Genomic DNA, 43,355 nt, shown 5'->3' with positions numbered 1-43,355 from the left:
CCCCGCCGCAGATTCTCTGCGGCGGGGATTTTTGCACACTAAAAGGAACAGTGAATCATGGTATTGATGGCCTCCTGATAGGAGAGCTGAATGTGCTCGGACAGCAACCGGCAGGCATCTTCCGGGCGGCGCTCTAAAATGGCATTCAGGATATCAATATGCTCCCGATTACTGACCTGATAACGGCTTGGACGCCAGGCTGTGATGCGGATGAGGTTGAGATATTCCGTGAGGCTGCGCATGAGCTGGGAGGCATATTGGTTGTGAAGTGTGTCAACCAGCTTCAGGTGAAATTCGTTGTCCAGTTCAATAAGCGGCGCAGCCGTCTGGCCCGCGTTTCCGGCCTCGTCGTCCTGATGCTGGAGCAGCAGCGTGCGCATGTCCACCGCCCACTGGAGATCCACCTGGTGAAAGCACTGATGGAGAATCAGAGGTTCCAGCAGGGAGCGAATTTCAAAGATATCATGGATGTCCTTGAGCGTGGGGCGGCTGATTTCAATCCCTTTGCGGGGATGTATATGAACCAGCTTGTCCTGAGCCAGGGCAAGAACCGCCTCCCGGACGGGAGTACGTCCAAGCCCCAGCAGCGCCTGGAGCTGCGCCTCATTGATGAATTGTCCCGGGGTCAAATCTTTTTGCAGAATCATCGTCTTGATCTGGTCATACGCGACCTGCGACAGACTATCCCGCCGTTTATCCACCACTGCCGCCATTGGCATATCCTCCTGATACTCTATGTGATATATGACAGACACATAGAAAAATGGCTGTACTTACAACATCGTTGGTGTCATTATACCAGCATCTTTTCCAGGGGTCAAGGCTTTAAAGTGGGGAAAAATGGATAATTTTTGTGCTTTATTTACAAAATTTAAGGATGGGAAATGGCTATCTTGGCAAAATTATCGGTTTATGTCTTGACGGATGGAGGGAACTGTGCTACATTTTGGGCTAGAGATATATCACAAATATATTATAAAACAGATTGAACTCCTGCGGAAAGCAGGGCGGCCGGCGGGCCCGCGCATCGGGAAACGGCGGACTAGGAAGGATGGAAAGCCATGAGACCATTCCTGGATGAGGATTTTCTGTTGACCAGTGATACGGCGAGGTATCTATACCATCAGGTGGCGGAACGTCTGCCCATATTGGACTACCACTGCCACGTGAGCCCGCGGGAGATCGCGGAGGACCGGATCTTCCACAACCTGACCCAGCTCTGGCTGGAGGGGGACCATTACAAATGGCGGCTGATGCGGGCCAATGGTGTGGACGAACGGTATATCACCGGCGATGCCGGGGATTATGAGAAGTTTGAGGCTTGGGCCGGCGCCGTGGAGCAGGCGGTGGGCAATCCCCTGTACCACTGGAGCCATCTGGAGTTGCGGCGCTACTTCGGTTACACGGGACACCTGACGGCGGCCAACGCCCGCCAGGTGTGGGAGCACTGCAGCGCCGTCATCGGCGGGGGCCTGAGTGTGCGTGAGATCCTGCGTAAATCCAATGTGACCCTTTTGTGCACCACCGATGATCCGGCGGACACCCTGGAATGGCACCAGAGGCTGGCTGCCGACCATACCCTGGAAACCAAAGTGCTCCCCGCATTCCGGCCGGACAAGGCGGTTAACGTGGAGAAGGAGGACTTCCCAGACTATCTGGCCCGGCTCTCCGCCGCCGCAGGGGTGGACATCAACGGATGGGGGAGCCTGCTGGCCGCCCTGGATAACCGGATGGACTTCTTCGCACAGCACGGCTGCAAGGTGTCCGACCACGGCTTGGACAACCTGCGGTACGCCCCGGCCCGCCCGGAGGAACTGGATAGCGTGGTCAGGCGCCGCCTGGCGGGAGAAACCGTGACGGAAGAGGAGGTGCGGCAGTATAAGTGGGCGCTGCTGACCCACCTGGCACGGGGCTACGCCAAGCGGGACTGGGCCATGCAGCTTCACTTCGCCGCCCAGCGGGACAACAACCACCGTATGCACCGCCTGCTGGGGCCGGACACCGGCTACGACAGCATCGGCCCTGGGGTGAACCTGCCGGCACTGGCTGCTTTCCTGGACGGGCTGGATGAGACGGGGGAGCTGCCCCGCACCATCCTCTATTCCCTGGAGCCCAGCGACAACGCCGCGCTGGTGGCCCTGATGGGCTGCTTCCAGGGGCCCGGTACTGCGGGGAGGCTACAGCACGGCTCCGCCTGGTGGTTCAACGACCACAAGCCGGGGATGGAGGCCCAGCTTACCACCTTGGCCGCAGGCGGCTTGCTGGGCAACTTTATCGGGATGCTCACCGATTCCCGCAGCTTCCTGTCCTACACCCGGCACGAGTACTTTCGACGCATCCTCTGCAACCTTATCGGCCGGTGGGTGGAGGACGGCGAATTCCCCGATGACCCCGCCGCGTTGGAGCGGCTGGTGGCCGGGATATCCTATCGCAACAGCATCCACTACTTCGGTTTCGAGCAGTATCACTTACGGGGGGCAGATACGGTATGAGTATGATCAGCGTCAAAGGGCTTCAGAAGAGCTTTGGCAAGCACGAGGTGCTCAAGGGCATCGACATCGAGATCCAGCCCGGCGAGGTGGTGGCCATTGTGGGCCCCTCCGGCTGCGGCAAGTCCACCTTTCTGCGCTGCCTGAACCTGCTGGAAAAGCCCACAGGGGGACAGATCCTCTACCACGATGTGGATCTGGTCAGCGCCGACGCCAGGAGCGCCAACAAGGTGCTCCTGGGTATGGGCATGGTGTTCCAGCAGTTTAACCTCTTTCCCCACCTGACGGTGCTGGACAACATCATGCTGGCCCCCGCCCTGGTTAAAAAGCGGGATAAGAAGGAGTGCGAGAGCCAGGCCATGGAGCTGCTGAAGACCGTGGGTCTGGAGGATAAGCGGGACGCCTACCCCAACCAGCTCTCCGGCGGACAGCAGCAGCGCATCGCCATCGCCCGGGCCCTCGCCATGAGGCCCGAGGTCATGCTTTTTGACGAGCCAACCTCCGCCCTGGATCCCGAGATGGTGGGCGAGGTGCTGGACGTGATGAAGAAGCTGGCCGCCGATGGTATGACCATGTTGGTAGTGACCCACGAGATGGGCTTTGCCCGCGAGGCGGCCGACCGGGTGATTTTCATCGACGGCGGCCGCATTGTGGAGGACAGCGAGCCCGAGGAGTTCTTCGCCCATCCCAAGAACAAGCGTCTTCAGGATTTCCTGAGCAAGATGCTCTGATTCAAACCATTCAAGGAGGAAGCAAACATGTCTCAGATCAAGGTGGCCCGCTACAGCGGCGTCAAGTACGAATTCGTGGACGGCTATGCCCGTGTGCCGGTGCTGGAGGGGGAGTTTGACCAGGCCCACTTCGCCCACTGCGCCCTGCAGCCCGGCTGCTCCATCACACCGGAGGTCTACTCCGTCACCGAGCACAACCAGCTCTTTATCTTCACCAAGGGCAAGGGCTATGTGACCACCCCCCGTCAGGCGTGGAACATCAGGGAGCCCGGCGTATTCGTCCCTGAGTTTGACGCGGAGCGCTTCACCATCACCTGCTCTGCGGACAGCAAGCAGCCCCTGGAGTTTCTCCACATCATCACCGAGCTGAGCGACTACGACAAGACCTGCCTGGTGGAGTCCCGCATGGTACTGCCCCGGTTCCGCGGTATCTCTGAGGGCTGGACCTACGACGAGGATTTCAAGGACAACGACACCACCACCTCCATTATGCTGCTGGAGCACCGCAACCTGGGCCGTCTGTCTATGGGCTGCGTCCGCGGCACCGGCCCCATCGAGATCGGACAGCACATCCACAACGAGCTGGCCCAGTGGTATTTCCCCCTGCCCGGCTCCGAGTTCATCTACACCGCCGGCGGCGAGGAAGTAAAGATGACCGGCGGCGACCTGTCCTTCACCCCCACCGGCTTCTGGCACGGAAGCAAGGTGGAGGCCGGCAGGCAGTGCGACTACATCTGGTTTGAAATGTGCATCGACGGTTATCCCGGCGAGATCAAGTAAGCCAATTCACATTGACTCAAAGGCTTAATTTATTGTAAAGGGGAATGTACCATGGCTTTGGTTAAAATTTCGAAGGGCGCCGACATCCGCCACGAGTATACCGATGGGGTGTCCCGGGTGCCTGTTCTGGAGGGCGCCTACAAGGATGCGGCAGTGGAGCGCATCTCCCTTCAGCCCGGCGCGGAGCTCTCGCCCGCCCTCTATTCCAAGACGGAGCACAACCAGGTGTTTCTGATCACCGCCGGCAAGGGCTACATCGCCACCCCCCGCCGCGTGTTCAACATCACGGAGGTCTCTGTGTTTGTGCCCGACTTTGACAAGGAGCAGTTCACCTTCCACTGTGCGGCCGATGCCAAGGAGTGCATGGAGATCGTCCATTTCGTCACCGAGCTCAACGACTACGACAAGACCTGCCTGAAAGAGGCCCACCTGACCCTGCCCCGGTTCCGGGGCGTGTCCCAGGCGTGGCACTACAAGGAGGATTTTACCGGCGCCGACATCCAGCAGATGATGATGATCGAGCACCGCAACCTGGGCCGCCTGTCCATGGGCGCCAACTTCGGCACCGGCCCTAACTACATCGGCCAGCATATCCACAACGAGCTGGAGCAGTGGTACATCATGCTCCCCGGAGCCTCCTTCACCTACACCGCTGAGGATGAAAAGATCCACGTGGAGGGCGGCGACATCACATTCACCCCCCACGGCTCCCACCACGGCAGCGAGTGCGCCGAAGGCGAGCGGTTCGCCTATGTGTGGTTTGAGCTGTGTGAGAACGGGTATCCCGGCGAGATTAAGTAAGCCATGAGGGCGACCTGGCCCCTTTTGGGCTCCAACGGCCCGTACAGCCGCGTCCCGCTTGCCGCGTTTTTGGAGGCGGAGGTACGGCTTGGCCTGGACGGCGTGGATTTCGTGCCACAGACGCCCCACTTCTGGTGCAGCCACACGGGACATGAGTCCGCCGCTCCCCTCAGGGCCGCCTTGGCGGAGGCGGGGCTTCCTGTCCGGGTGCTCACGCCGCCCCCCTACCGCTACTCCCTCACCGCTCCGCCGGGGCGGCAGCGGGAGGCCACCTTGGACTACTACCGGGTATGCATCGCCCTGGCCGCCGAGCTGGGGGCCGGACGGCTGGTGCTGGGGGCGGCGGGGGCCTGCTGGGATATAGAGCCGGAGGCTCTGCGGCGGAATGCCGCCGGACTGCTTTCCGCGCTGTGTCCTCAGGCGGAGGCCGCAGGTGTGCGCCTGCTGCTGGCTCCGGTCATGGGGCCGGAGACCCCGCTTATTGCAGAGTCTCCTGTGCTGGGCAGGCTGGAGGAGCTCTCCGAGCTGCTCCGCCGGGTGGACAGCCCTGCCCTGGGGGTGTGCCTGGACACCAACGTTATGAGCACCTGGGGCGACAGCATCCCCCGGTGGTTCGAGCGGTTGGGGGAGCACACCGGCCTGGTGCGCCTGTGCGACGGAAACTACCACGGCTGGCGGGCCTGGGGCGAGGGTGTGCTGCCCATGGAGCGCTACCGGGCGGAGCTGGAGGCGGCGGGCTATGCCGGCCCGGTGTCCCTGCTGCTGCCGGGGGAGCGCTATGCCGGCCGGCCCTCCTGGCCGGAGGAGCGGGCCCTGGAGGTCCTGAGAGGAGGGGCGGAATGAGAGGCATCAAACGCAGTCAGCTGGTCAACATGAACCAGCACTACCGCCGCTTTTCCATGGACTTCTTCCTGGATTGCCAGCAGCGCCTGGGTATCGGGCAGATTGAGCTGTGGTGCGGCGCCGCCCACTTCTGGCTGGATCACACCGGCTATGACGATATCTCTGCCCTCAGGGCCAAGCTGAGGGCCCACGGCGTGCGGGTGGTGTCGGTCACCGCCCCCAGCATTGCCTACCAGTACCAGTATGCCGCCCAGGAGCCCGCCCACCTGGAGTACTCCTTTCGATATTTTTCCAACGCCATCCATCTGGCCGCCGAGCTGGGGGCCGACCGGGTGGTGGTGAACTCCGGTTGGGGCTACCAGGGAGAGGACGAGTCCGCCATGTGGAACCGCTGCCGGGATCACCTGGGCCGGCTGTGTCAGGTGGCCCAGCCCTGTGGAGTGACACTGGTCATGGAGTCCCTCCGGGACGACGAGAGCAACCTGGTCTGCAACCTGGAGCGGGCCCGCCGGATGCACCGGGAGGTGGGACACCCCAGCCTGAAGATGATGGTGGACAACATTGCCACCGGCGCGGCGGGTGAGACTCTCGGGGACTGGTTCCGGGCCTTTGGAGCCGAGCTGATCCACATGCACTTTTTGGATGGAGATCCCTGGCTGCATAACGTCTGGGGGGATGGCAACACCGCCCTGGCCCAGCAGATTCAGACCATGAACGACCACCACTATACCGGATATCTGGTGCAGGAGGTGGCCGACGAGCACTATTTTTCCGATCCCTATGCCGCCGACCGCCGGAATCTTCGGGTTCTGGAGCGGTTTGTGGAGGACGATTGACGTTATTTTCCGGCAGATGTCTCCGCCGGTCAATAAAAATCAGAAAAGGAAAAGGTGAATCAAATGAAGCTGAAGAAACTCGTACCTGCGGCCCTCTCTCTTGCACTGGTCCTCTCTCTGGCCGCCTGCGGCAGCCCCAGTGAGCCCTCCGGCTCCACGCCCCCTGACACCAATCCTCCCGCTACCGGTTCGGCTGTCCCCGGCACGGAGGCTCCCGCGGCCGACGACTCCCTCCAGAAGGTTCTGGACGCGGGCAAGCTGACCATCGCCGCTGAGGGCAACTGGGTGCCCTACGTTTACAACGAGGATGGCACCGGCGAGCTTACCGGCTTTGAGGTGGATATCGCCAAGGAGATCTGCTCCCGCCTGGGCGTGGAGCCCGACTTCCAGATCTCTAGCAGTTGGGATCCTGTGGAGGCCGGCATGGACTCCGGACGCTATGACTGCATCATCTGCGGCGTGAACCCCAAGCCCGAGCGCCAGGAGAAGTACAACATGTCCATTGCTTACGCCGAGAACCCCTTCTGCCTGGTGGTGGCCGGTGACAACGAGGAGATTACCAGCTTTGCCGACCTGGCCGGCAGGAGCTGCGCCAACGCCCTGAACTCCACCGCCGGTGATCTGGCCCGCAAGGCGGGCGCGGAGCTGTCCGACGCATCCCTCACCGCCGCCATGGATCTGATTGTCTCCGGCCGCGCCGATGCCACCGTCAACAATGTGGCCGCCGTAGAGGAGTACATGAAGGAGCGCCCCGACATGAACGTGAAGATTGCCGCTATCTATGAGCCCGAGGAGGGCGAGGAGTGGATCATCCAGTCCGCAGTGGCCTTCCAGAAGGGCGCCGACACCCTGACCGAGAAAGTCAACGAGATCCTGCAGGAGATGATCGATGACGGCACCTGCTACGACCTGACCGTTCAGTACTTTGGCCAGTCCGTGGCCGACAGCACCAGCATCTATCAGAAGTAAGCTGACCCCAGCACTTTTCCGCCGGGGGGCCGCCGCAGGCGGTCCCCCGGCCCTATGAACACTATTTCTAAAGGAGGCGGGCCGCTGTGGATAATACCCTTCAGTTGCTCATCGATTCGTTCTGGCCGCTCTTTAAGGCCGGTCTTACCATTTCGGTACCTCTGATGCTCGTTTCGTTTATCCTGGGACTGGTCGTGGCCTTCGCGGTGGCGCTGATGCGGATGTCCAAATGGAAGCCCTTAAAAGCCATTTCCTGGTTCTATGTCTGGGTCATCCGCGGTACGCCGCTGATCGTACAAATCTTCATCATCTTTTTTGGCCTGGCCTATGTGGGCATCATCCTTGATCCCATCCCGGCGGCCATCTTGGCCCTGACTATCAGCCAGGGCGCCTATAACTCCGAGGTCATCCGTGCAGCCCTGGGCTCCATCCCCAAGGGCCAGAATGAGGCGTGCAGGGCTCTGGGTCTGAACAAGTGGCAGACCATGAGCCGGATCATCGTCCCCCAGGCCGCCCTGGTGGCCGTGCCCTCCCTGGGTAACTCCTTCATCAGCCTGCTGAAGGACACCTCCCTGGTGGCGACCATTACCGTTCATGAGATCTTCCAGACTGCCCAGGCCATCAACGCGGTCAAGTTCCAGCCGCTGCTGCTGTATATCGAGGCCGCCTTTGTCTACCTGATTTTCAGCACGGTCCTGACCCAAATTCAGGGCATGCTGGAGAAAAAGCTGGGCAAGCATCTGGTGGATACCAGAGTGTGATGAGAGAGGCGCAAACATGTTACATTTGAATATGCAAGGTCTGCAGGACCGGGCGGCTTGGGCGCAAGCCGGTATCCGGCTGCCCCGCTACGATGTGGCTGCCGTACGGGCCCGCACCTGGGAGGCGCCGGTGTGGCTCCACTTTGGCGCGGGCAACATCTTCCGGGGGTTCCTGGCCGCGGCCCAGCAGACTCTTTTGAATACCGGCAGGGCCGACACAGGCATCCTGGCCGCCGAATCCTTTGACTTTCAGATCATTGACCAGGTCTATAGCCCCTATGACGCCCTGAGCCTGCTGGTGCGCATGCGCGCCGACGGCAGCGAGGAGCGGGAGGTGATTGCCAGCGTGGCCGGCGGCCTCAAGGCCGACTGCGCCGGCCCTGACTGGGCCAGGCTGACCCGGGTGTTTTGCAGCCCGACTCTCCAGATGGCCAGCTTCACCATTACCGAGAAGGGCTACGCCCTAACCGATCTGGAGAAAAAGCCCCTGCCGGTGGTGGAGCGGGATCTGGCCGCCGGGCCGGAGGGGCCCCGTCACACCATGTCTATCGCGGCGGCTCTGCTGTACCGCCGTTTCCAGGCCGGAGGCGCGCCCATTGCCATGGTGAGCATGGACAACTGTGCCCGCAACGGGGAGAAGCTCCGCGCCGGGGTGCTGTCCATGGCCCGGGACTGGGCGGAGCGGGGGCTGGTAGAGTCCGCTTTCCTGGACTGGCTGGAGGACGAGGGCCGGGTGAGCTTCCCCTGGTCCATGATCGACAAAATTACCCCCCACCCCTCCGAGCGGGTGCAGGAGGAGCTGGGGCGCCTGGGTGTGGCGGACATGGCCATTGCCCGCACCAACACGGGCACCCTTATCGCCCCCTTTGTCAACGCGGAGATCACGGAGTACCTGGTGCTGGAGGACGCTTTCCCCAACGGACGCCCCGCCCTGGAAGGGGCGGGGGTGTATCTCACGGACCGGACCACCGTGGAGAAGGCGGAAAAGATGAAGGTGGGCACTTGCCTAAACCCCCTGCACACCGCTCTGGCGGTGTACGGCTGCCTGCTGGGGTATACCTCCATCGCCGCCGAAATGGGGGATGCAGATCTCAAGGCCCTGGTGGAGCATATTGCCGCCGAGAGTCTGCCCGTGGTGGAAGATCCCGGTATCCTCAGCCCCAGGGCATTCATTGACGAGGTGCTCCATGAGCGATTCCCCAATCCCGCCATCCCGGATACACCGCAGCGTATCGCAGCCGACACCTCACAGAAGCTGCCCGTCCGTTACGGCGGTACCCTCAGGCGCTATGCACGGCAGTCGGAGCAGGCATTGGCCGGACTGGAGTTCGCCCCCCTGGTGTTCGCCGGCTGGTGCCGCTACCTGCTGGGGGTGGATGACAGGGGAAACGCCATGCCTGTCAGCCCGGACCCCATGCTGCCCCAGCTCCAGGCCCACCTGAAGGGAATTGAAGTGGGCCGGCCCGATTCCCTGGCAGGACAGCTCCGCCCCATCCTGTCCAATGCAGCCCTCTTTGGGGTTGATCTGTATGCAGCAGGCCTGGGGGAGAGGACAGAAGAGATGTTCCGGGACATGCTGGCCGGCCCGGGGGCAGTGCGGGCCACCCTGCACCGCAATTGTGTATGTAAACAGCCATAACAGAAACAGAGGATTCTGTTCCGCCCTTCAGACGGCAGCAGGGCGGGAAGTGTAAGGAGGAAACAGCCTTGAAGATGACATTTCGCTGGTATGGGAGCCAACTGGATCCCATACCGCTGCGATACATCAAGCAAATCCCCAACATGAGCGGCGTGGTCACCTCCCTGATGGATCTGCCCGCCGGCGCGCTCTGGCCCACGGAGCGCATCTCAGCCCTCAAAGAGGAAGTCAATGCCGCTGGCCTGGAGATGGAGGTCATTGAGAGCGTCAATGTCCATGAGGACATCAAGCTGGGCCTGCCCGGACGGGACGCGTATATCGACAACTACCGGGAGACGGTGCGGCGGCTGGGCCAGGCGGGCGTAAAGGTGATCTGCTACAACTTTATGCCGGTTTTTGACTGGACCCGCACTGATCTGGCCAAGCCGCGGCCCGACGGCTCCACAGTCCTGGCCTATGATCAGGCAGTCATTGACCGCATCACCGACCCACAGGCCTTCGCGGATCAGATCCAACAGGGGGCAGGGGAGTTTGAGATGGCGGGCTGGGAACCGGAACGCATGGCGGAGCTCAAGCGCCTGTTTGCCCAATACCAGAATGTCTCCCATGAGGACCTGTTCCGCAACCTGAAGTATTTCCTGGAGGCAGTGATTCCCGTCTGCGAGCAGTACGATGTGAAGATGGCCATCCACCCCGACGATCCCCCCTGGGATATCTTCGGCCTGCCCCGCATTTACACCTGCCGGGAGAATATGCGCCGCATCGTGGAGCTGGTGGACAGCCCCTATAACGGGCTGACCTTGTGCTCAGGCTCTCTGGGCTCCAGCCCCTGTAACGACATTCCTGCCCTGGTACGGGAGTTCGGCGGAGAGGGACATATCCACTTTGCCCATGTGCGCAACATTAAGTTCACCGGCCCCGGCCGGTTTGAGGAGGCGGCCCACCTCTCCGGCGACGGAAGCCTGGATCTGTACGAAATTATGAAGGCCTATTACGATGTGGGCTTCGAGGGCTACATACGCCCCGACCACGGACGCATGATCTGGGACGAAAAGGGGCGGGCGGGCTACGGCCTGTATGACCGGGCCCTGGGCGCCAGCTATCTGAACGGCCTGTGGGAAGCGATTCAGAAGAATAACATTCAGCGTAATGGACAAAACGGCGCCGCGGCTGTGTAGCCGGACGGGAAAGGATATGGAGTATGAATCCCATTTTGGAACAGATTTGCCGCATTGGCATCATCCCGGTTATCGCCATTGACGATGCGAAGAAGGCCGTCCCCCTAGCCCGCTCCCTGGTGGAGGGAGGGCTGCCTGCGGCAGAGGTGACCTTCCGCACCTGTGCCGCCGAGGAGGCCATGCGGGCGATTGCGGCTGAGGTGCCCGAGATGCTTCTGGGTGCGGGTACCGTTTTAAACCATGAACAGGTGGACCGGGCCCTGGCGGCCGGGGCCAAATTTATTGTCAGTCCCGGCTTCAACCCCGATACCGTGCGCTATGTAAAGTCCAAGGGGGGGCTGATCCTGCCCGGTACCGCTACCCCAGGCGAGATGGAACAGGCCATGGCTTTTGGGCTGGAGGCGGTCAAGTTTTTCCCCGCCGAGCAAAACGGCGGTGTGGCCAAGCTCAAAGCCATCGCCGGACCCTATAAGGCTCTGAAATGGATGCCGACCGGCGGTGTCAGCGCCAAAAATCTGATGGATTATCTGTCCTTTGACCAGGTTGTGGCCTGCGGCGGCACCTGGATGGTGAAAAAAGACCTCATTGAGGCGGAGAACTGGGCCGAAATCACCCGCTTGACCCGGGAGGCGGTGGATACCATGCTGGGCTTCAGCCTGGCCCATGTGGGCATCAACTGCTTGGACGCCCAGGCGTCCGAGCGCACGGCCAGGACTATCTGCGGCCTGTTCGGCCTGCCCTTCCGGGCGGGGAACAGCTCCAACCACGCGGGGACGGCGGTGGAGTGCACCAAGGTCCCCGGCCCCGGCGTCCACGGACACATCGCCATCGGTACCAACAGTGTGGAGCGGGCCATCTATCATCTGGAGCGCCGCGGGGTGGCGATTGACCACGCCACCTGTAAGACCGATGCCAAGGGGCGGGCAAAGGCGGTCTACCTGGAGGGAGACTTTGGGGGCTTTGCCATCCACCTGGTGCAGAAATAAGGAGGGACGTACCATGAACAAGCGCGTTGTAACTTTTGGCGAGATCATGCTCCGTTTGGCCCCCAATGGATACTATAGGTTCTTCCAGAACGACCAGTTGCAGGCCACCTTCGGCGGCGGGGAGGCCAATGTAGCCGTCTCTCTGGCCAACTACGGGCTGGATTCCGTCTATGTTACCAAGCTGCCCGGCCACGCCATCGGCCAGGCGGCGGTCAACGCCCTGCGCAGCTTTGGCGTTGATACCTCCCATATCGTCCGGGGCGGAGACCGGGTGGGCATCTATTTCCTGGAGAAGGGGGCCTCCCAGCGGGGGAGCGTGTGCATCTACGACCGGGCCCACTCCGCCATCCAGGAGGCCCAGCCTGCCGACTTTGACTGGGACGCAATTTTTGCCGGGGCGGACTGGTTCCACTTTACCGGCATCACGCCCGCTCTGGGCCCCAATGTGGTGGAGATCTGCAAGGACGCCTGCCGGGCAGCCAAGGCCAGGGGAGTCAAGATCTCCTGCGATCTGAACTACCGGGGCAAGCTGTGGACCCGGGAGCAGGCCCGGGCGGCCATGAGTGAGCTGTGCCGGTATGTGGACGTGTGCATCTCCAATGAGGAAGACGCCAAGGACGTGTTCGGTATTGAGGCTGCGGAGACCGACATTACTGGCGGCAAGTTAAATAAGGAAGGCTACAAGAGTGTGGCCAGGCAGTTGGCTGACCAGTTCGGCTTTGAGCGGGTGGCCATCACCCTGCGCAGCTCCATTTCCGCCAGCGACAACGACTGGGCCGGCATGCTGTACGATGGGGAACACTACTGCTTCTCCAAGGAGTATCACCTGCGCATCGTGGACCGGGTGGGCGGCGGAGACAGCTTTGGCGGCGGATTGATTTACGCCCTGCTGGCTGGAAAGGACAGCCAGGCGGCCATTGAATTTGCCGTAGCGGCCTCCGCCCTCAAACACTCAATTGAGGGAGATTTTAACCGCATCACCGTGGCGGAGGTCGAAAAGCTGGCCGGTGGAGACGGCTCCGGCCGGGTACAGCGCTGATACCGGTCATGGGGAGCGCAGACGGAATGGGACTGCTCACAAAATAGCGGAGAAATACCGCTGGGTCGATGCTCAACACCGTACGGCGGAACGATTCAGACCGGCGCAGCGTTTGAAAAGGCACTGTATTTCGTAGAAATACAGTGCCTTTTCTCTGCGTTCCCGACCATTTGTTTTGTGCCTTAAAGTCTCGGGCAGATGCATTGAGAGGCAGAAATGTTGCTGCAAATACCGTGAGAAAGCACAGCCAAGCCAAGCCTCATTTTTGAAATGAGAAGCATAATATTGCGGTGTCCTATCGGCAACAATTTATACCACGCTTTGGACGACAGAGCGTGGAGCTGCCTCTAAGATGCACAATCTAATGATGGATTTCCTTATAGTATTGTTGTATAATAAATAAAAATTCAGGGATAAGGATGGGGCGCTATGGAGGAGTATCGTATTACAATTGCAGGGCAAAGCAAATATGAAATTGAACTCTGTGCCGTCCAGTGTGGCAGGGATTATAGTGTCACAATCTGCGGTGGGGGCCGTCATCATGTGGGAGCTGCGGCGCTGGGGTGCGACGAATCCGGAACAGTGGGACACAAAATGCGCGGCGCTACCGTCAGTGTGCTGTGTGTGTTCGGACACAGAGACGACGAGGCGGCACGGTGGGCGGCAAAGTATCTGGCTACCGAGCTGAAATGCAATGTCAGTGTAGCGGTCGGCATCCACATTGACCACGCGGATGGCAGTGAGATCCAATGCCTTCTGGAGAATTGCAGGGAGGCATGCAGACAATTCAAAGACCGTGTGCGGGCGGACAGGCTGTCTTAAAGCGGGTGAAAGTGGTGGTAGAGTACGGAGGAGAACCGTTCAGCCGAATCCAAATGAGGGTGACAGGGGGGAGGCATCAGCCTCCCCCCTCTAAGCAGGGAATGGTTTGGGCTGCCCCTGCCGCAAGCCCATCTCTCCTGGGGTACATCCCTGTATTTTTATGACATGATTCTCTCACAGTTTTATTTTCCACGGTTGTGGCGCTTTGGCAGGTTGTACTTTTTGATCTTGCGAACCAGAGTCGACAGATCAATGCCGAGAGTGGCGGCAATCTCGCTGAGGGTACGGTCCTCCTGAAGACGCTGGGCCAATACTGCGGCCTCAACCTCCTCCAAAATGCAGTGCAGGCTGGAGCCCGCCGGTACCGGCCCCTGGGGCGTACGCTGTAGCCACTGGGCGGTCATCTCGTCGGGCAGATCCTCCAGCTCGAGGGTGTCGCTCCTTGCCAGTACAAAGGCCCGCTCGATGATGTTGTTCAGCTCCCGGATATTGCCTGGCCAGCGGTAGGCCAGAAGGGCCTTCTTGAAGGCCTGGCCAAACAGCTTCCCGGTTCCCTGCTGGCGGTTCAGGCGCAGCAGGATGTGCTCGGCCAGGGGCAGGATATCCTCGGTCCGCTCCCGCAGGGGCGGAATGTGCACGGGAATGACGTTGAGTCGGTAATAGAGATCCCGGCGGAAGGAGCCCTGGGCCACCTCTTTTTTCAGATCCCGGTTGGTGGCGGCCACGACGCGGGCGTTCATAGGCAGGGGAGCGGTGCCGCCGATGCGGTAGAACCGGCGGTCCTGGAGCACGGTCAGCAGCTTCACCTGGAGCTGGGGCGGCAGTTCGCCGATTTCGTCCAAAAAGATCACGCCGTCTCCCGCCAGCTCAAAGATTCCCCGCTTTCCCGTCCGGTTGGCCCCGGTAAAGGCGCCGGCCTCATAGCCGAACAGCTCTGATTCCAGCAGGTTCTCCGGAAGGTTCCCACAGGAGATCTTGATATAGTCCGGGCTGCCCGCAAAGCGGCAGATCATGCGGCAAAAGACATCCTTACCAACGCCGGATTCGCCGGTAATCAGGACGGTGGAGCGGACGTGGCTGACCCGCAGGGCCAGCTCCGCCAGGTTGTGCATGGCCTTGCTCCTGCCTACGATGTCGTAGTCCTCCATCAGGTGGAGCATCTCATTGATGCGCTGAACCAGCTCCCGGTTGGCCTTCTCTTTGACCTGCATCTCCCGGTCGTAGTCCAAATAGGTGATGTCCATCTGCTGGCGGAGCTGCATCAGCTCGGTCATGTCCCGCACGTTGCCCACCGCGCCGCGGAATCGTCCGTCCGGGCTGTAGACAGGGGAGAGGGTGACGAGGAGAAGCCGCTCGGAGTCGGCCTGGTACTTGATGAGTTCGGAGCGGGTTTCCCGGCTCTGGAACACCTCCAGCATCATCCGCGAGATGGGAAACCCCTCCTTGACAAGCTGGTGGATGTTGTGCCCCTGGATCTTTTCATCCGGAAGCCCGGTCATTTCACTGTAAGCCCGGTTGTTGTAGACAATATATCCGGTTTCGTCCGTATAGGTGAAGCCGTCGGTGGCCGAGTCCATGATAGCCGCCAGGATCTCCGGATCCATTAGGCGTTTGATATTAGCGCCGGACATGGGGCGGAAGCCTCCTCTCTTGGCCCTACAGCGCCCCCAGCAGCCGCCACCAGGGGAGATAGAGCAGAAATACGGCGAAAAGCATAAGAGCGGTATGGGGGATGCCAACCCGGAGCAGCTCATGGGTGGAATAGCAGCGGTCGCCTTCACCCAGCAGCAGAATTACATGGTGGAAGGGCAGAAGAAATTGGCTGCACACCGCAATGCAGATGAGAAACATCAGCGGAAGAGGAGGGGCCACCCCGGCACCGATGGACATCAGCCCGGGTACTACCACCGACATGGTGGTGATGTTGCTGCCCAGCACGGTGTGGAGCAGTACCACGGTCAGCAGAACCACCGCTGCGTAAGCCGGCGAGAATGTCTGTGGAAAAACAGGAACAAAAAGGGAAAACAGCCGGTCGGCCACACCGCAGGACTTTAAGGTTCCACCGATGGCAAAGGCCGCTGTGAGGAAAATCAGCAGCTTGACGTTGATGGCCTTTACGTCCGGCAGGCGCAGCAGCCCCAGGGGGAACATGAGCGCCGTGGCGGCTGCCACAACCAGAGTGCCGGTAAGGGGGTGAAAATCCTCGGTGGCCCAAAGCACCACCACGGCCAGCAGAAAGACCAGGTTGCGCCGTTCCGACCCAGTGAGCTGAACCCGCTCCGCCGTCTGTGCCGGGCTGGAGGGGAAGGTGCGCAGCACCCTGCGGAACAGGAACCGGTAGAGAAGGACCGCCGCCAGCAGGTAGGCCAGGGTGGGAGCCAGCACATATAGGCCGCCCAGACGCCCTCATCTACGGTCAGACCGGCCATGGAGGAGAGGGCGCCATTGAGAATAATATCGCCCCGAATCATGGACATATTTATCAAAATAGAGAAATAATAAAGGCCGAACAGGAGGGCGGTGCGCAAAGGCTCGGACAGGTTTATTCTAGCAAAGTACTCCCGGTAGATCAACGAAAGGATAATGATGCGGGAAAAGGGCTGGGGAATGAGAAACATCATGGCCGCGGCGGAGAGGAGGAGGGAGAGCACCATACGCCCGGGGGAGCGGGCAAAGTGCGCCAGAAGAGGCTGGAGCAGCTTGCCCGGCAGGCCGCTGTTGGAAATTCCTTGGGAAAACAGAAAAGAGACGGTGATGAGGACAAAATTTTCTGACAGGGGGAAGGAAAAGACTGTCTGGACCGGCGCGCCGCTGCACAGCAAAAAGGCCGCCAGCAAAAAGAGAGAGGCCGCTGTCCGCTCCACCACCCCGGTCACCCACCACAGGATGGTGAGCACCAGGGCGGCGAGGATGACGGACTGCTGTAGGGTAAAGCCGAGGGGGCGCAGCAGAAGAATCAGGGCGGGGAGCACCAGTGTGAGCACAAAAAGAAGGGCGCGCCGACGGTTTGCGGCCAGCGGCGCCTTGACCCGGGTTTCCATAAACGTCCCCCTCACAGTGTCAGCCCCATGGGGCCCGCCTGAAAGATGCGGTGGTCCATCTCACGCAGCTCCGGGGAAATCAGGGGCCTGAACTCCATCTGGGCCAGAATATCCTGCTCCAGCTCCACGCCGGGGGCGATTTCGGTGAGCATCAGCCCATCCGGCGTCAGCTTGAGCACCGCCCGCTCCGTAAGGAAGGTCACATCCTGGCCGCTTTTGACCGCGTAATCGCCGGAAAAGGTGATCTGCTCCACTTGACGGCGGAATTTTTTGCTCCTGCCCTCTTGCAGTATAACCAACCTGCCGTCCCGCACCTCCTCCTTTAGGCCGCCTGCGGTAAAGGTTCCGGTAAAAAACACGCGTTTGGTATTTTGGGAGATGTTGACAAAGCCTCCGGGGCCGGTGCAGCGGGAGCCGAACTTGGAGACATTTACGTTGCCGTGGCAGTCAACCTCCGCCGCGCCCAGGAAGGACAGATCCAGCATGCCGCCGTCATAAAGCTCAAGAGTATCGGCCACGGTATAGATGGCCTCGGCGTTGACCGCTGAACCGAATCCAGCCCCCTCCACCGGCACGCCGCCCTGGGGACCGGACTCCAGGGAGAGGGTGATGCGCTGGGCGATGCCCTCCTCGTTGGCCACCACTCCAACCCCGGAGGGAATGCCGATGCCCAGATTGATGAGACAGTCGGGCCGCAGCTCCAGGGCTCCCCGGCGGGCGATGAGTTTACGGTTGTCCAGGGGCATGGGCGGGATGGAGTCGGTGGGGCGGCGGAGCTGCCCGCTGAGCTCCGGACGGAGCTGGGCCGCGTAGCTCTGCATATGCAGGGCCGGGTCGGTATTGACCACCACATAGTCCACCATCGGGTGGTGAACCCGTACGCTCTTGGGCGGCAGAGAGCCACGGCTGACGATCCCCCGCACCTGGGCAATAACAATGCCGCCGCTGTTGTGGGTGGCGGCGGCCAGTTCGGCGGCATAGTCGCCCACGCCTTCATCCTCCATGGACAGGCTGCCGTCCTCGTCGGCCCAGGTGGCCCGGATGAAGCAGGCGTCGATGGGGAAGGTCTTGTAGGCCAGATAATCCCGCCCGTCCAGCGAAACTAACTCCACGATGTCCCGGCCCTGAGCCCGGGTTTTTTGATTCGCCTTGCAGCCCTCCACCCGGGGATCGGCAAAGGTGCCCAGCCCCACATGGGTGAGCACCGCGGGCTTGTGGCCGGCGATCGCCCGCCACAGGTGGAGCATCACGCCAAGGGGCAGGGCATAGGCCGCCACCTGGTTGGTGCCGATGAGCTCGGCGATCTCGGGCGGGTTGGCAAAGTGCCCAGCCATCACGGTATCCAGCAGGCCAGGAGCCCGGAGCCGGGCCAGTCCGCGGCCGTCGGGCCGGTTGCTGCCGGGACTGATGCCGCATACCGCCGTCAGGGCTCTGGGGCTTCCCAGGCGCTCATACCGTTCCGCTAGGGCGGATAGAAGCTCGTCCGGAGCCGCATAGGCGCCGAAGCCGCCCACCCCAAGGGCCATGTTATCTTGAATCAGAGCAGCCGCTTCCTCGGCTGTGATCCGCTGCGCCACATCACATCATCCTTTCTGTGTTCCGCGCCCCGCTTACCGAGCGGGGCCTTCGCCCATGGAATCAGCAAGAGGCATGCCAATATGGAAGAATCCATTATAAGCGGTGCGGGAGACAGGGGGCGGCCCCTCCGGCCGCTGCCGCATACAGCGGCGCTCATTGCGCATAAATGCCTGTTTTTTGCGCCCGGTGCCCGTCACAAAAGCGCCTATTCGTTGCAGCTCAACGAATAGGCGCTTTTGCGCAATATGAAACCTAAAAATGCGCATAATTGCATGTTTTTGATGGAGGATGCCCCGGCTAAATACGCATTTTTCTCAAAAAACAGGCAAAATGGGGCGAAAAATGCTGAATGGAGGAGTTGGCCCTGCGTTTGCTTTAAGAACAGAATGTCTCCGGCGGTTTTACCCTTCACGCCGGGGCAAACGAACGTCATCCTATGACGAGAACGTGTAGAGGAGCGATATTATGGCGAGGAGAAAAGTGATTATCACGGTGGCCCAGACGGGCGCGTTCCACGGCAAGGAGGCAAATCCCAATATCCCCCTGACCCCGGAGGAGATTGCGGCCTCCGCGTACGACTGCTACAATGCAGGTGCGGCCATTATCCACATTCACGCCCGGGATCAAGAGGGCTTGTCCACCAATGATCCCAAGGTATACAGCGCCATCGGCTCGGGCATCCGGGCCAGGTGTAATGCCATTCTTCAGTACTCTACCGCCCCCGCAAACCGGGAGGGAACCTGCGCTGAGGACGGCATGAGGCTGCTGTACGACCCCAACCTGGTCAAGCCTGAGATGTGCTCCCTGGACTGCTCCCTGATCGGCACGAGCTGGGGGGACCGTACCTTTGTCTACGAGTGGTACCGCCCCTTCCTGCTCAAGTACGCCCGGAAAATGCGGGACATGGGCATCAAGCCGGAGCTGGAGTGCTTCAACCCCGAGAGCGTGGAGGACGTGTTCAATGTACTGGTACCAGCCGGCGTGCTGGAGGAGCCCGTCTCACTCTCCTTTGTCATGGGTATGGACCGCATCAGCCAGGGCTCCATCTCCTTCTCCGAGGAGAACCTGGACTTCATGATCAAGAAGCTGCCTAAGGACCGCTTTGTGAACTTTTCCACCATCTCCATCGGTGCCAAACATCACGTTCCCGGCATGGCGATGACCGTCCTCAAGGGCGGCGGGGCCCGGGTGGGTATGGAAGACAACATCTACTACGCCCCCGGAGAGCTGCTCAAGAGCAACGCCCAAATGGTGGAGCGGGCCGTACGCATCATCCGCGAGCTGGGCATGGAGGTCGCCACCCCCGACGAGGCCCGCGAAATTCTGAAGCTCGGCCGGTAAGCCCAATCTGACGGAGAGGAAGAGACGAATGGAAAAACAGAAATTCTATATGCCGGCCTCCCTGTTGATCAAAATTCTGGTCTGCCTGGCGGTCATCGCCGCCTTCTGGGTGGCTCCGCCGGTGGCGCCCCTGACCGCCGTCGGTATGCGGGTCATCGGTATCTTCATCGGCGTTATCCTGATGCTGTCCATTGTGGATACGGTGTGGCCGGCTATGCTGGCCATCGTGCTGCTGGGACAGAGCGGCGTATGCACCGTCAATGAAGCCATCGCGGGCTCCATCGGCAACTGGATCATCTATTTTGTGCTGATGAGCTTTATCATGACCCATGCCCTCAACGAGTCCGGTTTTACCGACCGGCTGGTAGCCAAATTTATGAGCATCAAGCTGGTCAGCAAAAGCCCCTGGATCTTTACCATTTCCCTGGGTGTGCTCGGCATGCTCCTGGGGTGCTTTATGGATCAGGTGCCCGCCACCGCCTTTATGCTGGCGTTTGTCTCCCGCATCTACAAAGAGCTGGGCTACACCAGTCGGGATGCCTATCCCCATGTGGCCAACATCCTCACAGTGTTCGGCGTCAACATCGGCGGAGCCATGACCCCCATCTCCCACTCCTTGGCCATTCTGGGCATCGGCATTTATGAGGGGGCCACAGGGGAGAGCCTGAGTCTGTTCAGCTATCTGGCCTTCGGCGTGCCCACGGGCCTGATCCTGTTCGTTCTGCTGTGCGTCGCGGTGCGCCTGCTGACCCGTCCGGATATGTCCAAATTCAAGGACTTCAAGATTGAGAACGTCGTCAAAAAGCAGGGCCCCATGACGCTGCGGGAGGGTACCACTGCAGTGGTGTTCTTTGTGACCGTTATCATGTGGATTCTGCCCGGAGTGCTTAAGATGTTCAGCGACACCGCTTGGGTCAATGCTTTCAACAGCTTCGGCATTACCTTCTGGGCGATCCTATCCGTGGTGGTAATGGCGGTGGTCCACATTGACGGCAAGCCCCTGCTGGACGTCAGGACTGTGGTCAACCAGAGCATCAACTGGGGCATCCTGATTTTCATCAGCATCGGTGTCTACCTGGGCAGCGCCATGAGCGCCGATTCCACCGGAATCGTGGCCGCCATTCAGCAGAATATTACCCCCCTCACCCAAAGCGTGGCGCCTGTGGTGGTGATGTTTGTCATCGCCACTGTCTCCGTCCTGATGACCAACTTTGCTTCCAATGTGTCCACTATCACGGTAATGACAGCGGTGGGTGTGGCTCTGGCAGCCAGCAGCGGCGGAGCCATCAGCGCGGTGGGCATTGCCCTGGTGACAACGATGTGCGGCTCATGCGCCTATTTGCTGCCCTCCTCCTTCGCCACCATTGCCATGCTCCACGGACACGAGTACAGCAGCCGCAACCAGATATATCTGTTCGGCATTATCATGATTGTAATTACATCTCTGATCATTGGATTCGTAGGATATCCCATCGGCTGCGCGCTGACTGGGAGCTGAGCCTCTGTCATCTGTGCTCTGAAGACATAAGCTGGAATGTAGTCCCCGGATTGAAAGCAACCCTTCAACAGGGCCGCCGGTGTTTCAAAGAACCGGCGGCCCCTTTCTATCCCGTGACAAAAAGGGAATACCCCCAGCTGGGGAAGCGGTCAATTTATTGCACGAACCAAGTACTGTCATATCAAAGGCGGACATACAGAAGACACTCTATAAGCTGGATCACAACACATTTCGGCGGCGATGGATGAGTCTGCGCTGTTTTGAGATGCGGTATTATGGATAACGCAAAAAAGATGCTCATCATGCGCCACGGGTTTAAAAGCATTACCTTTAGCGCATATAAGGAGCGGCTGCTAAAGCTGTTCCGGATGGCTGCCGACCGCTCCCAACTGGTGGACGGCCGGTGGTACAACCAGCAGATACAGTACACTCAAAACGACGTGAGTATCATCATCAGAAGTTCGCGCATCACCGTGTCCAAACCGCTCAATAAGTCATGTGAGGAGGGGATAATCCGTATGCTGAACCGCAGAATCCAGATTAACGTGCACCTCAAGCCAGAGGAGCTGTGATTTATGTTACTTGATATATACGGCAGGGCAAGTCTACATTGTAAAAAAGGCTCTGATAGGATCGGCTGCATCCGCCGGCGGCCCCGCATGGTTCGAAGACCCAAGGTTTAAATCTCCTCTCTGCAGCATAAAACCCGTCGGAATCCTTGGATTCCGACGGGTTTTATGCTGCCCGCTGCCAGAGTGCCTGGAGAGGATATCCCTGCCGGGCATCGACTGGAAACAATGTGCTAAACCATATTGAGGTAATTGTAGATGGCAGTCATGAAAATTGCGTCCCGAATGCTGGTCAGGGGGCTGATACCCAGCAGCTCTTTGATTTTCTTGACCCGGGCTGCCACAGTGTTCTTGTGGAGATAGAGCAGCTCCGCCGCCTCGCTCAGGTTCATACTGGTTTCGATCAGCGCACCGATGGTCTCACGAAAGATGGACTCATCCATATGCTCCCGGATCAGGCGTACATAGATGTCCAACAGAGGGGCCATGGTCTCGGTGGAGATCTGGCTCATCATGTATTCGGTCAGGTAGTCGGCTAGAAAGTACACCTTAAGCTCTTTCTTCTGGCGGTAGCGGTACAGCCACATGATATCCTCATAGATGCGGCCGTAATAGGAAAAGCGGTTCTGGACCGTGCCGCAGATATAGCGGCTTTTCTGTCCGGGCACCTGAGATTCAAACCATGCATCGATTTCTTCGATACACAGGCGGATCTGGTTGCGGTAGGTGGCCACCGTAGTTTCGTCAATCTGCTTGAAGAGCAGGAGCAGGTTGCCGCCGATACAGAACAGCAGGTCGTTGGGAGAATGGCTGGGGGAATTCGGGTAGTCCTCGGCAAAGCGGGAAAGCACCAGTTCGGAGCTCTCGCACCCCACATACTCAATAAGAAGGGGATAGCGGTTGACGTGCTCAGTGATACCCAGTTCAGCGGCCTGGGAGCGGATGCGCATGATGTTGACCGGGCGGTCCACAAAGAGAAGGCGGGCCAGATGGCTCATGGCGCCGGTGGAGGCAGTGGGGAGGAATTCACGCTGGAGTTCGTAGTCGTACAGCGATTCAAACGACAGCTTGATGAGCTTGGCCAGGGACATTACGGTGGATGGATCGCCGGAGACGCCGATGACGCCCACCGGGATCAGGTTCTCCCGCAGCAGCAGGTTCACCCCAGGCGAAGTCACGCCGGGGAGATCCTCGGTCAGATCCTCGGTGACGTTGATGCTGATGTTGTTGGTGATCATGCGGAAGGCGGTAGCGTGGAAGGTGCCCACACGCTCTTCACTGCACGACGCAATGATGATACCGTGCTCATTCATGATGTTGATGTTGTAGTCGGTCTGGGAGCGGATGCGTCGGATAAACTGCTCAGCAAAGGCCTGGTTGATCATGGGCGGCACCTCCCTTTTTGCCCTTTATTGTACCATAGCTGGGCAGAAAGCACAACTGATTGGGTATCCGGGCATGTGAAAAGGCGCCTGAAAGGGCGCCTTTTCACATAGAGGTTTAGTCTAGGCGGGCGCCGTTTTCGTTCATACGGGCGCGGATTTCAGCGCCGGACAGCTCACGCAGGGGCAGATCCCGCCGGATGGACAGGTCGGCCGCCAGCGCGGCAGCGTGTCCATATTCAAAGCACTGGGCGGTGACCCGGCAGCTTGCCAGGGCCTGGTGCTCGGCGCACAGGTTGCGCCCGGCCACAAGCAGATGCTCGCCGGTTTCCGGAACCAGGGAGCCGTAGGGAACCTCGTAGTAATCGTTGATGAGCCAGAACAGGTAGGGCGTTTTACCGGCGTGGAGTTCAATGGGCCAGGGGCAGCGACAGATGCCGTCGGAGCGCTTGCGGGCATGGGCCACGTCGTCATTGGTGAGCCGCGCAATGCCGCGGATGCTGCGGGTTTGGCGGACGCCCACTTCGGGAGAGCAGTCGTTGATAAAGCTGTGCTCACAGCCGGGAATATGCTCCCGGAAGAAGCGGGCGTATTCCTGTACCTGGCGGCGGCCGACGATCTCCGCCTCAGTGTGGTCCTCCGGGTTGCATACGTTCAGCGCCCGGCCGTCCCGGCCGGTCAGTAGGGTAGTGTTCATCAGCAGTTCACCGGGCCGGGGAGTAGGAAAGACCCAGACCTTGACCCGGGGCAGATGCCAGCCCTGGCGGTTGGCCTCGTGGAGCAGCTCCGTCACACAGTCGGGACTGATAGTGTCCGGCCCCCAGTAGTCGGAGAAGCGCGCCGTGTCCACCCCGCCCAAGCGGAACATGGCGGTGGGATTCTGGATGGTGCCGTTGTCCCCCATGGTGTAGCCGCCCCCCGCCCGGTAGATCAGATCTGCGTCGCCGGTGGCGTCGATGAGCACCTTGGCGCGGATCTGGGCCAGGCCGCTCTTGGTATCAATTACCACCCCATAAAAAAATCCCCCTCCTTGATGACGCCGAAAATATTGGTATGATAGAGGATGCCCGCCCCTGCGCCCAGCACCAGCTCCTCGGCCACTTCTTTATAGACCTGGGGATCGTGGGTGATGAGATAGGTCTTGCCGTAGAGCTGCGGGGGCGTCACGCCGCCCCGGGCGCGCATGGCCTGGAGAAACTCCTCTGTAAAGCCGAAGACGGTCTGGCGGGGGCCGTCGGCTTCCGGCGTGTCACTGCACAGAAATGTACCGCAGACCGTGCCGGAACCACCGGCCACTGCCGCGCCCCCCAGAAAACCCAGCCGCTCCACCAGAAGGACGGAGCGCCCCTGCCGGGCGGCCATGGAGGCCGCCGCAATGCCGGCCGGCCCACCGCCGCAGACCAGGACATCCACCTCGTCATACAGCGGGAGCGCACAGTCGGTGTGGTAGATAACGGTATGGCGAAATTCTTTCAATTGCTTCACCTCATGTTCTGCGCCGGTCGGGGCGCTCTATGTTGTATATCCAGTATGACAGATCTGACTGCTGGGCGGAATGTGCCGCTGACACAGCTTTGCAAAGCTTTTCTATGGAGCTGGAACAAGGAGGGAGGCAGCCGCTGCGGCGGACTGGTATAAATCAGTGCCGCAGTCATTCTTTTGGCACAAAACTTTGTGACCGCGACACATTAGGCAGGGTGGGGGGCCGTGCTATACTTGAGGTATGCAGAGGCGAGATAACGGCCGTCAGGCCGTACCGACAAGCAAGGAGGAATTGCTGCCATGTGGAAGTATTACAACCCGGTGGAAGTGGTCTTCGGCACCGGGAAGCTGGATGAGCTGGGACAGCTTATGGCCGAGCGGGGGCTGGACCGGGCGCTGATCGTCTCCGATCCCTTCACCCACCGCAGCGGCGTGGCCGCGCGGCTGAATGAGTGCGCGGGCGGCCGCGTGCTGGACATCATCTCTGAGGTGGAGCCCAATCCCACCTGTGACAACGTGGACGCCTGTGCCCGGCGGGCCAGGGAGCTGGGGGCCCGGGCCATCATCGGCCTGGGCGGCGGCTCCGCCATGGACTGCGCCAAGGCCGCGGCGGCTGCGGCCGCCATGGACTGCACCGGCCTGGAGCTACTGCGGGGGAGGCCCGTCACCGATGCGCTGCCCCTCATTGCCGTGCCAACCACCGCCGGAACCGGCAGCGAGGTGGGCTGGGGCGCGGTGCTCTCCGACCACGCCGCCAACGCCAAAATCGCCATCTTCGGCAGCCCCATGTTCCCCCGGCTGGCCCTGGTGGACCCGGTGCTGACCTACACCGTGCCCCCCGCCGTCACCGCCTCCACCGGCCTGGACGTGATCGCCCACAGCCTGGACGCCATGTGCTCGGTCCGGGCCAACCCGGTGTCCGACGGCCTGGCCGTCCGGGCCGCCAAGCTGGCCTTTGAGAACCTGGAGGCCGCCTTCCGGGACGGCTCCGACGCCGTGGCGCGGGAGCGGATGGCCATGGCCAGCACCATCGCCGGTTATGCCTTCAGCAATACGGGCACCACCGGCAGCCACGCCTGCTCCTACCTGCTGACCGCCAAGTACCATATCCCCCACGGCGAGGCCTGCGCCCTCACCCTGGATGCCTGGTTCCGGAAGGACGCAGCGGTGCGCCCGCTGCTCCACACCCTCAGCCGCATGATGGGCTTCGCCGACGCCAACGCGGCCGCCGACCGGTTGGCCGAGCTGAAGGAGCTCACCGGCATGCGCACCACCCTGACCGCCATGGGCGTGCCCGATACGCAGGAGGCCCTCGACGAGCTGGCGGCCAACGCCGCCGCGTCGGGCAACATGGCAAACGACATCTGCAAGGCCACAAGGGAGGACATCGCGTCCCTCTTTGCGTCCCTGCGCTGAGAAAAGGAGGAACGGATATGGACAACCTGACGCCGTGGAAAGAGGCGTTGAAGGAACGGACGCTGTACGGCTGCTTTGTGACCTACGGCCTGCCGGACATCGCGGAGGTCACGGCCCTGATGGGCTTTGATTTCCTGCTGCTGGACAACGAGCACGGGGTGATCGAGCAGAGCACCCTGGCGGACATGGTGCGGGCCTCCCAGCTGCGGGGGGTGCCCGCGGTGGTGCGGTGCACCATGAAGGAGTACGACCACATCCAGAAGGCCCTGGACTTCGGCGCCAACGGCGTGCAGCTCCCCCTGGTGAACACCGCCGAGGACGCCCGGCGGGTGGTGGAGCTGGCCAACTACGCCCCCCAGGGGCGCCGGGGCACCGCCTACCTCCCCCGCGCCGCCCGGTACGGCATGGTGGAGGACAAGCGGGCCTACCTGAGGCAGGCCAACGACACCAAGCTGGTGTGCTGCCAGGTGGAGACCCGCCAGGCAGTGGAGAACCTGGATGGGATTCTGGAGGTGGACGGGGTGGACGTCTACTTCATCGGCCCCGGCGACCTGGCCGCCTCCTACGGGGAGCCCGCCGGCAGCCCCAAAATGCTGGAGCTGACCGAGCGGATGATCCGCCGTATCGTGGCCGCGGGAAAGACCGCCGGCTACTACGTGGGCACGCCTGAGGCGGCCAGACAGGCCGAGGAGTGGGGGCCCGCTATCTGGTCACCGCGGTCAACCAGTACATGGTGTCCGGCGGCAGGAGCTTCCTGAGCCAGGTACGCGGGGGCGGGGCGGTGGCCGCCTCCTCCGCGTACTGAGGAGGCCCCCATGGAGGACATGCACCTGATTCTCCGCTGGCACGGGGAGAAGGACCCCATCTCCCTGCGCCAGTACGCGCAGATTCCCAACCTGTACGGCATTGTCACCTCCCTCTATCATCTGCCCCTGGGGCAGGTGTGGGACCGGGGGGAGGTGCTGCGCCTGAAGGAGCAGATCGAGGCCCACGGCCTGAAGTTTGAGCTTGTGGACAGCTTCCGCATTCACGAGGACATCAAGCGGGGCTATGCCTCCAGGGACGCCCTCATCGAAAACTACCGGAAAAACATCCGCATGCTGGCGGAGTGCGGCATCCGGATCATCTGCTACAACTTCATGCCGGTCTTTGACTGGACCCGTACCGATCTGGCCCATGTCCTCCCCGACGGCTCGGACTGCCTGAGCTTTGAGAAGGAAAAGGTGCGGGCCGTGGACCCGGAGAGGGGCATTGAGCTGCCCGGCTGGGGGACCAACCACACTCCGGCGGAGCTCCAGGCCCTGCTGCACAGCTACCAGGGCATCGGGGAGGAGGAGCTGTGGGACAACTGCCGCTATTTTCTCCGGGCGGTGCTCCCGGTGGCGGAGGAGTGCGGCGTCAAGCTGGCCCTCCACCCCGACGACCCGCCGCGGCCCATCTTCGGCCTGCCGCGCATCGCCAAGAACGCCGCGGACTACCGGCGTATCCTCTTCACCGCCGACCTGGACAGCCCCAGCAACACCATCACCTTCTGCTGCGGCTCCCTGGGCTCCGGCGCGGACAACGATCTGCCCGCCATGATCCGGGAATTCGGTCCCAGGGGGAAGCTCCCCTTTGTCCACTTCCGCAACGTCCAGCGGGAGCCTGGGGGCGATTTCTACGAGTCCGGCCACCAGACCGGCTGCGGCAGCAGCGACATGGGGGAGATCATGCGGGCCCTGTGTGATATGGGGCGCCCCTTCTGTCTCCGCCCTGATCACGGCCGCCGCATCTGGGACGAGGCGTGGAGCATTAGAGAGGTGACGGACGCCGACGGTACCCAGCGGGTAGAGCACCGGCCGGACGGCTGGAACGGCGTCAAGCCTGCGGCGGGCTACGGCCTGTTTGACCGGGCCCTGGGGGCGGCCTACGCCCAGGGGCTCTATGAGGGCATCCGCAGGGAGCGGGCCGCCCAATTGACAAAGGAGTGAGTACATTGCGTAAAGTGATTTCCCGGCAGGAGGCCGCAGCCCTGGTGCAGGACGGAATGACGCTGGGCATGCTGGGCTTCGTGACACTGTCGGTTCCGGAGGAGCTGCTGGTCTCCCTGGAGGAGCGCTTTCTGGCCGAGGGCCACCCAAGGGATCTGAACGTGTTCTACACCTCCGCCATCGGCGACGGCGGGGAACATGGCGCCAACCACCTGGCCCACGCGGGGCTGGTGCGGCGTATGGTGGGCGCCCACGTAGGTCTGGCTCCCAAGCTCAACCCTCTGATCACCGGCAACCAGATCGAGACCTTTTGCGCCCCTCAGGGGGTGCTGGTTCATATGTGCCGGGCCATGGCGGGGCACAAGTGCGGCGTCATTACCCACGTGGGCCTCAAGACCTTCTGCGACCCGGAGGTGGAGGCATGCTGCTTCAACGACGCGGCCAGGAAAGCCCACACTGAGGGCCGAGGCATCGTCCAGAGCATTGAGATCGACGGCCGCCGGCTGCTCCACTACAAGCTGACGCCCCCCGATGTGTGCTTCATCAAGGCCACCTACGGCGACAGCCGAGGCAATCTGTCCATGGAGAAGGAAGGGCTGTTTCTGGAGCAGTTAGAGATGGCCCTTGCTACCAAGAACAACGGCGGAACCGTCATCGCCCAGGTGGATACCCTGGTGGAGGACAACACCCTGGACCCCCGCAGCGTGAAGGTCCACGGCTGCTTCGTGGACTATGTGGTGGTGGGGCGGCCGGAGTACAGCCGCCAGCACTACTTCGACGCCATCCCCTACCATCCGGAGTGGACCGGCGAGGTCAGGGTGCCCATGGGTGCCCTGGAGCCAATGGAGCTGGGCATCCGCAAGATTATCGCCCGACGGGGCGCCATGGAGCTGCGGAGGGAGTGCCTGGTAAACCTGGGCTTCGGCATGCCCGACGGTGTGGCCTCCGTGGCCGGCGAGGAGGGGGTGGCCGGCGAGATGACCCTGTCCATCGAGTCGGGCACACTGGGCGGCGTGCCAGCCCCCGGCAACGGCTGCGGCGCCTCCGCCGACGTGGAGGCCATTGTCAAGCACACCGAGATTTTCGACGGCTATGACGGTGGCAGCATCGACATCGCCTATCTGGGCGCGGCCCAGATCGACCGCCACGGCAATGTAAACGTGTCCAAGTTCGCCGGGCGGATGACCGGCCCCGGCGGCTTCATCAACATCACGCAGAACGCCAAGAAAATCTGCTTTATGGGCACCTTCTCCTCGGTGAAGGACACCGATATCCGCCTGGAAAACGGACGGCTGAACATCGTCAAGGACTCCAATGTGGTCAAGTTTGTCCCGGAGGTAGAGCAGATCACCTTCTCCGGCGATTACGCGCGGGAGACCGGCCAGGAGGTGCTCTACATTACGGCGCGGGCGGTATTCCGCCTGACCGACCAAGGCCTGACCCTCGTGGAGGTGGCCCCCGGCGCGGAGCTGGAGCGGGACATCTATCCACTGATGGGCTTCCGGCCTGCTGTGGCTGCCGATCTGAAAGAGATGGATCCGCGAATTTTTCGCCCGGAAAAAATGGGGCTTGTGCTCCAGGATTGAGAGGGAAAACACGATGAACAGCTTTACTCTGGATGAAATCTATGTGGGGCAGAAGGCGTCGGTCACCAAGACCATCACCAGGGGCGACATCTACGCCTTTGCCGGCCTGGTGGACGACTACAGCCCCGTCCACATCGACAAGGCGTTCGGCGAGCAGAGCCCCTTCGGCCGGTGCATCGCCCACGGCTTCCTGTCCGGCGCCCTGTTCAGCACCCTGGCGGGCAATTACCTGCCAGGCGCAGGCAGCCTCTATGTGCGCCAGAGCCTGAACTTTCTCAGGCCGGTCTACGCGGGGGACACCATCACCGCCACCTTTGAGGTGGTCAAAAAGGGCGAGGAGGTCACCAAACCCGACGGCACGGTAAAGTTCAGCCCCGGCCGCATCGTTATGAAGGCCACCGCCGTCAATCAGAGGGGCGAGGTGGTGGTGGAGGGCGAGGCATGCTCTATGGCTGCCCGGGAAAAGGTGGATTGCAGCCGGTTCTGAATCCGGGGGACTAGCGCAATAGTGCCCAAAGAGGTGCGCGCCCTTATGTGCTGTATTTGTGGAAATGTATTAAAGACATAAGATAGCGCCTGATTCTTGTGTTGCCGTCACAGTGCACATACGGTGTGCCCGTGTATAATAAAGTTATCCGGATGAGACAGCAACTGTGGAACGACAAACAGAGAAATGAGGGATCAAAGCAATGTTCTTGAAAAAGTTCGGGGATCTGGCTGCGGGCGTATTCTTCCTGATTCTTTCCATCGCCCTCTTCCTGGCGGCCAGCGCACTGCCGCCCAGCCTGATGGGGGGACTTGGCTCCGACTTCATGCCGAAGGTTCTGGCCATCATTACCTGCATCCTCTCCTTCTTTCAAATCCGTGCCGGATTCCGCACCATGCGAAGCTTCCAGCCGAATGAAGGAGCGGAGGAGGAGAAGCCGGAGTACCTGCGGGTGCTGGCCACCATCGCGGCATTCACCGTATATGTGTTTGTCATTGAGCCGGCGGGCTTCCTCCTCAGCTCCATCGTGTATCTGTTTGCACAGATCACTATCCTGGCGCCCAAAGAGAAGCGGGGCATCAAAGGGATCATCCTGTTCGCGGTGATCGCCGTCGTGGTGTGCGTCGCGGTTTACTTTATCTTCCGGTTCGGTCTGAATGTCATGCTGCCCGCCGGCATACTGGGTTAAAAGGAGGCGCAACTGATGGAAACCTTATCCCTGATTGGAAACGCATTTGCCGGGATGATGAACCCCATGTCCATTCTGCTGCTGATCGTCGGTGTCGCGGTGGGCATTGTGTTCGGCTCCATCCCAGGCCTGTCCGCCGCCATGGCGGTGGCCCTCTTCCTGCCGGTCACCTTCGCCATGCAGGCCCATGAGGCGTTCACCCTACTCGTGGCGCTCTACATCGGCGGGATCTCCGGCGGCCTGATCTCTGCCATCCTCATCAACATCCCCGGCACCTCCTCCTCCATCGCCACCTGCTTCGATGGCTCCCCCATGGCCAAAAAGGGTGAGGCGGGCAAGGCTCTGGGTACCGGAGTGGTATTCTCCTTCCTGGGCGGCCTGTTCTCCTTCCTGGTGCTTATGTTCGTGGCCCCTTCCGTGGCGCAGATTACCCTGAAGTTTTCCGCCATCGAGTACTTCGGCGTGTGCCTCTTTGCCCTCTCTATGATCGCCGCCCTGGCGGGCACCAGCATGATCAAGGGACTGCTCTCCGGCTGCCTGGGCCTGATCATTGCCTTGGTGGGTATGGCGCCCATTGATGGAACCAAGCGATTCACCTTCGGTATCAACGAACTGTCCTCCGGCTTTGACATCCTGCCTACCCTGATCGGCATCTTTGCCATTGCGGAGGTGCTGGCCTACGCTGAAGAGGTCAAAAAGATGGGAAAGGCCACTCAGATCAAGCAGAGCTTTAAAATCAAGGGCTTCGGATTCACCTGGAAGGAGTTCGTGGGGCAGAAGTGGAACGCACTGCGCTCCGCCCTCATCGGTACCGGCATCGGTATCCTGCCCGGCATCGGGGGCTCCACCGCCGGTATTCTCTCCTGGATGACCGCCAAAAAGACCTCCAAGCACCCGGAGAAGTACGGCACTGGGATCATGGACGGCGTGGTGGCCTCCGAGACCTCCAACAACGCAGTCATCGGCGGCGCCCTCATCCCCCTGCTGACCCTGGGCATCCCCGGCGACGGTGTGACGGCCATGCTGCTGGGGGCCTTTATGATCCACGGCCTCACCCCCGGACCCCTGCTCTTTGTGGAGTCCGCAGACCTCATCTACACCATCTTCATCGCCTGCATTCTGGCCAACGTGGTCATGCTGGTGCTTGAGCTGGGCGGCATGCGGATTTTTGTCCGTCTGCTGAGTATCCCAAAGTACATCCTGCTCCCTGTGGTGCTGGTGCTGTGTACCGTGGGCGCCTTCGCCACCAACAACCGTATCTTTGATGCCCAGTCCATCGTGATCTTCGGCGTGCTGGGCTACCTGATGAGCAAGTTTAAGATCCCCGTGGCTCCTTTCATCCTCAGCTTCATTCTGTGCGACCTGCTGGAGACCAACCTGCGCCGGGGCCTGATGCTGACCCAGAACGACTTTTTGGCTTTCTTCACCCACCCCATCGCCGCTGTGTTTATGGTGGCCGCGGTGCTGTTCGTGGTGTGGACGGTAATCAAGCAGGTGCGCAACCGCAAAAAGGAGACTGCGGGTGCGGCTTGAGCCCATTGAGATCGAAATCAATATTCACTAAGGAGGATTTTCCCATGAAAAAGAGACTGCTTGCCCTTATCACTGGAGCCGCTCTGGTTGGAACCCTGCTGGCCGGCTGCGGCAGCACCAGCGAGAACACCGAATCCCCTGATGCCGCCGGTAATACAGGCTCCGCCTCAGGCGGAGGGTGGCCCTCCGGCCCGGTATCCATTGTTGTCCCTGCCAGCGCCGGGGGCGGTACCGATCTGCTGGCCCGTGTTCTGGCCGAGAAACTGACGGCCAAGTTGGGACAGTCCTTTGTGGTGGTCAATGTCACCGGCGCCGGCGGCTCCAGCGGCATCAACCAGGTTCATGAGGCCGCCCCAGACGGCAACACCATCCTCTTCTTCCACAATGCCCTGCTGATCAACAATGTCACCGGCGTGTCCGACTACTCCTACGAGGGCTTCGCTGTGGGGCCCCACGTGGTCACCGACAATGCCACTGGATTCTATGTCAGCGCCGACGCCCCCTACAGCACCTATCCGGAGCTGATTGATTACTGCAAGGAGCACCCCGGAGAGGTCACCATGGGCGTCGAGGTGGGCGGCTTTACCTACATGATGGTCAAGTCCTTTGAGGCGGCCACCGGCGTGCAGTTTAACCTGGTAGATGTGGGCTCCAACTCCGACAAGTGCACCGCGCTGCTGGGCGGCCATATCGATATCATGCCCAACCAGTACTCTACGGCCAAGGGCTATATCGAGTCCGGTGACTTTGTGGCCCTGGGCTTCCCGGCCGAGGAGCGCAGCGCAGTCTATCCCGACGTGCCCACAGCCAAGGAACAGGGCGTGGATTGGCTCTACAATGGATATGAATTCGGCTTCTTCCTGCCCAAGGACACCCCCAAGGACATTCAGGACACCTTTGATACCGCAGTGGCAGAGCTGATGGAGGACGAAGAGGTGCAGCAGGCCATCCTGGATCTGGGCAACGAGCCTACCTACCTGTCCCCGGCCGACTACGAGAGCCAGCTGGCGGATATCCAGACTGAGTATGAGGATCTGTGGGCCGCGGCCAACGCGGCAGCCTGAGCCCCTCTCCCACAAGAACACATGGACTGCCTCGCCCGTGGGCGGGGCAGTCCCATCCGATTGTAAAAGAGGTATGCGGTATGAAACGGGAGATTTCTCCTTTTATTCGCCTGAACCAGAAGGACAATGTGGTGGTGGCCCGCCGGGACGTGCCCGCCGGCATGGCAGTGGAGAGCGAGGGCTTTACCACCCGTACCGAGGTGCCCGCGGGCTACAAGGCTGCGGCCAGGGACATCCGGAAGGGGGAGCCGATTCTCAAGTATAACACCTGCATCGGCTTTGCAGCGGAGGACACCCCCGCCGGCACCATGATGCACAGCCACAACATTGTCTTTGAGCACGTGGATCTGGATTACGCCTTCAGCCGGGACTATCACCCCACCGAGCTCCTGCCTCCGGAGCAGCGGGCCACCTTCCAGGGCTTCGTCCGCCCCGACGGCCGGGTGGCCACCCGCAACTACATCGGCATTCTGGTGGCCAGCAACTGCGCCGCCACCGTGGCCCGGAAGATCGCCAACCACTTCACCCCGGAGCGTCTGGCCGCCTACCCCAACGTCAGCGGAGTGGTGCCCTTCGTCACCGGCCTGGGCTGCGGCATGGAGATGACCGGTCCCTTCATGGATCTGCTCCGCCGCACCATCATGGGCTATGCCACCAACCCCAATCTGGGCGCGGCCATCGTGACGGCCCTGGGCTGTGAGCGCAACAACATCGACGGCATGTTTGAGCACGCCGGTCTCCAGGAGAGTGAGACCCTCCAGAAGCTGGTGATCCAGGACGTGGGCGGCACCGCCAAGGCCGTGGAGGAGGGCATCCGCAGGGTGGAGCAGCTGCTGCCCGTGGTCAACGCCTGCCGGCGGCAGACCGTCTCCGCCGAGCACCTGGTGCTGGCCCTGGAGTGCGGCGGCAGCGATGGCTTCTCCGGCCTGTCCGCCAACCCCGCCCTGGGCCGGGCGGTGGACCTGCTGGTGAAAAACGGCGGCACCGCCATCCTCTCCGAGACCACTGAGATCTTCGGCGTGGAGCACACCCTCACCCGCCGGGCCCGTACGCCGGAGGTGGGGCAGAAGCTGGTGGATCACATCAACTGGTGGCTGAAGTACAACGAGGGCAAGGACTGCCAGATCAACGGCCGTGTCAGCCCGGGCAACAACAAGGGCGGCCTGGCCAATGTGCTGGAGAAATCCCTGGGCGGCGCCAAGAAGGGGGGCGAGACCGCCCTGAACGAGGTGTACGACTACGCCGAAAAGGTCACCGAGCACGGCCTGGTCTTTATGAATACCCCCGGCTACGACCCTGTGGCCACCACCGGCCAGGTGGCTGGCGGCGCCACCATGGTGGCCTTCACCACCGGCCGCGGCTCCTGCTTCGGCGGTGTGCCCTCCCCCGTGCTCAAGCTGGCCAGCAACACCCCCATGTACCAGCGGATGGAGGGGGACATGGATATCAACTGCGGGGTCATCATCGACGGTGAAAAGGATCTGGACGAGATGGGGCAGCTCATCTTTGAGCGTATCCTCCAAGTGGCCTCCGGCGATAGGAGCAAGAGCGAACTGCTGGGCGTGGGTGAAAACGAGTTTGTGCCCTGGCCCATCGGCGTGCTGGCTTAATGGGAGGCGGATATGGATTGTGACTGGGACTTTCAGCTCAAGAACCCCGGCCTGGCCAGCAGTGAGCTGACCAACGGCGTGGCCCGCACCGGCCAACGGGCCCTGCTCTACGCCACCGGCATGGACGAGGAGGACATGAAAAAGCCCTTTGTGGCGGTGATCAACTCCTTCAGCGAGATGGTTCCCGGCCACATGCACATGCGGGAACTGGCCGAGCAGGTGAAATACGGCATCCTGGAGGGGGGCGGCATCCCCCGCGAAACCGGCACCATCGCCATCTGCGACGGCCTGTGCCAGGGCCACTGCGGTATGCGCTACCCTCTGCCCAGCCGGGATCTCATCGCCGACTCCATCGAAATGGTGGTGCAGGCCCACCACTTTGACGCCATGGTGCTCATCCCCGGCTGCGACAAGATCATACCCGGCATGCTCATGGCCGCCGCCCGGCTGGACATCCCCGCCATCGTGGTCACCGGCGGCCCCATGCTGCCCGGCAACGTGGGCGGCAACCCTCTGTTTTGCTCCAGTGAGCTGCGGGAATTCCCCGGCCGGGTGGAGCAGGGGAGCTGTACCGTGGAAGAGATGAAGAAGGCCGAGGAGGCCGCCCTGCCCACCGTGGGAAGCTGCGCCCACCTGGGTACCGCCAACTCCATGTGTATGCTCACAGAGGTGCTGGGCATGTCCCTGCCCGGCTGCGGCACCGCTCCGGCGGTGTCCAACCGCCGCAAGCGCATCGCCAAGCAGTCCGGCCGGCAGGTCATGGAGCTGCTGCGCCGGGGCATCACCCCCCGGCAAATCCTCACGCGGGAGGCTTTGCTCAACGGCGTGGCGGGGGCCATGGCCACCGGCTCCTCCACCAATCTGGTGCTCCACCTGCTGGCCATCGCTCACGAGGCCGGCGTGGAGCTGACACTGGACGACTTCGACCGCATCAGCCGGGAGGTGCCCTTCGTATGTAACCTCCAGCCCTCCGGCAAATACCCCATCGTCTCCATGGACGCCTGCGGCGGCATTCCGGCGGTGCTGAAAAACGTGGAGCCCAAGCTCCACCGGGACGTGATGACCGTCGCAGGAAAGACCCTGGGTCAGATGCTGGACGCCGTGGAGCCTGTGGAGAACGACGTGATCCGCACCATGGAGCACCCCCAGAAGCCGGAGGGCGGCATTGCCGTGCTCTGCGGAAGCCTGGCCCCCGACGGGGCTGTGGTAAAGCAGTCGGGTGTCAAGCCCTCCATGTACCGGTTCTCCGGCCGGGCGCGGGTGTTCAATTCCATGGAGGAGGCGGACGCGGCGGTGAGCGCCGGGACCATTGAGAAGGGCACCGTCCTGGTCATCCGGTATGAGGGCCCCAAGGGGGGGCCCGGCATGCGGGAGATGCTCTCCACCACCGCCCTCATCATGGGCCGGGGTATGGACGAGGACTGCGCCTTGGTCACCGACGGGCGCTTCTCCGGCGCCACACATGGCCCCTGCATCGGGCATATCTCCCCGGAGGCGGCCGCTGGCGGCCCCATCGCCCTGGTGGAGGACGGCGATGAAATTTTCATTGACATCGCGGCCCGCCGCCTTGAGCTGAAGGTCTCCCCGGAGGAGCTTGAGCGCCGCCGGGCCGTCTGGAAGCCTCTGGTCAAGCCACGCGGCCCGGCTCTGGCCAAATACGCCGCCCACGTCAGCTCTGCGGACCGCGGCGCCATTATCGAGCTGGAGAAATAGCGCCTGTCAGTGAGTGGGTTTTCGTTGAGACCAGAACCCCGCCGGAATCCTTGGGTTCCGGCGGGGTTTCTTTTCCTTTTCAGATTCCCACATATGCGCGACGCATCCGGAGTCCAAAAGCGCCTCCGCGGCCAACCATACCGGTACTTGTATGGTCTCATGGCTGACATACCATCGGTGGAATAGGTAAAGTTGACAGAAGTGCAGGCGTGAGGCTTGCCGCTGTGTTGGGTCTATGCTATGATAGCGGGAAAGGAGCAGAACTGTTTATTTGCAAAGCAGAGGAGGCTGAAGGCGTGGACACCAAGGAAATCGCCATGCGATGGCTGAGTGAAAATTTGAACTATGTGGATTCTGTCACCGTCATTGACAGCACGGGGAGAATTATTGCAAAGCAGAGGTTTAATCCACGCTATACGGATGAAGAGAATCTGGCTCATAATCAGTGGGCGCTGGGCAAGAACTTGCTGGAGCTCTTCCCCTCTTTAAGTCCGGAAGACAGCACGCTGCTGCAGGTTCTTCATACCGGAAAAATTATATACATTGAAAATCAGGAGGCATGGAATCTCCAGGGCAGGAAAACGGTATGCAACAATCTGAATTTTCCGATTATTTTTCGGGGCAAAATTGTAGGTGCCGTGGAAATTTCACGAGACATCACACATATTGACAATCGTATTCACCCCGTACCGCCCAGTCAGACTCCGCCTGCCCCCCGCAGTGCCGCGGCCCGCTACAGCTTGACCGATATCATAACCCAAAATTCAGGGATGCTCCGTTTAAAGGAGACGATTGGAAAGGTAGCCAACAGCACATCCTCTGTATTGATTTGTGGAGAGACGGGAACCGGCAAGGAGTTGGTAGCGTCCTCGCTCCACAATGCCAGCTATCGGAAGGCCAAGCCTTTTGTGGCGGTAAACTGCGCCGCTCTGCCCGAGAGTATTTTGGAAGGACTGCTTTTTGGCTCCCGGAAGGGGGCCTTTACCGGGGCGGAAAACCGAAAAGGCCTTTTTCAGGAGGCGGATGGGGGAACTCTGTATTTGGACGAGATTAACTCCATGCCGCTCAATCTCCAGGCAAAGCTGCTGAGAGTGCTTCAGGAAAAACAGGTCATGCCGTTGGGAAGTACACAGCCTATTGCGGTTGACGTTCGTATCGTCTCCTCCTCCAACTGTCCACCCGATGAGTTGGTGCGGAATGGAGAATTGCGTCCCGATCTGCTGTATCGCCTCAACACCGTGACATTGGCGATTCCACCCCTGAACCAGCGGCCGGACGATATCCCGTTGCTATCCGAGTATTTCCTTTATAAGTACAGCAGGGTGTTAGGCCGGCCGGTCCCCCAGATGGCCCAGGAGACGATTCTTTTTCTGAGCAATTGCAGATGGCACGGCAATGTGCGGGAGTTGGAGCATGCCATTGAAGCGGCACTCAATGTTTTGGGAGAGGGAAGCGTGCTCTCTCTGGAGCACCTGCCCGCTTATTTGACCATGAGGGAGCCTCCGGAAATTCATCAGAAGAATACGGAGCCAACGCTTTCACTGCCGGAAACTATGGGCTTGTATGAGAAAAAACTGATTTTGCAGGCATTGATGTCCTGTGGCGGCAAAATTGTGGAGGCGGCGGCACTTCTGCAGATCCCGAGAACCACGCTGCAGTATAAGATTCGTAAGTATGGGTTAATGATTGAATGACAAAAAATTGTCATTTAAGACGAATAATTGTCAATAAGGCGACGTTGAACCGTATACAACCTATGATTGAGAGCGACAGGCGACGAAAATTCGTCGCCTGTCGCTCTTATAACATTGATTTTTTGCTTCCCTGTGATCTTAATATGAGAAAGATGCTGTTAATTTCCCTGATAATGTAAATTTATTTGGCACACGGTTTGCACTATTAAAAGAAAGAAGGAGGTAACCCGGTGCATTATGGAAGACTGAACCATCATACGTGAAGAATAGGAGGTTCTTATGGAAGAAGTCATCAACTATGGCTGGCTGTCTCTCATTCCGGCTGTTGTAGCAGTCGTGCTGGCCTTTGCCACCCGCAACGTAGTGCTCTCCCTGGCAATCAGCCTGTTCCTCGGCATCATGATCCAAGTGGGCGCCAACCCCTGGCTCTCCCTGCAGCACCTGTTCAGCGACTATCTGTTTGTCGATCTGGCGACAGACAACAATCCCCAGACGATCGTAATGATGGCGACCGTGGGCGGCTTTGTAGCCCTGATCGAGAAATCCGGCGGGGCACGGGCATTTGCAAAGGCCGTGGCAAACAGCGTCAACAGCAAAGTAAAAGCGCAGCTGGCGGCCTGGCTGGGCGGGCTGGTCATCTTCTTTTCCGACTCTGGCAACAGCCTCATTCTGGGGCCCATGTTCCGCCCCATCTTTGACCGTCTCAAGGCATCCAGGGCAAAGCTGTCCTATATTTTGGACTCCACCTCCTCACCAGTCTGTATTCTGATTCCCATCACCGGCTGGGGCGTCTATATCATGAGCATTATTGCGACCGAGTTTGAAACGCTCGGCATCAACGGCTCTGACGCCTCCACCTTCATGGCGGCGATTCCCTATCAATTTTACTCCATTCTCGCACTCTTCCTGATTCCAATTGTGGCGTTTGGCAGACACGACTTTGGATTCATGGCCAAGGCGGAGGAGCAGGCGCGTCTGGGACTGCCGCAGAACATCTCGGACGACGAGGCCATCCTGGTATCCGATGACAAGAAGGTGTCTCCCTGGAATATGATCCTGCCCCTGGTGATCCTGTTGGGGACCATCCTAGTGATGTTTGTCAGTTGGGGGTTCCCGTTCCAGAACATTCCCGGCTCCAAAATCCGCATTGCTCTGACCTCCGGTTATCTGCTGGCCTCTATCGTATGTATGATTATGATTACGGCCCAGAAGTTGATGAGCTTTAAGGAAACCTTCGACGTGTTCATCGGCGGTATTCAAAAGATGGGCTCCGTCCTGGTCGTCGTGGTCCTGGCCTGGGGCGTGGGCTCTGTCTGCAAGGATCTTGGAACCTCTCAGTTTATTGTGGATTCCACGCTGGGGCTGATCACTCCGCATGTGGTACCCGCCCTGCTGTTCCTGGTGGGCGTCATTATCTCCTTTGCCACAGGTACTTCGTGGGGGGCCATGGCGATCCTGCTTCCGATCGGCATCAATATGGCCGTCGGTTTTGGGGTGTCCATCCCCATGACAATTGGCGCGGTGCTGTCCGGCTGCCTGTTTGGCGACCACTGCTCGCCCATTTCCGATACGACGGTGATGTCCGCAATGGCTGCCGGATGTGATCTGCTGGAGCACACCCGTACCCAACTCCCCTATGCGGGAATCGCGGCGCTGGCCAGCTTTGTGGCCTACCTGATTCTGGGCTTCACCAATGCAAATATCTGGATTATGCTGGTGGTCGCCCTGGCTCTGCTGATCGTATTTTACCTCCTCTCCTGCAGGCTGTGGGGAGTGAAGGCCGCGGAGTCCAAGTAACAACGCATGAGAAAAAGGAGTATGATTGCGATATGACAGAAGCGGAGCGCAGCAAATATGACGGCCGGGATATGGTCATTCTGAACCGTCATACGGAGGACACCATTCAGGAGGACAAGCTTTCCTTCCCCATGCAGATGGAAAACCATTTTGCCCACGTCCGCATGCTTTGGGAGCAGGGCATACTGACACACAAGGAGGCCAGAGCCATTTCTGCGGCTCTGCGTAAGCTCCTGGCCGCGGGACCGGATGCTACAGGCCGCCGGCCGGGCCTAACGGATCTCTTCTCCAATCTGGAGGAATGGCTGATTGAGGAACTGGGGATAGAAGTAGGCGGAAAGTTCCACACCGGCCGTTCCCGCAATGATATGAACTTGACCATTGAACGCATGTATACCAGAAAGACACTGCTGGATATGTGTGAAGCGGTTTCCTTCCTGATGGATACCCTGCTCCGAAAGGCAGAGGAGCACAAAAATACCATTATACCGGGCTATACACACCACTCACAGCATGCGCAGCCGGTTACACTTGGGCACTTCTATCTGAGTGCGTTCGAAAACTTTGCCCGCGATCTGGAGCGCCTGCTGGCAGCCTACGACCACACCAACCTGAGCCCTATGGGGGGCGCGGCCATCGCCACGACTGGTTTTCCCATCAACCGGGAGCGGGTTGCCGAGCTGCTGGGCTTTGACGGCCTGCTTCTGAACTCTATGAACGCCACGTCCAGCCTGGATTTCGCCTATGAGGCGGCCAGCGCCATGTGTATTTTTATCCAGAATGTGGGCCGAATGGCGGAGAGCCTGCTGTTGTGGAACATGGGAGAGGTGGGCATCTCGCGCCTGAATTTGAAGTACTGCTCCTACAGCACCATCATGCCCCAAAAACGCAACCCCGTGGCCCTGGAAACACTTCGCTATTCCGGGGAATGGAGCTATGGCGCCCTGAGTACGATGTTCAACACCATGAAAGCCTATACGCCAGGCAATGGGCGGGAGCCCGGCTTTGTGGTCAGCCTGTACTATGAAATCGCGCAGAGAGTTATGGACAGCGCCTATCTCCTGGAGGGGATTGTACGCACTTTGGAGGTGGATCGGGAGCGCGCTTTGGATATGACCCGCAAAGGCTTTTCCACCATGACCGAGCTGGCAGACGAGCTGGTACGCAGCCAGGGCCTGTCCTTTGCGGCCGCCAAGAAGCTGGTCGGCAGGCTGGTGCTTCTGGCCCATGAGGAGCATATCCCCTGTGAGGCAATTGGCCGGGACCTCCTGCACCGGGCGGGCCTGGAGGCGCTTGGGGTAGAAGTGGACATGCCGGAGGAACTGCTGCGTGCCGCTCTGGATCCTGTCCAGAATGTGGAACGCCGCAGCCTTATCGGAGGCCCCAGTCCTGCACGTGTGGCTGAAATGATCCAGTGGGGAGGGGGACGGCTGAAGGAGCTGGACAGTCAATGGAAGGCCCGAGGGGATCGACTGAAGCGGGCCTCCAGCCGATTGGAGGAGCTGACCGATGCATTAATTAGGGAGGAGGAGTCATGACGCTGTCAGAAGCCTTTGCACACTTTATTCAACATCCAGTACCGCTGGGCGAGGAGGAGGTCTACCTCTGCACCCGCTCTATTCTGGATACTGTGGGGGCTATGGTCCTTGGCAGCCGTACCGGGGTGGTAGAAAAAGCTGCGCGGGTTATTCCGCGGGCCGGGAAAGCCACTCTGGCGGGGATTGGCGGAGGCTTTTCCGCGCGAGATGCGGCGTTCCTGAACGGTATCAGCGGCCACGAGCTGGAGTTGGATGACACCTCCAGCTCCAATCTGGGGCACCCCACCGTGGCTGTGCTGCCCGCTCTGCTGGCACTGGGGGAAGAATTGAACAGCCCTGGCGAAGAACTGATACGTGCATTCGCCGTAGCCACCGAGGTGGAGTGCAAGCTGGGGCGTCTTTGCGCTCACGCCCTCCACGAGCGGGGATGGCATGCCAGCAGTGTTACCGGTATTGTTGGAGCCGCCGCGGGCGCCGCGTATCTTTTGAAATTGAAGGAAAAGGAACTTGTAAACTGCCTGGGAATTGCCGCCTCCATGGCGGCTGGTGTGCGGGAGAACTTCGGGACGGACACCAAGTCGCTTCATATCGGCAAGGCGGCTGCGGATGGACTTCTGGCGGCCTGTCTGGCCCGGGAAGGCTGTACCGCCTCCTCCTCCGCCCTGGACGGCCGGGAGGGCTACCTCTACGAGTATTCCGGGCTTCGCTTTGACCCGTTTGGTTCAGACTGGTACAAGACCCTGGGAAACCGATACGATGTCTGCACCCCCGGGTTTGCGATTAAACAGTATCCCTCCTGTAGCAGTACCCACCGTGCAGTGGATGCCTTTGTTGATTTGGCGCAAGTACATCATTTTCAACCAGAGGACATCGCCTCCATCCGGGTGGAACTGAGTGCGGCCGCTCTGCGTGAGCTGGTGACGCCCGAACCCAGAACCGGAGATGAGGCCAAGTTCAGCGTTGGGTTTCAGGTGGCCCTCTATTTGAGCGGGTTGGACAACATGCCGGACAATTATACAGAGAAGATTATCTTCCGGCCCGATATCCAACGGATTATAAAAGCCACTCATCTTTGCCATGCGGAGCGGTATGATGCGCTCCCGGTGGATATGGGAGTAGGACCTGCCTTCGTATCCGTCACCCTATTGGATGGCACAGAGTACCATACAGAGCGCATTTATCCCGTGGGACACCGGACAGATCCCATTTCGGATCAGGCGCTGGAGGAGAAATTCCTGCGCTGTACCCGCCCGGTATTGGGTGAGGAGCAGGCGCGTGTGTTATGCAGGACCCTCTGGAAGCTGAAGGATGATGCCGTTACCAATCTCATGCGCCAGACCGTTCCCATTCTCCGATGACCCGAATCCCCCGGCTCGTTCTGGGCCGGGGGATTTGACACATCCCGTATAATCTAAAATGAGCGAATAAGGAAAGGAGAGCCACATATGGACTACCGGATAGAACGGGACTCAATGGGGGAGATGGAGGTCCCTG

At 60.5% G+C, this 43,355-nt stretch carries 37 protein-coding genes; 30 read left to right on the top strand and 7 right to left on the bottom strand.

The window, feature by feature from the left end; translation table 11 throughout:
• Positions 1–38: 38 nt before the first annotated feature.
• Positions 39–713, bottom strand: coding sequence for a GntR family transcriptional regulator (locus tag HMPREF0372_RS07890; protein WP_024723631.1), 675 nt, complete (start codon positions 711–713; stop codon positions 39–41).
• A gap of 348 nt (positions 714–1,061) precedes the next feature.
• Between HMPREF0372_RS07890 and uxaC the strand changes: the two genes are divergently transcribed.
• From uxaC to lpdD, 13 genes are all read left to right on the top strand, one after another.
• Positions 1,062–2,492, top strand: a complete 1,431-nt coding sequence (gene uxaC / locus HMPREF0372_RS07885) for a glucuronate isomerase (protein WP_007490556.1) — start codon at positions 1,062–1,064, stop codon at positions 2,490–2,492.
• Between the two features lie 2 nt (positions 2,493–2,494).
• Positions 2,495–3,220: an amino acid ABC transporter ATP-binding protein gene (locus HMPREF0372_RS07880; protein WP_024723630.1), complete on the top strand. Its 726-nt coding sequence runs from the start codon at positions 2,495–2,497 to the stop codon at positions 3,218–3,220.
• Between the two features lie 27 nt (positions 3,221–3,247).
• Complete coding sequence (locus HMPREF0372_RS07875) at positions 3,248–4,000, top strand: cupin domain-containing protein (protein WP_007490552.1); 753 nt, start codon at positions 3,248–3,250, stop codon at positions 3,998–4,000.
• A 51-nt stretch (positions 4,001–4,051) separates the two neighbouring features.
• On the top strand, positions 4,052–4,801 hold the full coding sequence (locus HMPREF0372_RS07870) for a cupin domain-containing protein (RefSeq protein ID WP_007490550.1): 750 nt from the start codon (positions 4,052–4,054) through the stop codon (positions 4,799–4,801).
• A 3-nt stretch (positions 4,802–4,804) separates the two neighbouring features.
• The gene (locus tag HMPREF0372_RS07865) at positions 4,805–5,644 is read left to right on the top strand and encodes a sugar phosphate isomerase/epimerase family protein (protein ID WP_007490549.1); all 840 of its coding nucleotides are present in this window, start codon (positions 4,805–4,807) and stop codon (positions 5,642–5,644) included.
• The gene (locus HMPREF0372_RS07860) at positions 5,641–6,480 is read left to right on the top strand and encodes a sugar phosphate isomerase/epimerase family protein (RefSeq protein ID WP_007490547.1); all 840 of its coding nucleotides are present in this window, start codon (positions 5,641–5,643) and stop codon (positions 6,478–6,480) included. Before HMPREF0372_RS07865 ends, HMPREF0372_RS07860 begins: the two co-directional genes overlap by 4 nt.
• 63 nt (positions 6,481–6,543) lie before the next feature.
• Positions 6,544–7,449: a transporter substrate-binding domain-containing protein gene (locus HMPREF0372_RS07855; RefSeq protein ID WP_007490546.1), complete on the top strand. Its 906-nt coding sequence runs from the start codon at positions 6,544–6,546 to the stop codon at positions 7,447–7,449.
• Positions 7,450–7,535: 86 nt separating this feature from the next.
• Complete coding sequence (locus HMPREF0372_RS07850) at positions 7,536–8,210, top strand: amino acid ABC transporter permease (RefSeq protein ID WP_007490544.1); 675 nt, start codon at positions 7,536–7,538, stop codon at positions 8,208–8,210.
• 16 nt (positions 8,211–8,226) lie between these two features.
• Entirely contained in the window at positions 8,227–9,849 is a 1,623-nt protein-coding gene (locus HMPREF0372_RS07845; protein WP_007490542.1) for a mannitol dehydrogenase family protein, read from the top strand.
• 68 nt (positions 9,850–9,917) lie between these two features.
• Positions 9,918–11,027, top strand: a complete 1,110-nt coding sequence (gene uxuA, locus HMPREF0372_RS07840) for a mannonate dehydratase (protein ID WP_039996917.1) — start codon at positions 9,918–9,920, stop codon at positions 11,025–11,027.
• A gap of 23 nt (positions 11,028–11,050) precedes the next feature.
• Positions 11,051–12,013: a bifunctional 4-hydroxy-2-oxoglutarate aldolase/2-dehydro-3-deoxy-phosphogluconate aldolase gene (locus tag HMPREF0372_RS07835; protein ID WP_007490539.1), complete on the top strand. Its 963-nt coding sequence runs from the start codon at positions 11,051–11,053 to the stop codon at positions 12,011–12,013.
• Positions 12,014–12,026: 13 nt separating this feature from the next.
• Positions 12,027–13,052: a sugar kinase gene (locus tag HMPREF0372_RS07830; RefSeq protein WP_007490537.1), complete on the top strand. Its 1,026-nt coding sequence runs from the start codon at positions 12,027–12,029 to the stop codon at positions 13,050–13,052.
• Positions 13,053–13,481: 429 nt separating this feature from the next.
• Positions 13,482–13,874, top strand: coding sequence for a prenylated flavin chaperone LpdD (gene lpdD, locus HMPREF0372_RS18705; RefSeq protein WP_024723623.1), 393 nt, complete (start codon positions 13,482–13,484; stop codon positions 13,872–13,874).
• Positions 13,875–14,056: 182 nt separating this feature from the next.
• Here the strand turns inward: lpdD and HMPREF0372_RS07820 are convergent, their stop codons facing one another.
• The 3 genes from HMPREF0372_RS07820 to HMPREF0372_RS07810 all read right to left on the bottom strand — a co-directional run bounded on the left by HMPREF0372_RS07820 (position 14,057) and on the right by HMPREF0372_RS07810 (position 18,492).
• Entirely contained in the window at positions 14,057–15,505 is a 1,449-nt protein-coding gene (locus tag HMPREF0372_RS07820; RefSeq protein WP_007490532.1) for a sigma-54 interaction domain-containing protein, read from the bottom strand.
• Between the two features lie 25 nt (positions 15,506–15,530).
• Positions 15,531–16,259 carry an SLC13 family permease gene (locus HMPREF0372_RS07815; protein WP_039996915.1) on the bottom strand — a complete coding sequence of 243 codons (729 nt, stop codon included), beginning with the start codon at positions 16,257–16,259 and terminating at the stop codon, positions 15,531–15,533.
• 667 nt (positions 16,260–16,926) lie between these two features.
• Positions 16,927–18,492 carry an acyl CoA:acetate/3-ketoacid CoA transferase gene (locus HMPREF0372_RS07810; RefSeq protein WP_007490526.1) on the bottom strand — a complete coding sequence of 522 codons (1,566 nt, stop codon included), beginning with the start codon at positions 18,490–18,492 and terminating at the stop codon, positions 16,927–16,929.
• A 466-nt stretch (positions 18,493–18,958) separates the two neighbouring features.
• On the opposite strand from HMPREF0372_RS07810, the gene HMPREF0372_RS07805 reads away from it, so the two are divergent.
• The 3 genes from HMPREF0372_RS07805 (at position 18,959) to HMPREF0372_RS07795 (ending at position 21,904) form a co-directional block, all read left to right on the top strand.
• Positions 18,959–19,834, top strand: a complete 876-nt coding sequence (locus HMPREF0372_RS07805) for a beta-keto acid cleavage family enzyme (RefSeq protein WP_007490521.1) — start codon at positions 18,959–18,961, stop codon at positions 19,832–19,834.
• A 28-nt stretch (positions 19,835–19,862) separates the two neighbouring features.
• Entirely contained in the window at positions 19,863–21,332 is a 1,470-nt protein-coding gene (locus HMPREF0372_RS07800) for an SLC13 family permease (protein ID WP_007490520.1), read from the top strand.
• A 275-nt stretch (positions 21,333–21,607) separates the two neighbouring features.
• Entirely contained in the window at positions 21,608–21,904 is a 297-nt protein-coding gene (locus HMPREF0372_RS07795; protein WP_007490516.1) for a cyclic nucleotide-binding domain-containing protein, read from the top strand.
• 230 nt (positions 21,905–22,134) lie between these two features.
• Here HMPREF0372_RS07795 and HMPREF0372_RS07790 read toward each other — a convergent pair whose 3' ends face one another.
• The 3 genes from HMPREF0372_RS07790 to HMPREF0372_RS21025 form a co-directional block, all read right to left on the bottom strand.
• On the bottom strand, positions 22,135–23,286 hold the full coding sequence (locus HMPREF0372_RS07790; RefSeq protein ID WP_007490514.1) for a CdaR family transcriptional regulator: 1,152 nt from the start codon (positions 23,284–23,286) through the stop codon (positions 22,135–22,137).
• A gap of 115 nt (positions 23,287–23,401) precedes the next feature.
• Complete coding sequence (locus HMPREF0372_RS07785) at positions 23,402–24,292, bottom strand: FAD-dependent oxidoreductase (RefSeq protein ID WP_007490512.1); 891 nt, start codon at positions 24,290–24,292, stop codon at positions 23,402–23,404.
• Positions 24,286–24,759, bottom strand: a complete 474-nt coding sequence (locus HMPREF0372_RS21025; RefSeq protein WP_207710483.1) for an FAD-dependent oxidoreductase — start codon at positions 24,757–24,759, stop codon at positions 24,286–24,288. The genes HMPREF0372_RS07785 and HMPREF0372_RS21025 overlap by 7 nt, the downstream gene beginning before the upstream one ends.
• A 306-nt stretch (positions 24,760–25,065) precedes the next feature.
• On the opposite strand from HMPREF0372_RS21025, the gene HMPREF0372_RS07780 reads away from it, so the two are divergent.
• From HMPREF0372_RS07780 to HMPREF0372_RS07715, 14 genes are all read left to right on the top strand, one after another.
• Positions 25,066–26,181 (top strand): iron-containing alcohol dehydrogenase family protein, encoded by a 1,116-nt coding sequence (locus HMPREF0372_RS07780; protein WP_007490506.1) that lies wholly within the window; start codon positions 25,066–25,068, stop codon positions 26,179–26,181.
• A gap of 17 nt (positions 26,182–26,198) precedes the next feature.
• Positions 26,199–26,939 carry an HpcH/HpaI aldolase family protein gene (locus HMPREF0372_RS07775; protein WP_007490504.1) on the top strand — a complete coding sequence of 247 codons (741 nt, stop codon included), beginning with the start codon at positions 26,199–26,201 and terminating at the stop codon, positions 26,937–26,939.
• Between the two features lie 57 nt (positions 26,940–26,996).
• A complete protein-coding gene (locus tag HMPREF0372_RS07770) occupies positions 26,997–28,151 on the top strand; it encodes a mannonate dehydratase (protein ID WP_007490502.1) in 1,155 nt (384 codons plus the stop codon).
• A complete protein-coding gene (locus HMPREF0372_RS07765; protein ID WP_007490500.1) occupies positions 28,148–29,737 on the top strand; it encodes an acyl CoA:acetate/3-ketoacid CoA transferase in 1,590 nt (529 codons plus the stop codon). The genes HMPREF0372_RS07770 and HMPREF0372_RS07765 overlap by 4 nt, the downstream gene beginning before the upstream one ends.
• Positions 29,738–29,750: 13 nt before the next feature.
• Positions 29,751–30,224, top strand: coding sequence for a MaoC family dehydratase (locus tag HMPREF0372_RS07760; protein WP_007490498.1), 474 nt, complete (start codon positions 29,751–29,753; stop codon positions 30,222–30,224).
• A gap of 202 nt (positions 30,225–30,426) precedes the next feature.
• Complete coding sequence (locus HMPREF0372_RS07755; RefSeq protein WP_007490496.1) at positions 30,427–30,912, top strand: tripartite tricarboxylate transporter TctB family protein; 486 nt, start codon at positions 30,427–30,429, stop codon at positions 30,910–30,912.
• Between the two features lie 15 nt (positions 30,913–30,927).
• Positions 30,928–32,445: a tripartite tricarboxylate transporter permease gene (locus tag HMPREF0372_RS07750; protein WP_007490494.1), complete on the top strand. Its 1,518-nt coding sequence runs from the start codon at positions 30,928–30,930 to the stop codon at positions 32,443–32,445.
• A gap of 44 nt (positions 32,446–32,489) precedes the next feature.
• On the top strand, positions 32,490–33,509 hold the full coding sequence (locus HMPREF0372_RS07745) for a tripartite tricarboxylate transporter substrate binding protein (protein ID WP_007490492.1): 1,020 nt from the start codon (positions 32,490–32,492) through the stop codon (positions 33,507–33,509).
• Positions 33,510–33,589: 80 nt separating this feature from the next.
• Complete coding sequence (locus tag HMPREF0372_RS07740) at positions 33,590–35,119, top strand: UxaA family hydrolase (RefSeq protein WP_007490490.1); 1,530 nt, start codon at positions 33,590–33,592, stop codon at positions 35,117–35,119.
• A 12-nt stretch (positions 35,120–35,131) separates the two neighbouring features.
• Complete coding sequence (gene ilvD, locus HMPREF0372_RS07735) at positions 35,132–36,832, top strand: dihydroxy-acid dehydratase (protein WP_007490488.1); 1,701 nt, start codon at positions 35,132–35,134, stop codon at positions 36,830–36,832.
• A 296-nt stretch (positions 36,833–37,128) separates the two neighbouring features.
• On the top strand, positions 37,129–38,526 hold the full coding sequence (locus HMPREF0372_RS07730; RefSeq protein ID WP_024723611.1) for a sigma-54 interaction domain-containing protein: 1,398 nt from the start codon (positions 37,129–37,131) through the stop codon (positions 38,524–38,526).
• A gap of 279 nt (positions 38,527–38,805) precedes the next feature.
• A complete protein-coding gene (locus tag HMPREF0372_RS07725; protein ID WP_007490481.1) occupies positions 38,806–40,323 on the top strand; it encodes a Na+/H+ antiporter NhaC family protein in 1,518 nt (505 codons plus the stop codon).
• A 32-nt stretch (positions 40,324–40,355) separates the two neighbouring features.
• The gene (argH, locus tag HMPREF0372_RS07720) at positions 40,356–41,861 is read left to right on the top strand and encodes an argininosuccinate lyase (protein ID WP_007490479.1); all 1,506 of its coding nucleotides are present in this window, start codon (positions 40,356–40,358) and stop codon (positions 41,859–41,861) included.
• Positions 41,858–43,219, top strand: coding sequence for an MmgE/PrpD family protein (locus tag HMPREF0372_RS07715; protein WP_007490477.1), 1,362 nt, complete (start codon positions 41,858–41,860; stop codon positions 43,217–43,219). Before argH ends, HMPREF0372_RS07715 begins: the two co-directional genes overlap by 4 nt.
• Positions 43,220–43,355: the final 136 nt, after the last annotated feature.

Source organism: Flavonifractor plautii ATCC 29863, assembly GCF_000239295.1.
GTDB classification, from domain to species: domain Bacteria; phylum Bacillota; class Clostridia; order Oscillospirales; family Oscillospiraceae; genus Flavonifractor; species Flavonifractor plautii.
The sequence above is the reverse complement of the archived record's forward strand: the minus strand, read 5'-3'. Positions and strand labels throughout refer to the sequence as shown.

Coding starts and splice junctions, on each gene's coding strand:
- HMPREF0372_RS07890 (WP_024723631.1), bottom strand. CDS start 713: ATGGCGGCAGTGGTGGATAAACGGCGGGATAGTCTGTCGCAGGTCGCG.
- uxaC (WP_007490556.1), top strand. CDS start 1,062: ATGAGACCATTCCTGGATGAGGATTTTCTGTTGACCAGTGATACGGCG.
- HMPREF0372_RS07880 (WP_024723630.1), top strand. CDS start 2,495: ATGATCAGCGTCAAAGGGCTTCAGAAGAGCTTTGGCAAGCACGAGGTG.
- HMPREF0372_RS07875 (WP_007490552.1), top strand. CDS start 3,248: ATGTCTCAGATCAAGGTGGCCCGCTACAGCGGCGTCAAGTACGAATTC.
- HMPREF0372_RS07870 (WP_007490550.1), top strand. CDS start 4,052: ATGGCTTTGGTTAAAATTTCGAAGGGCGCCGACATCCGCCACGAGTAT.
- HMPREF0372_RS07865 (WP_007490549.1), top strand. CDS start 4,805: ATGAGGGCGACCTGGCCCCTTTTGGGCTCCAACGGCCCGTACAGCCGC.
- HMPREF0372_RS07860 (WP_007490547.1), top strand. CDS start 5,641: ATGAGAGGCATCAAACGCAGTCAGCTGGTCAACATGAACCAGCACTAC.
- HMPREF0372_RS07855 (WP_007490546.1), top strand. CDS start 6,544: ATGAAGCTGAAGAAACTCGTACCTGCGGCCCTCTCTCTTGCACTGGTC.
- HMPREF0372_RS07845 (WP_007490542.1), top strand. CDS start 8,227: ATGTTACATTTGAATATGCAAGGTCTGCAGGACCGGGCGGCTTGGGCG.
- HMPREF0372_RS07835 (WP_007490539.1), top strand. CDS start 11,051: ATGAATCCCATTTTGGAACAGATTTGCCGCATTGGCATCATCCCGGTT.
- HMPREF0372_RS07830 (WP_007490537.1), top strand. CDS start 12,027: ATGAACAAGCGCGTTGTAACTTTTGGCGAGATCATGCTCCGTTTGGCC.
- lpdD (WP_024723623.1), top strand. CDS start 13,482: ATGGAGGAGTATCGTATTACAATTGCAGGGCAAAGCAAATATGAAATT.
- HMPREF0372_RS07820 (WP_007490532.1), bottom strand. CDS start 15,505: ATGTCCGGCGCTAATATCAAACGCCTAATGGATCCGGAGATCCTGGCG.
- HMPREF0372_RS07805 (WP_007490521.1), top strand. CDS start 18,959: ATGGCGAGGAGAAAAGTGATTATCACGGTGGCCCAGACGGGCGCGTTC.
- HMPREF0372_RS07800 (WP_007490520.1), top strand. CDS start 19,863: ATGGAAAAACAGAAATTCTATATGCCGGCCTCCCTGTTGATCAAAATT.
- HMPREF0372_RS07795 (WP_007490516.1), top strand. CDS start 21,608: ATGGATAACGCAAAAAAGATGCTCATCATGCGCCACGGGTTTAAAAGC.
- HMPREF0372_RS07790 (WP_007490514.1), bottom strand. CDS start 23,286: ATGATCAACCAGGCCTTTGCTGAGCAGTTTATCCGACGCATCCGCTCC.
- HMPREF0372_RS07780 (WP_007490506.1), top strand. CDS start 25,066: ATGTGGAAGTATTACAACCCGGTGGAAGTGGTCTTCGGCACCGGGAAG.
- HMPREF0372_RS07775 (WP_007490504.1), top strand. CDS start 26,199: ATGGACAACCTGACGCCGTGGAAAGAGGCGTTGAAGGAACGGACGCTG.
- HMPREF0372_RS07770 (WP_007490502.1), top strand. CDS start 26,997: ATGGAGGACATGCACCTGATTCTCCGCTGGCACGGGGAGAAGGACCCC.
- HMPREF0372_RS07760 (WP_007490498.1), top strand. CDS start 29,751: ATGAACAGCTTTACTCTGGATGAAATCTATGTGGGGCAGAAGGCGTCG.
- HMPREF0372_RS07755 (WP_007490496.1), top strand. CDS start 30,427: ATGTTCTTGAAAAAGTTCGGGGATCTGGCTGCGGGCGTATTCTTCCTG.
- HMPREF0372_RS07750 (WP_007490494.1), top strand. CDS start 30,928: ATGGAAACCTTATCCCTGATTGGAAACGCATTTGCCGGGATGATGAAC.
- HMPREF0372_RS07745 (WP_007490492.1), top strand. CDS start 32,490: ATGAAAAAGAGACTGCTTGCCCTTATCACTGGAGCCGCTCTGGTTGGA.
- HMPREF0372_RS07740 (WP_007490490.1), top strand. CDS start 33,590: ATGAAACGGGAGATTTCTCCTTTTATTCGCCTGAACCAGAAGGACAAT.
- ilvD (WP_007490488.1), top strand. CDS start 35,132: ATGGATTGTGACTGGGACTTTCAGCTCAAGAACCCCGGCCTGGCCAGC.
- HMPREF0372_RS07725 (WP_007490481.1), top strand. CDS start 38,806: ATGGAAGAAGTCATCAACTATGGCTGGCTGTCTCTCATTCCGGCTGTT.
- argH (WP_007490479.1), top strand. CDS start 40,356: ATGACAGAAGCGGAGCGCAGCAAATATGACGGCCGGGATATGGTCATT.
- HMPREF0372_RS07715 (WP_007490477.1), top strand. CDS start 41,858: ATGACGCTGTCAGAAGCCTTTGCACACTTTATTCAACATCCAGTACCG.